The sequence below is a fragment of the Staphylococcus simulans genome (assembly GCF_002902285.1).
In the GTDB taxonomy this organism is placed as follows: Bacteria; Bacillota; Bacilli; order Staphylococcales; family Staphylococcaceae; genus Staphylococcus; species Staphylococcus simulans.
On record NZ_PPRU01000014.1, the window covers coordinates 1 to 57,671 of the forward strand.

55 protein-coding genes and 2 pseudogenes (1 of these 57 running past the window's edge) are annotated in these 57,671 nt (G+C 35.4%); 52 read left to right on the forward strand and 5 right to left on the reverse strand.

Going from position 1 to position 57,671, the window contains the following annotated elements; genetic code table 11:
• Positions 1-231 precede the first annotated feature (231 nt).
• From CD112_RS03205 to CD112_RS03270, 13 genes and pseudogenes are all read left to right on the forward strand, one after another.
• Positions 232-894, forward strand: coding sequence for a Wzz/FepE/Etk N-terminal domain-containing protein (locus tag CD112_RS03205; protein WP_103363841.1), 663 nt, complete (start codon positions 232-234; stop codon positions 892-894).
• A 9-nt stretch (positions 895-903) separates the two neighbouring features.
• Positions 904-1,607 (forward strand): annotated as a pseudogene (locus CD112_RS03210) (polysaccharide biosynthesis tyrosine autokinase).
• Entirely contained in the window at positions 1,604-2,371 is a 768-nt protein-coding gene (locus CD112_RS03215; RefSeq protein ID WP_103363842.1) for a tyrosine-protein phosphatase, read from the forward strand. Before CD112_RS03210 ends, CD112_RS03215 begins: the two are co-directional and overlap by 4 nt.
• Before the next feature lie 53 nt (positions 2,372-2,424).
• Positions 2,425-3,225, forward strand: coding sequence for a polysaccharide biosynthesis protein (locus CD112_RS03220; RefSeq protein WP_103363843.1), 801 nt, complete (start codon positions 2,425-2,427; stop codon positions 3,223-3,225).
• Positions 3,226-3,609: 384 nt separating this feature from the next.
• Entirely contained in the window at positions 3,610-4,845 is a 1,236-nt protein-coding gene (locus tag CD112_RS03230) for a glycosyltransferase family 39 protein (protein ID WP_103363845.1), read from the forward strand.
• Positions 4,829-5,368, forward strand: a complete 540-nt coding sequence (locus CD112_RS03235) for an acyltransferase (RefSeq protein ID WP_103363846.1) — start codon at positions 4,829-4,831, stop codon at positions 5,366-5,368. Before CD112_RS03230 ends, CD112_RS03235 begins: the two co-directional genes overlap by 17 nt.
• A gap of 15 nt (positions 5,369-5,383) precedes the next feature.
• Entirely contained in the window at positions 5,384-6,397 is a 1,014-nt protein-coding gene (locus CD112_RS03240) for an NAD-dependent epimerase (RefSeq protein ID WP_103363847.1), read from the forward strand.
• A gap of 157 nt (positions 6,398-6,554) precedes the next feature.
• Entirely contained in the window at positions 6,555-7,829 is a 1,275-nt protein-coding gene (locus CD112_RS03245; RefSeq protein WP_103363848.1) for a nucleotide sugar dehydrogenase, read from the forward strand.
• A 56-nt stretch (positions 7,830-7,885) separates the two neighbouring features.
• Positions 7,886-9,061 carry a glycosyltransferase family 4 protein gene (locus CD112_RS03250; RefSeq protein WP_103363849.1) on the forward strand — a complete coding sequence of 392 codons (1,176 nt, stop codon included), beginning with the start codon at positions 7,886-7,888 and terminating at the stop codon, positions 9,059-9,061.
• Complete coding sequence (locus tag CD112_RS03255; RefSeq protein WP_103363850.1) at positions 9,042-9,638, forward strand: sugar transferase; 597 nt, start codon at positions 9,042-9,044, stop codon at positions 9,636-9,638. Before CD112_RS03250 ends, CD112_RS03255 begins: the two co-directional genes overlap by 20 nt.
• Positions 9,635-10,255 (forward strand): acetyltransferase, encoded by a 621-nt coding sequence (locus CD112_RS03260; protein WP_002480640.1) that lies wholly within the window; start codon positions 9,635-9,637, stop codon positions 10,253-10,255. Before CD112_RS03255 ends, CD112_RS03260 begins: the two co-directional genes overlap by 4 nt.
• A gap of 2 nt (positions 10,256-10,257) precedes the next feature.
• Positions 10,258-11,400: a DegT/DnrJ/EryC1/StrS family aminotransferase gene (locus CD112_RS03265; RefSeq protein WP_269148022.1), complete on the forward strand. Its 1,143-nt coding sequence runs from the start codon at positions 10,258-10,260 to the stop codon at positions 11,398-11,400.
• Between the two features lie 30 nt (positions 11,401-11,430).
• Complete coding sequence (locus tag CD112_RS03270) at positions 11,431-12,378, forward strand: LCP family protein (protein ID WP_103363852.1); 948 nt, start codon at positions 11,431-11,433, stop codon at positions 12,376-12,378.
• A 49-nt stretch (positions 12,379-12,427) separates the two neighbouring features.
• Here CD112_RS03270 and CD112_RS03275 read toward each other — a convergent pair whose 3' ends face one another.
• A complete protein-coding gene (locus CD112_RS03275) occupies positions 12,428-12,718 on the reverse strand; it encodes a hypothetical protein (RefSeq protein WP_002480648.1) in 291 nt (96 codons plus the stop codon).
• Positions 12,719-12,907: 189 nt separating this feature from the next.
• Between CD112_RS03275 and CD112_RS03280 the strand changes: the two genes are divergently transcribed.
• From CD112_RS03280 to CD112_RS03320, 9 genes are all read left to right on the forward strand, one after another.
• Positions 12,908-13,396: a peptide deformylase gene (locus CD112_RS03280; RefSeq protein ID WP_002480649.1), complete on the forward strand. Its 489-nt coding sequence runs from the start codon at positions 12,908-12,910 to the stop codon at positions 13,394-13,396.
• Positions 13,389-14,321: a methionyl-tRNA formyltransferase gene (gene fmt / locus CD112_RS03285; RefSeq protein ID WP_057511034.1), complete on the forward strand. Its 933-nt coding sequence runs from the start codon at positions 13,389-13,391 to the stop codon at positions 14,319-14,321. Before CD112_RS03280 ends, fmt begins: the two co-directional genes overlap by 8 nt.
• Entirely contained in the window at positions 14,321-15,625 is a 1,305-nt protein-coding gene (rsmB, locus tag CD112_RS03290) for a 16S rRNA (cytosine(967)-C(5))-methyltransferase RsmB (RefSeq protein ID WP_103363854.1), read from the forward strand. Before fmt ends, rsmB begins: the two co-directional genes overlap by 1 nt.
• Before the next feature lie 3 nt (positions 15,626-15,628).
• Complete coding sequence (gene rlmN / locus CD112_RS03295) at positions 15,629-16,723, forward strand: dual-specificity RNA methyltransferase RlmN (RefSeq protein ID WP_002480652.1); 1,095 nt, start codon at positions 15,629-15,631, stop codon at positions 16,721-16,723.
• A 6-nt stretch (positions 16,724-16,729) separates the two neighbouring features.
• A complete protein-coding gene (locus CD112_RS03300; protein WP_023015728.1) occupies positions 16,730-17,473 on the forward strand; it encodes a Stp1/IreP family PP2C-type Ser/Thr phosphatase in 744 nt (247 codons plus the stop codon).
• Complete coding sequence (gene pknB / locus CD112_RS03305; RefSeq protein WP_103363880.1) at positions 17,473-19,467, forward strand: Stk1 family PASTA domain-containing Ser/Thr kinase; 1,995 nt, start codon at positions 17,473-17,475, stop codon at positions 19,465-19,467. Before CD112_RS03300 ends, pknB begins: the two co-directional genes overlap by 1 nt.
• 134 nt (positions 19,468-19,601) lie before the next feature.
• Positions 19,602-20,477 carry a ribosome small subunit-dependent GTPase A gene (gene rsgA, locus CD112_RS03310; RefSeq protein WP_002480655.1) on the forward strand — a complete coding sequence of 292 codons (876 nt, stop codon included), beginning with the start codon at positions 19,602-19,604 and terminating at the stop codon, positions 20,475-20,477.
• On the forward strand, positions 20,477-21,139 hold the full coding sequence (gene rpe / locus CD112_RS03315; RefSeq protein ID WP_002480656.1) for a ribulose-phosphate 3-epimerase: 663 nt from the start codon (positions 20,477-20,479) through the stop codon (positions 21,137-21,139). Before rsgA ends, rpe begins: the two co-directional genes overlap by 1 nt.
• Positions 21,140-21,153: 14 nt before the next feature.
• Positions 21,154-21,804: a thiamine diphosphokinase gene (locus CD112_RS03320; protein ID WP_002480657.1), complete on the forward strand. Its 651-nt coding sequence runs from the start codon at positions 21,154-21,156 to the stop codon at positions 21,802-21,804.
• Between the two features lie 197 nt (positions 21,805-22,001).
• Here the strand turns inward: CD112_RS03320 and rpmB are convergent, their stop codons facing one another.
• Positions 22,002-22,190: a 50S ribosomal protein L28 gene (gene rpmB, locus CD112_RS03325; protein ID WP_000517908.1), complete on the reverse strand. Its 189-nt coding sequence runs from the start codon at positions 22,188-22,190 to the stop codon at positions 22,002-22,004.
• A gap of 347 nt (positions 22,191-22,537) precedes the next feature.
• On the opposite strand from rpmB, the gene CD112_RS03330 reads away from it, so the two are divergent.
• The 20 genes from CD112_RS03330 to CD112_RS03425 all read left to right on the forward strand — a co-directional run bounded on the left by CD112_RS03330 (position 22,538) and on the right by CD112_RS03425 (position 42,302).
• Complete coding sequence (locus CD112_RS03330) at positions 22,538-22,912, forward strand: Asp23/Gls24 family envelope stress response protein (RefSeq protein WP_002480658.1); 375 nt, start codon at positions 22,538-22,540, stop codon at positions 22,910-22,912.
• 12 nt (positions 22,913-22,924) lie between these two features.
• Positions 22,925-24,571 (forward strand): fatty acid kinase catalytic subunit FakA, encoded by a 1,647-nt coding sequence (fakA, locus tag CD112_RS03335; RefSeq protein WP_037556357.1) that lies wholly within the window; start codon positions 22,925-22,927, stop codon positions 24,569-24,571.
• Positions 24,572-24,809: 238 nt separating this feature from the next.
• Positions 24,810-25,472 (forward strand): L-serine ammonia-lyase, iron-sulfur-dependent subunit beta, encoded by a 663-nt coding sequence (gene sdaAB, locus CD112_RS03340; protein WP_103363855.1) that lies wholly within the window; start codon positions 24,810-24,812, stop codon positions 25,470-25,472.
• Positions 25,473-25,491: 19 nt separating this feature from the next.
• A complete protein-coding gene (gene sdaAA / locus CD112_RS03345) occupies positions 25,492-26,361 on the forward strand; it encodes an L-serine ammonia-lyase, iron-sulfur-dependent, subunit alpha (RefSeq protein ID WP_103363856.1) in 870 nt (289 codons plus the stop codon).
• A gap of 1 nt (position 26,362) precedes the next feature.
• Positions 26,363-28,417: an ATP-dependent DNA helicase RecG gene (recG, locus tag CD112_RS03350; RefSeq protein WP_103363857.1), complete on the forward strand. Its 2,055-nt coding sequence runs from the start codon at positions 26,363-26,365 to the stop codon at positions 28,415-28,417.
• A gap of 177 nt (positions 28,418-28,594) precedes the next feature.
• Positions 28,595-29,152: a transcription factor FapR gene (fapR, locus tag CD112_RS03355; protein ID WP_002480663.1), complete on the forward strand. Its 558-nt coding sequence runs from the start codon at positions 28,595-28,597 to the stop codon at positions 29,150-29,152.
• A gap of 7 nt (positions 29,153-29,159) precedes the next feature.
• A complete protein-coding gene (plsX, locus tag CD112_RS03360) occupies positions 29,160-30,146 on the forward strand; it encodes a phosphate acyltransferase PlsX (protein ID WP_103363858.1) in 987 nt (328 codons plus the stop codon).
• A complete protein-coding gene (gene fabD, locus CD112_RS03365; RefSeq protein WP_002480665.1) occupies positions 30,139-31,065 on the forward strand; it encodes an ACP S-malonyltransferase in 927 nt (308 codons plus the stop codon). Before plsX ends, fabD begins: the two co-directional genes overlap by 8 nt.
• Positions 31,058-31,795 (forward strand): 3-oxoacyl-[acyl-carrier-protein] reductase, encoded by a 738-nt coding sequence (gene fabG / locus CD112_RS03370; protein WP_057511044.1) that lies wholly within the window; start codon positions 31,058-31,060, stop codon positions 31,793-31,795. Before fabD ends, fabG begins: the two co-directional genes overlap by 8 nt.
• Positions 31,796-31,919: 124 nt before the next feature.
• Complete coding sequence (locus tag CD112_RS03375; protein ID WP_002480667.1) at positions 31,920-32,153, forward strand: acyl carrier protein; 234 nt, start codon at positions 31,920-31,922, stop codon at positions 32,151-32,153.
• 159 nt (positions 32,154-32,312) lie between these two features.
• Positions 32,313-33,020 (forward strand): ribonuclease III, encoded by a 708-nt coding sequence (gene rnc / locus CD112_RS03380; RefSeq protein ID WP_371106790.1) that lies wholly within the window; start codon positions 32,313-32,315, stop codon positions 33,018-33,020.
• Positions 33,021-33,060: 40 nt separating this feature from the next.
• Positions 33,061-36,630: a chromosome segregation protein SMC gene (gene smc, locus CD112_RS03385; RefSeq protein WP_103363859.1), complete on the forward strand. Its 3,570-nt coding sequence runs from the start codon at positions 33,061-33,063 to the stop codon at positions 36,628-36,630.
• A complete protein-coding gene (gene ftsY / locus CD112_RS03390; RefSeq protein ID WP_002480670.1) occupies positions 36,627-37,862 on the forward strand; it encodes a signal recognition particle-docking protein FtsY in 1,236 nt (411 codons plus the stop codon). The genes smc and ftsY overlap by 4 nt, the downstream gene beginning before the upstream one ends.
• Positions 37,849-38,181, forward strand: coding sequence for a putative DNA-binding protein (locus CD112_RS03395; RefSeq protein WP_002480671.1), 333 nt, complete (start codon positions 37,849-37,851; stop codon positions 38,179-38,181). Before ftsY ends, CD112_RS03395 begins: the two co-directional genes overlap by 14 nt.
• A 13-nt stretch (positions 38,182-38,194) precedes the next feature.
• Positions 38,195-39,562: a signal recognition particle protein gene (gene ffh, locus CD112_RS03400; protein WP_103363860.1), complete on the forward strand. Its 1,368-nt coding sequence runs from the start codon at positions 38,195-38,197 to the stop codon at positions 39,560-39,562.
• 161 nt (positions 39,563-39,723) lie between these two features.
• Positions 39,724-40,002 carry a 30S ribosomal protein S16 gene (rpsP, locus tag CD112_RS03405; RefSeq protein WP_002480673.1) on the forward strand — a complete coding sequence of 93 codons (279 nt, stop codon included), beginning with the start codon at positions 39,724-39,726 and terminating at the stop codon, positions 40,000-40,002.
• Positions 40,003-40,114: 112 nt separating this feature from the next.
• Positions 40,115-40,618 carry a ribosome maturation factor RimM gene (gene rimM / locus CD112_RS03410; RefSeq protein ID WP_002480674.1) on the forward strand — a complete coding sequence of 168 codons (504 nt, stop codon included), beginning with the start codon at positions 40,115-40,117 and terminating at the stop codon, positions 40,616-40,618.
• A complete protein-coding gene (trmD, locus tag CD112_RS03415; protein WP_002480675.1) occupies positions 40,615-41,352 on the forward strand; it encodes a tRNA (guanosine(37)-N1)-methyltransferase TrmD in 738 nt (245 codons plus the stop codon). The genes rimM and trmD overlap by 4 nt, the downstream gene beginning before the upstream one ends.
• Before the next feature lie 105 nt (positions 41,353-41,457).
• Positions 41,458-41,808, forward strand: a complete 351-nt coding sequence (gene rplS, locus CD112_RS03420) for a 50S ribosomal protein L19 (protein ID WP_103363861.1) — start codon at positions 41,458-41,460, stop codon at positions 41,806-41,808.
• 179 nt (positions 41,809-41,987) lie between these two features.
• The gene (locus CD112_RS03425; RefSeq protein ID WP_023015714.1) at positions 41,988-42,302 is read left to right on the forward strand and encodes a YxeA family protein; all 315 of its coding nucleotides are present in this window, start codon (positions 41,988-41,990) and stop codon (positions 42,300-42,302) included.
• A gap of 56 nt (positions 42,303-42,358) precedes the next feature.
• On the opposite strand, the gene CD112_RS03430 is transcribed toward CD112_RS03425, so the two are convergent.
• Both CD112_RS03430 and CD112_RS03435 read right to left on the reverse strand, forming a co-directional pair.
• A complete protein-coding gene (locus tag CD112_RS03430; protein WP_103363862.1) occupies positions 42,359-43,990 on the reverse strand; it encodes a hypothetical protein in 1,632 nt (543 codons plus the stop codon).
• Between the two features lie 191 nt (positions 43,991-44,181).
• The gene (locus tag CD112_RS03435; RefSeq protein WP_103363863.1) at positions 44,182-46,794 is read right to left on the reverse strand and encodes a YfhO family protein; all 2,613 of its coding nucleotides are present in this window, start codon (positions 46,792-46,794) and stop codon (positions 44,182-44,184) included.
• A gap of 238 nt (positions 46,795-47,032) precedes the next feature.
• On the opposite strand from CD112_RS03435, the gene CD112_RS03440 reads away from it, so the two are divergent.
• On the forward strand, positions 47,033-47,887 hold the full coding sequence (locus CD112_RS03440) for an ABC transporter substrate-binding protein (RefSeq protein ID WP_002480680.1): 855 nt from the start codon (positions 47,033-47,035) through the stop codon (positions 47,885-47,887).
• 133 nt (positions 47,888-48,020) lie between these two features.
• The gene (locus CD112_RS03445; protein ID WP_103363864.1) at positions 48,021-48,506 is read left to right on the forward strand and encodes a GyrI-like domain-containing protein; all 486 of its coding nucleotides are present in this window, start codon (positions 48,021-48,023) and stop codon (positions 48,504-48,506) included.
• 56 nt (positions 48,507-48,562) lie between these two features.
• On the opposite strand, the gene CD112_RS03450 is transcribed toward CD112_RS03445, so the two are convergent.
• On the reverse strand, positions 48,563-49,315 hold the full coding sequence (locus tag CD112_RS03450; protein WP_103363865.1) for a DeoR/GlpR family DNA-binding transcription regulator: 753 nt from the start codon (positions 49,313-49,315) through the stop codon (positions 48,563-48,565).
• Between the two features lie 166 nt (positions 49,316-49,481).
• Here CD112_RS03450 and CD112_RS03455 point away from each other — a divergent pair, with 166 nt between their 5' ends.
• The 8 genes and pseudogenes from CD112_RS03455 to sucC form a co-directional block, all read left to right on the forward strand.
• Entirely contained in the window at positions 49,482-50,237 is a 756-nt protein-coding gene (locus CD112_RS03455; RefSeq protein WP_023015709.1) for an ABC transporter ATP-binding protein, read from the forward strand.
• Positions 50,227-51,852 carry an ABC transporter permease subunit gene (locus CD112_RS03460; RefSeq protein WP_103363866.1) on the forward strand — a complete coding sequence of 542 codons (1,626 nt, stop codon included), beginning with the start codon at positions 50,227-50,229 and terminating at the stop codon, positions 51,850-51,852. Before CD112_RS03455 ends, CD112_RS03460 begins: the two co-directional genes overlap by 11 nt.
• Entirely contained in the window at positions 51,849-52,859 is a 1,011-nt protein-coding gene (locus CD112_RS03465) for an extracellular solute-binding protein (protein WP_103363867.1), read from the forward strand. Before CD112_RS03460 ends, CD112_RS03465 begins: the two co-directional genes overlap by 4 nt.
• A 15-nt stretch (positions 52,860-52,874) precedes the next feature.
• Positions 52,875-53,975: a 2-aminoethylphosphonate--pyruvate transaminase gene (phnW, locus tag CD112_RS03470; protein WP_103363868.1), complete on the forward strand. Its 1,101-nt coding sequence runs from the start codon at positions 52,875-52,877 to the stop codon at positions 53,973-53,975.
• A 1-nt stretch (position 53,976) separates the two neighbouring features.
• Positions 53,977-54,762, forward strand: coding sequence for a phosphonoacetaldehyde hydrolase (gene phnX, locus CD112_RS03475; protein ID WP_197709011.1), 786 nt, complete (start codon positions 53,977-53,979; stop codon positions 54,760-54,762).
• 130 nt (positions 54,763-54,892) lie between these two features.
• Positions 54,893-55,762, forward strand: a complete 870-nt coding sequence (ylqF, locus tag CD112_RS03480) for a ribosome biogenesis GTPase YlqF (RefSeq protein ID WP_103363869.1) — start codon at positions 54,893-54,895, stop codon at positions 55,760-55,762.
• Positions 55,762-56,532 (forward strand): annotated as a pseudogene (gene rnhB, locus CD112_RS03485) (ribonuclease HII). The gene ylqF and the pseudogene rnhB overlap by 1 nt, the downstream one beginning before the upstream one ends.
• Before the next feature lie 229 nt (positions 56,533-56,761).
• Positions 56,762-57,671, forward strand: partial view of an ADP-forming succinate--CoA ligase subunit beta gene (gene sucC / locus CD112_RS03490; RefSeq protein WP_002480685.1) — the 5' portion only. The gene runs 257 nt beyond the window's last position; only the first 910 of its 1,167 coding nucleotides appear in the window; the start codon lies at positions 56,762-56,764; its stop codon lies off the right edge, out of view.

The window sequence follows — 57,671 nt, forward strand, 5'->3', positions numbered from 1 at the left end:
GAATTTACAATCTCTTAATAAAAAAACAAGGGTAAGCGTGAATTGTTAAACAATTATATATGTATATTACATTTTATTTTCAATTCAAAAAAACTGTTAATAAAATTACAGTGGTAGTATATAATGATGTGAGGTGCTAAAATAATTTGAAAAAAGCTAATATATTTTACACCAAAATATGAGCTATACTACATACGTTATAAACCAAATATATAAACAGTGGAGGAAGTTATGGAAAGAAAATTTGATTTATCGAAGTTAGTTACAATTTTAAAAAACAATTTAAAGTTAATTGTGGGAATACCTTTGCTATTTTTAATAGTTAGTTTAATTCTCACATTTTTCTTTATGAAGCCTAAGTTTGAGTCTTCAACTCAGATAATTGTAAATCAAAGTCACTCAGATGAACAGTTTATGGCTCAACAAGTTCAATCAGACTTAAAATTAGTAAATACATATACTGATATTATCAAAAGTCCAAATGTTTTGAATGAAGTTGCTAAAAACAAAAAGGTTAAATATACACCTGAACAATTAAGCAAAATGGTGAATGTGCAGAATAAAACTGAATCACAAATATTGAACATTAGCGTTGTTTCTCAAAATAAAAATGATTCTAAATTAATAGCAAATGAAGTAGCTGGAGTTTTCAAAAAAAATATTAAGAAAATAATGAATGTTGATAATGTGACTATTATTTCTAAAGCTGATAAAGGAAGCCAAGTATATCCGAAACCAATTCTAAATAGTGCTTTAGCGATACTATTAGGCGTTTTTGTTGCATTATTAATTGTTCTAGTTAAAGAAATGATGGATAAGAGAATTAAGAGCGAACAAGATGTAGAAGAAATCTTAAACCTTCCAGTACTAGGTACTATAAACAAAATTAAATGAGGTGATTAAATGTTTGGAAAAAGTAAATCTAAATCAGAAAATAGTGTTTTAATTACACATGATAAACCAAAGTCTACTATTAGTGAAAAGTTTAGAGGGGTCAGATCAAATATCTTATTTTCTTCTGTGGATGAACCTATTTCTAGTATTGTAATTACATCGGAAAAGCCATCTTCGGGTAAGTCGACAATAGCAGCAAATATAGCTGTAACATATGCTCAAGCGGGTTATGATACGTTGTTAATTGATGGAGATTTAAGAAAGCCCACTGCACATTATATATTTAAAAAAATAATACTAAGGGGTTATCTTCACTTATTATAAAAAATACAACTATGTATGAAGCTATCCAAGAGACGCATGTTGATAATTTATCAATTTTGACTTCAGGACCTATCCCGCCAAATCCATCAGAATTAATAGGATCTTCTAATTTTGAAAACTTAATTAATCAATTAGAAGAAAAATTTGATTTTATAGTAATAGACTCACCTACGGTTAATACAGTTACTGATGCTCAATTATATGCGGAAACAGTAGAAAATACATTACTTGTTATTGATACAGAAGAAAACAATCGCAATGAAATAGTTAAAGCAAAAGAGCTAATGCAAAAAGCAGGAGCTAGAATTTTAGGAGTTATTTTAAATAAAGCTCCTTTTGAAAAGAATAATAGTTCTTACTATTACTATGCTGAGGATGATGAAGTATGATAGATATTCACAATCATATCTTGCCTAGTGTAGATGACGGTTCTAGTTCTATGGATGAAACGCTTGATATGATTCTACAGGCACAAGAACAAGGAGTTACAGGAATAATAGTTACTCCCCATCATCTGCACCCGAAATACAACTTAGATTTTAAGGAAGTACAAAAACATTTAGATGAGTTAATGGCTGAAGATAATATTCAGAACACTAATATTCAATTATTTCCAGGACAAGAAATTAGAGTTACTGATGAGATATTGAAAGGAATTGAAAATGGAACTATAGAGGGATTAAATCATTCAAAATATCTATTACTAGAATTTCCATCAGGAGAAGTTCCTAATTATACTACAAGGTTATTTTTTGAAATCCAAAATTTAGGATATGTTCCCATTATTGCGCACCCAGAAAGAAATAAAGCAATAGCTAATAATCCCAATATCTTATTCGATCTAATTAATGAAGGAGCACTTAGTCAAATAACCTCTTCTTCATTAGCAGGGAATCATGGTAAGAAAATAAAAAAACTAAGCATGAATTTTATAGAACATAACTTAGTGCATTTTATTGCATCTGATGCCCATAATACAAATTCAAGACGCTTTTTGATGAACGATTTGCATCAAGATAAAAGTTTAAGGAATTTAAAAAAGGAAATAAATGATTTATTTGATAATGCCGATTGTATTATCAAGAATGAAGAGATTTTAAAAAATAAACCGCTTCAAATGAAAGAACGAAACAAGTTTTTTGGGTTGTTTTAGTCAATTAGTTTCCTTAAGTTTATTCAAATTAGCAAAAGGGTGTTAGTGGAAAATTGAAATATAAATTTTTGATATATTTATTAGGTAATGTAGTGTTTGGTTTCAGTCAATGGATTGCTATTCTTCTATTCGTAAAATTCGGGACTGGACAAGAGTTAGGAGCATATACTTATTCAATCGCATTAATTGCTCCATTAATTTTACTATTTTCCTTTGGTTACAATACTATGATTGTAACTATTGACGATTTGAATAAGAATGTATATTTCTTTAGTAGATGTTTATTTAGTATGATTTTATTTTTTGTCTATTTAGTGATAATTTTTGTTAATTTTGGTTTTTCAAACCAATTTCTAGGAATGGTTATAGTTGTAGCTATTGCTAAGATATTGGAAAATGTTCTAGATATTGACTTTGCATATTTAATAAAAGCAAAGCAGCAGTATAAGGTTGGTATTTATAAGCTGTGGATGTCTGTTTTGCAAATATCGCTTTTATTAGTGTTTATGTATCTATTCAGAGAACCGTTTCTTCCGTTCCTATTTTACAGTTTGGTTTTAGTTGGTGTGATTATTTTTAAAAATAAAGATAAATTTAGAAAATGGAAAAATGTTTCTTTTGAGAGCGTCAAAGTCTCAACTGTGATCGGATTTCCCATTTCAATTACATTATTTTTATCATCATTAAACACTAATATTCCAAAATATATTTTAGAATACACTTCTAACCTTGTGTATGTAGGTATCTTCAGTAGTTTGTTAATTATTTATTCCGCTGGTAATACATTCTTTTTTTCAGTTTATAATTTTATGTTGCCTAAAATGGTGGAAAAAAGAATGACTCTAAATACCTAAAAAAGATTTTGAGGTTAATTTTATTAAGTGGCTTAGCTATGTTTTTATTGGTGATTTTAATAACACCTTTCGTTATAGATCCAGTGATGGAATTGCTTTATAACGAAAAATTCATGAGTTTTAAAACTGAATTTGTAATAGTAATACTTGCGAGTATTTTAGTGTATTTAAGCATTCTATTTGACTTATATATTAATTCTCATAAGAAATATAAATTCAACACTAAAATTCAGATAATAAGTGTTATTGTTGTTGTAATCACAGGCTTAATGTTGATACCAAACTTTAAAATACTTGGAGCAGTAATATCATTCTTAGTATTCGCAATAACAGTTTTTGTTCTCAAATTGATTTATTCTACATTGATAATTAGGAGAGTTAAGTATGAGTAGAAAAAAATTCACGATTATGTTTGTTGTGACATCTTTAATATTATTTATAGTGTTTTTATACTATAACTTGTTGGATTTTTATGTACTTATACTTTTGAATGCAGCCATTATATTATATTTACTATCAAAAAACGGTAACTTTAAATTATTGTTATTGATTTTTGTACAATGGCTGATATACTTTCCACTTTTATTAGTACACAAATTTATTACACCAATGATTGGTTCAGGAGATGATGATTTAAGGTTTGAAGTTTTGGCTAAGTCATTTTATAACAGCTATGTTTATGGAACAGCAGTAAATGTATTCCAAGAATCTACTACTTATCCTAAATTTTTGGCATTATTCTACAGTATAGGAAAAGATCATGAGTTAACGGCTGGGTTAATAAATATTACAGTACATAGTGTGATAATAATTTTAATATATAAAATTTACATTTTGGTATTTGAAAATAGTAAAGGTGCAATCTTAACAGCCACACTGTTTACAATTTATCCTGTGACGATGTTTAATACTGTTCTTACTTTAAGAGAAATAATAATCACATTATTTGTTGTGTTGTTTGTTTATTTCTTATTGAAATATCATACTGAGAGAAACATCGTACATCTGTTTATCTCTTTATTAGTCATTGGTATAGGAAGTTTATTTCACATCGGATTGATCGCGCTCTTTGTTGCTACAGGGGTATACTTTCTATTGTTTAGTGATATGTCCAAGTTTGGCAAAGTAATGATAGGAGTAACATCTTTACTTATTGTGGTTGCATTCGTACTTACAACAAGTAACTCAAAAATTACTTCTACGCTTGGTGGAGGAGAATCTCAACCTACTAATGAAATTAGGTCCACTGCACGTGCAGATTATATTACGCCTCAAGAAAGTGTATCAATTAGTGGGAAAGCCAAACAAATCGTCTATTTTGTAACTAAACCGTTTCCATGGGAAGTTAGAAATTTTTCGGATATCACTGGTTTTTTCAATATATTTTTTATTTTACTTAGCTTCATTATTGCTATAGATGTATATAGAAAAACAAATAATCGAAAGATACTCATCATTTTGATAGTTGTTTTCATTTCTTATGGCTTATTCGCATTTGGTACATATAATTATGGAACAGCATTGAGACACCGTGATAAATATTCATTATTACTAATGATGTTTATATCGTATTATTTAGTTAACAGAAAGAAGGAAAAAAATTATGTTTCAAAAACTTAGAAAAATATCAGGCTTTTTGAAGATACTCCCTGTTAAATCGCGTTATACATTATTAGAACTGAACTCAATGACAAATACTAAATTTCAATTAGCAATAAGGTATATATTAGTAGCAAGTTTAGCAAAGTCAATTGGGGACAATGTTTACATTGGTAAGAATACTACTTTTAAAAATTTGAATAGAATTTCTATTGGTAACAATGTTAGTATACATGACCTTTGTTATATAGATGGATACGGTAAAATTAATATCGGTGATAATGTATCAATTGCACATAATTCGTCAATTCTAAGCACTAATCATACATGGAAAGATACAGACTTGCCTATAAAGTATAATCCAGTAGAACGAGGAAAGGTTGTAATTGGAAATGACGTGTGGATTGGTTGTGGTGTTAGATTGTTGTCTAACATATCAATTGGACAAAGATCAGTTGTTGCTGCTGGAAGTGTTGTTAATAGAGATGTAGAAAGTAATTCTGTTTATGCAGGTGTTCCTGCAAAAAAAATAAAAGATATATAAAAGGAGGATGCAATTTTGAGTAGAATTTTAATTACAGGTGCAGCCGGCTTTATAGGCTCACACTTAGCTAAGAAATTAATTTCACAAGGCCATGAAATCATTGGTGTTGATAACATTAATGATTACTATGATCCAAAGTTAAAAGAAGACAGATTGAAGTCAATCGGTGATAATAATTTCACGTTTTACAAAGTGACTTTAGAAGATGCAGATAAGTTAGAAGAAATTTTCAAGCAACAATATCCTGATGTTGTTGTTAACTTAGCTGCACAAGCAGGTGTAAGGTATAGCTTGGAAAATCCAAGAGCTTACATTGATTCAAATATTGTAGGGTTTGTTAACATTCTTGAATGCTGCAGACACTACAATATTAAACATTTAATTTATGCTTCATCTAGTTCAGTTTATGGTGCTAATACTTCTAAGCCATTTTCAACTTCAGACAACATAGATCATCCTCTAAGTTTATATGCCGCAACAAAGAAATCCAATGAATTAATGGCACACACATACAGCCATTTATACAATTTACCTACAACAGGATTAAGATTCTTCACAGTTTATGGTCCATGGGGCAGACCTGATATGGCCCTTTTCAAATTCACCAAAGCAATTGTTAATGACGAAACAATTGATGTTTATAATCATGGCAATATGATGAGAGATTTTACTTATGTAGACGATATTGTAGAAGCAATCAGTCGATTAGTTAAACGTCCAGCTCAACCAAATCCAGAATGGAGTGGAGCTAATCCAGATCCAAGTTCATCATATGCACCGTACAAAATTTATAATATCGGTAATAATAGCCCAGTAAGATTAATGGAATTTGTAGAGGCGATAGAAAATAAGCTTAACAAAACAGCAAAGAAAAACTATATGGATTTACAACCTGGTGATGTTCCAGAAACTTATGCAAATGTTGATGACTTATTCCGTGATATAGATTTTAAACCAGAAACAACAATCCAAGATGGCGTAAATAAGTTTATTGATTGGTATTTAGATTATTATTCTTATAAAAACTAATAAAATTTATGTAAGGTATTGGTGTTTTTCATATATGCACATTACATTTTAATAAATGTTATTTGTACTTCGTTTATTTTTCGGTGATGAAGTCAATAGCAAATTTAAATCATAATTCACCATCAATAACTTAGAGAAATAGAAAAGGGGAATTGTTTTGGAAAGAAAGATAGCAGTTGTTGGATTAGGATATGTAGGCTTACCGGTAGCGGTAGCATTTGGAAAAAAGAATTCAGTAATCGGTTTTGATATTAATCCGAAAAGAATTAAAGAGTTAAAAGAAAATCACGATAGAACAAACGAAGTAACAACTGAAGATTTGAAAGAATCAGATGTTGAATTTACAGATAGTATTGATACTTTAAGTCAAGCTGATTTTATTATTGTAGCGGTACCAACACCAATCAATAAACATAATCAACCTGACTTAACGCCATTAATCAGCGCAAGTAAAACTGTAGGTAAAGCATTGAAAAAAGGCACGATTGTTGTATTTGAATCTACAGTATATCCTGGCGCAACTGAAGAAGAATGTGTACCAGTTCTTGAAGAGAATTCAGGTTTAAAAGCTGGAGAAGACTTCTTTGTGGGTTATTCACCAGAACGTATTAATCCAGGAGATAAAGAACATACATTTGAAACAATCACTAAAGTTGTTTCTGGACAAACACCTGAGGTATTAGATATTGTTGCTGATGTTTATGGATCAGTTGTTAAAGCTGGTGTTCATAAAGCACCATCTATCAAGGTTGCAGAAGCAGCGAAAGTTATTGAAAACACACAACGTGACGTTAATATCGCTTTAATGAATGAATTTGCGGTTATCTTCGACAAAGTAGGTATTGATACAAACGCTGTACTTGCAGCTTCAGGTACGAAATGGAACTTCTTAAACTTTAAACCAGGCTTAGTAGGTGGACACTGTATTGGTGTAGATCCTTACTACTTAACTCATAAAGCCCAAGAATTAGGTCACCATCCTGAAATTATTCTTGCAGGTAGAAGAATTAATGACAATATGTCAAAACATGTTGCTTCTAACATCATCAAAGAATTATTGAAAAAAGGCATCAATGTTCAAAATGCATCTATTAATTTATTAGGTCTTACATTCAAAGAGAACTGTCCTGACTTAAGAAACACCAAAGTCATTGATATTGTAAGAGAATTAGAAGATTATGGATTGAAAATTAATGTGAATGATGTTGAAGCGGATAATGAAACTTCTAAAGCTTTATATGATATTGATCTAGTTTCTAAAGAAAATCTACCAGAAACTGATGCATTAATTTTTGCAGTACCTCATAGAGATTATCTTGAAAATAAATCTGAGTATCTCGATTTACTTTCAGAAAATGGTATTGTTTTCGATATTAAAGGCATTATTCAAGAAGATGAATTAAAAGAAAACCAAAGTATTTGGAGACTTTAAAAATAGTTTGGTTTATGTAAATTTTATTAAAGAGAAAAAGAACTGGAGGTGGGTTTGTGAAAATTATTCAAGTAGCAGCTATTGATATGACGCATATTAAATTATTGAACACCTTGAATCAACATTCAGCAAAAGAAGGCTTTGAAGTACACTGCGTAAGTAGTGAAGGTGATTATGTAGAAGAAATTAAGAAACAAGGCTTTTATTTTCATAATATACACATTGATAGAAAGATAAGCCCTGTAGGCAATCTTAAATCTGTGCTTCAAATGGTTAAACTTTTTAAATCTATTAAACCTGATATTGTACATGTGCATACACCTGTAGCTGCAGTATTAGGCAGGATTGCGGCCAAATTGGCTGGAGTACCCACTATTATATATACAGCTCATGGGTTTTATTTCCATGAAGGCATGTCAAAAAAACAATATAAATTATTTTTCAATATAGAAAAGTATATTGGTAGATTTTTCACTGATTATATTTTCACGCAAAGTAAAGAAGATTTTGATGTTGCAGTGAAAAATAAATTCTTGAGTAAGAAAAAACATGATCATTACTATCATATTAGTAATGGTATTGATTTAGGTCATGCATTCAACCTTAAATCGATTGATGATGAAAAAATTAAACAAATCAAAAAGGATTTAGGTATTCAAGAAAATGATATTGTAGTGTCATTTATTGGAAGACTTGTTAAAGAAAAAGGAATTATCGATTTGTTAGAGTCATTTAAACATTTAAAAAGTGAAAATGTTAAATATTTGATTATCGGTGATTTGCCTAAAAGTGAAAGAGACTTAGAAACAGCAAAAACACTCAACAAATATGAGGAAAATCCTAATATTATTTTTACAGGACAAGCATCTAATATCAATGAACTGCTGTACTTGAGTGATATTTTCTGCCTACCTTCATATAGAGAAGGAATGCCACGTTCAATTATTGAAGCAATGGCAATGAAAAATGCAGTTATTGCTACAAATATCAGAGGGTCAAGAGAAGAAGTTGTCGAAGATGAAACAGGCTATTTAATCGATTTAAATGCGAGCAAGCAGATTGCTGATAAAGTGGATTATCTTATTGAAAACCCTATGACACTACAAGGTATGAAAGAAAATGGTTTCACACGTGCACATCAATTATATGATGAAGCTAAAGTAGCCGATAAGCAGATTGAAGTATTTAAAAAGATTGGAAATGGTGATAAAGATGTTAAAGAGAGCAATTGATTTAGCGATAGGTAGTTCAGTTTTCTTAGTGAGTGCTCCAATTTTAGTCGGTGCATCTGTTGCCATTGCCAAAAGCATGGGACGACCAGTGTTATTTAAACAACAAAGACCAGGTTTAAATGGAGAACCTTTCTATATTTATAAATTCAGAACAATGACTGATGCACGAGACGATCAAGGTGAATTATTGCCTGATGAACAAAGAATGACAAAAGTAGGCAGTTTTATTCGTAAAACCAGCATTGATGAACTACCCCAATTAATTAATGTCATAAAAGGTGATTTAAGCTTGGTAGGCCCACGTCCGTTATTAATGGAATATCTTCCTTTATATTCAGAAGAGCAAAAGAAACGTCACTTGGTAAAACCTGGTATCACAGGTTGGGCACAAGTAAACGGCAGAAATGCGATTTCATGGGAAGCTAAGTTTAAATTGGATGTTTGGTATGTTGAAAACCAATCGTTCAAGTTAGATATGTATATCCTATACAAAACATTTATCAATGTTTTAAATCGTAAGGATGTAAGTGCTAAGGATCACGTAACAATGGAAAAATTCCGAGGTTCGCCGCAATGAAATCAATACTAATTATTGGTAATGGCGGACACGCTAAGGTTGTCAGAGATGTAATCGAAGCTGAAGGCATTTATAAAGTTAGTGGATATTTGGATGATAATATTGAAAAAATGTATAAAGAAAAAGATTTGATTTTCGATAATCTTAGAAATATTCAACTTTATCAAGAAAATTACTATTTTGTTATTGCAATAGGGAATAATAAAGTTAGAAATAAAATTTTCGACAAGATTAATGTGCCTATCGAAAGATTTCCAGTGTTTATTCATCCGCATGCAATTATTAGTAAAACTGCAGAAATTGGCAATGGTACCGTTGTTATGCCCGGTGCCATTGTTAATGCGGATACAGTAATAGGGAAGCATGCCATTATAAATACCGGTTCCATAGTTGAACATGATTGTTTAATAAAGGATTATACACATATTTCACCAGGAGCAGTGTTAACTGGCAATGTTTCGGTTGGTGAGAGCACGCAAGTTGGAGCAAATGCGACAGTGATTCCGAATTTGAAAGTTGGAGCACACGTTATGGTAGGCGCAGGTTCTACCGTAATTTCTAATGTAAGGGACAATGTAACGGTAGTAGGATCACCCGCAAAAGTTATTAAGGAGTAATGATGATAATGAGAGAGAGAATATTTTTATCAACACCGCATATGGGTGGGACAGAAACCCAGTACATAGAAAAAGCTTTTAAAGATAATTGGATTGCACCTTTAGGTGAAAATGTAACGGAATTTGAAAATGATGTAAAAGATTACGTAGGTGCAGATTATGCACTAGCTACAGCAAGTGGTACATCTGCTATTCATCTTGCATTGATTGAAGCAGGTGTTGCCAAAGGTGACATCGTCTTTTGTTCATCATTAACATTCTGTGCAACATCTAATCCAATTTTATACCAAGATGCTACACCAGTATTTATTGATTCAGAAATGGAATCATGGAATATGTCACCGACAGCTTTAGAAAAAGCATTTAAAATATATGAAGATAAAGGTACTTTACCTAAAGCAGTTTTAGTAGTTAATTTATATGGTCAGACAGCAGATTTTGAAAAGATATCAGAAATCTGTAAACGTTATGATGTTACTTTAATTGAAGATTCAGCAGAATCTCTTGGGTCAACTTATCACGGTAAAATGAGTGGTAGTTTTGGAGATTTAAGTATTTTTTCATTTAATGGTAATAAAATCATTACGACAAGTGGTGGGGGTATGTTGCTTTCCAACCATAAAGAATACATTGACCATGCATTATTCTTAGCAACACAAGCTAAAGATAAAGCACCATATTATCAACATAGCGAGTTAGGATTTAATTACAGATTAAGTAATATTTCAGCAGGTATTGGCCGTGGCCAAATGGAAGTTATTAATGATCGTGTGAATCGTCGACGTGACATCTTCGACATGTATTATGATACATTAAGTGAAATTGATGGTATTAATTTCCAACCTGAATTACCAGACAGTAAATCTAATCGTTGGTTAACAGCAATGACTATTGATTCAAACAAAATTAATATTAGCGCTGCTGAGTTAATCAAAGAATTAAATGTAGAAAATATTGAAGCAAGAGCAGTATGGAAACCGATGCATTTGCAGCCACTGTATGAATCATTTGATTATGTTTATGATGAGACAGATAATGCAGAAAAATTGTTCGAAGAAGGTATTTGTTTACCATCAGGCTCAAATATGACAAATGAGCAAGTTAAAACTGTAATTGAAAGAGTAAAAGCTTATATTGAAAGCTAACAGCTAGATAGGGCGGAAAGAGGATTGGATATGTCACGAAAAAATAAAAAGAAACTATCGACACCAGTAAAATGGTTGTTGATTATTGTTGGTATTTTGTTACTCATAGCCATTATTTTTATCGGATATTTAGCTTTTAAATTATTTGGATTGAATAATTCTATTAATAGTCCGCTAGATAGAGAGAAATCAGATTTAAGAAATGAATCAGTTAAAAAAGATGGTACACCGATTTCCATTGCTTTGTTTGGTATTGACTCAGATGAAGTCAGAAAAGCTGAAGGCGGCGGAGAACGTTCTGATTCTATTATTCTTTTATCTATCAATCCTGATAAGAAGAAAACAGTTATGGTCAGTATCCCACGAGATACACGAGCAGATATTGTAGGGCATGATTCGGTAGAAAAAATCAATCATGCTTATGCATACGGCGGTCCTAATATGGCTGTAAAATCAATTGAAAAACTGATGAATGTTCCAGTCGATCATTATGCAACCATGAATATGGATGGTATTGAAGAACTTATTAATCATGTTGATGGTGTAGATGTTAGAAGTAACGCAACTTTTTCTTATAAGGGATATGACTTTGAAAAAAATGAGAAGTATCATATGAAAGGAAAAGAAGCGCGTACATTTATGACGAGCCGAAAACAAGATGGTGCTGGTGGCGACTTTGGTCGTCAAGCAAGACAACAACTTGTACTGCAAGCACTTGTTAATAAACTTGTCAGTGTAAACTCTATACCTAAAATTAATGGAATTGTAGATGCGTTAGGTGATAACGTAAAAACTGATTTATCAATTACAGAGCTCAATGATTTAAGACAGAATTATGAACCTGCTAAAAAGAACGTTGAAAAGCTTCAATTAGAAGGTGACAATCAAATGTTAGATGATGGATTGTTCTATTTCCTTCCTGATGAAGCAAATAAAAAGAAAATAGAAAAAATCTATCGTGATAATTTAGGGATATAACACAAACAAAGCACATCTCACTCGCTTGAGATGTGCTTTACTGTTTGTTCTATTTACTTAATAAGTTCGTGTTCACTTCATCAAAGCCTTTGTCTGATAAGCGAACATCATTAATTTTAGTGCCGTCCCATTTACCGTCTACATATCCTTTATCAAATAAGACTTTCAAATCGTCTAAGAATGGGTCTCGATCCTTATCACAGAAATAGTTTTCTTGTAATGAATAAGAATCCTTGAAATCATTCGCTTGTTCAGGTGTCATGTCAGCGTTACGTTTTTCTGTATAATATTTATACAACACCGCAACGATGAATGCCTGATCACGTGTGATATCATCCAAGAATATTCACCACCTTTAATCAATACGCGTATAAACCCTAAATTTATACAATATTAATACTTTACCCATTTTGTTTTGTTTTAAATCTTAATTTTATTAGGAATTTGTTGTTTGTTTTTGTGGATGTATCGCTTTTCTGAGTGTTTTACGATATAATGATTAGATGAATTTTTTAAGGAGTCGATGAATGTGGCAGTGAAACCTTTAGTGTCTGCATCAAGCGCAATATTGCGTCAACAAGCAGAGGATGTTAAAACGTTTGATAGTCAGTTGAAACAGTTATTATTAGATATAGAGGATACTTTATATGAAACAGAAGCATCTGCTTTGTGTGCACCACAAATTGGGGTTTCACAACAAGCAGCGATTATCGATATGGAAGCGGACGGATTACTTCAATTAATCAATCCACGTATTGTCAGTGAATCAGAAACGAAAGTGACTGAACTAGAAGGCGATGTATCGTTTCCAGATATCTTTGGGACAGTTACACGCAGTCAAATGATTGTCGTTCAAAGTAATGATGTTGAAGGCAATACAGTAGAATTAACCGCATATGATGATATTGCACGCATGATTCTTCATATTATAGATCAATTAAATGGCGTGCCTTTTACAGATAAGATGGAAAAACAATTGACTGAAGAAGAATTGGAGGCGTATTTAGAAGATGAGTAGAATTATATTTATGGGAACACCAGATTTCTCCACAAAAGTATTAGAAATGTTAATCGCGAAAGAAGATGTGATTGCGGTTGTAACACAACCAGATCGTCCAGTAGGGCGTAAGCGTGTTATGACACCGCCGCCAGTAAAAGAAGTGGCATTACAAAATGGGATTGAAGTCTATCAACCTGAAAAGATTTCACAATCAGAGGATTTACAAACATTAATTGATTTAAAACCAGACTTAATCGTGACAGCAGCATTCGGTCAAATTTTACCGAAAGCATTGTTAGATGCGCCACGTTTAGGCGCAATTAATGTGCACGCTTCATTATTACCAAAATACCGTGGCGGTGCCCCGATTCATCAAGCGATTATCGATGGCGAAAAAGAAACAGGCGTTACGATTATGTATATGGCACCAAAACTAGATGCAGGCGACATCATTTCACAACAAGCCATTGACATCGAAGCGAATGATGATGTAGGTTCTATGCACGATAAATTAAGCTTCTTAGGTGCAGATTTACTTGCGAAAACTTTACCAGACATTATTAATGGTACAAATGAACGTATTGAACAAAATGAGGAAGAGGCAACATTCGCTTCAAATATCAGTCGTGAAGATGAACGTATCGATTGGTCAAAATCTGCACAAGATATTTACAACCATATCCGTGGTTTATCACCATGGCCAGTGGCATATACAAAACTAGATGATAAAAATATGAAGTTATATCAAGCACATATAGTAGAAGGAAAAGAAGGCAAACCAGGTGAAATTATTGAAACGACAAAGAAAGCAATCATTGTCGGAACAGGTTCATCTGATGCGATTGCGTTAACAGATATTCAATTATCAGGTAAAAAACGTATGCCGACTGCGAACTTCTTAAGCGGCTACCAAGATGACTTAGTTGGGAAGGAATTAAATTAATGCAGACAGTGAGAACACTCGCATTTGACACATTACAAGCAATTATCCAAGACAAAGCGTACAGTAACTTAAAGATTAATGAAGTTTTAAAAGAAAATGAATTGAGCCGTGCGGATAAAGGGCTATTAACAGAATTAGTCTATGGTACGTTGAAACATCAATATACACTTGATTATTATTTGAAGCCTTTCGTAAAAACGAAGATTAAAGGGTGGATGCGCCGTTTACTATGGATGAGTATCTATCAATATCAATATTTAGATAAAATCCCAGATCACGCAATTATCAATGAAGCAGTTGAAATCACTAAACAACGTGGTGGGCTGCATAACAGTAAAGTTGTGAATGGTATTTTACGTAATATGATGCGCAGTGATTTACCAAACCCTGCAGATATTGAAAATGACCAACAACGTATTGCGATTATGTACAGCTTGCCTAAGTGGATTGTTAAACATTGGGTGACACATTTTGGTATAGAAACAACCGAAGCAATTGCTCAGTCGTTGCTTGAACGACCAGGTCAAACAGTACGTGTCAATACACATAGAACAACGATTGAAGATGCGATAGCACGCTTAGAAAAAGAAGATTATGAAGTATCACAAGATAAAGATATTCACTATTGTTTACATGTGTCAGGACGTCCAGTAGTAGAAAGCCGTGCATTTAAAGATGGTTATGTATCTATCCAAGATAAAAGTTCTATGTTTGTAGCTGAAATCTTAGCACCTGTTGAAGGTGAAAATATTTTAGATGCTTGTAGTGCACCAGGTGGTAAAGCGTGTCAGACTGCTGAATTATTAAAAGGCAGCGGTCATGTCGATGCGACGGATATCCATGAGCATAAAATTGATTTAATTGAGCATAACATTCGTAAGTTGCGTTTAAAGAATGTCACAGCGTTTCAACACGATGCGACAAAGCCATATGACGCAAAGTATGATAAAATTTTAGTGGATGCTCCATGTAGCGGTTTAGGTGTGTTACGCCATAAACCAGAAATTAAATATACACAAAATCCGGAAACGGTCGATGGATTAGTCGACTTACAGTTAGAAATTATGAATAATATTAAAGATTCTGTAAAACCGGGTGGCGTGATTGTCTATTCAACATGTACAATAGAACAGATGGAAAATGAAAATGTGATTTATACATTTTTAAAACAAAACAAAGACTTTGAATTTGAACCATTCCCACATCCTAGAACAGGAGAGGAAGTAAAGACCTTACAAATCTTACCGCAAGACTTTGACTCAGATGGTTTCTTTATTACAAAGATTAGAAGAAAGGAAAGTTAATTCATGATTACACCTCAAAAGAAGAAAAAGAATCGTTTTCTTCCTGATTTTGAAAAGCAATCAATTTATTCACTACGCTATGAAGAGATGCAAGCGTGGTTAGTCGAACATGGCCAACAGAAATTCAGAGCAAAACAAATCTTTGAATGGCTCTACGAGAAACGTGTCGATACAATCGACGAAATGACAAACTTATCTAAAGACTTGCGCGCATTATTAAAAGACAACTTTACAATCACGACTTTAGAAACTGCCGTTAAACAAGAAAGTCGTGATGGGACAATCAAGTTCTTATTTGAATTACAAGACGGTTATACAATTGAAACTGTGTTGATGCGCCATGAATATGGTAATTCTGTCTGTGTAACAACACAAGTAGGTTGCCGTATCGGATGTACATTCTGTGCGTCTACGCTCGGCGGATTGAAACGTAACCTAGAAGCAGGAGAAATCGTAGCCCAAGTGCTTACTGTTCAAAAAGCCTTAGATGCGACAGATGAGCGTGTCTCTTCAATCGTAATTATGGGTATTGGTGAACCATTTGAGAACTATGATGAAATGATGGACTTCTTAAAAATTGTAAACCACGACAATGGTTTAAATATTGGAGCGCGTCATATCACGGTTTCAACATCAGGCATTATCCCTAAAATTTATGATTTCGCAGATGAAGAAATCCAAATCAATTTTGCGGTCAGCTTACATGCGGCGAACGATGAAATTCGTTCTAAATTAATGCCGATCAACCGTGCATATTCAATTGATAAATTAATGGAAGCTATTCAGTACTATCAAGAAAAAACGAATCGTCGTATTACGTTTGAGTATGGTTTATTCGGCGGTGTAAACGATCAGCTTACACATGCGAGAGAACTGGCACATTTAATTCAAGGTTTGAACTGTCATGTCAACTTGATTCCAGTGAACCATGTGCCTGAAAGAAATTACGTGAAGACATCTAAAGAAGATATCTTTAAGTTTGAAAAAGAACTCAAACGTTTAGGTATTAATGCGACAATCAGACGTAACCAAGGCTCAGATATCGATGCCGCATGCGGACAATTAAGAGCGAAGGAACGTCAAGTAGAAACGAGGTAGGAACCTATGTTAAATGCACAATTTTTTACAGACACAGGACACCATAGGGAAAAGAACGAAGATGCTGGCGGCATCTTCTACAACATGACTGATCAACAGCTGTTGGTTTTATGCGACGGTATGGGCGGACATAAAGCAGGCGAAGTTGCGAGTCAATTCGTAGTCAACCGCTTCCAAGAACTCTTCGAACAAGAAAACCTTGTCGAAGAATCTCAAGCGGAAGAATGGCTGCGCAGCACCCTGCAGCTCATCAACCGAGAGCTCTTTAACTACGCCGCAGCTAACGAAGATTTCAGAGGCATGGGCACTACAGCAGTTGTCGCCCTGATTTACGATAAGCGCGTCATCATCGCCAACATCGGCGACTCTCGTGCCTATCTCATCAACAGCCGTGAAATCGAACAAATCACAAGCGACCATTCCTTTGTCAATCATCTCGTGATGACAGGACAAATCACCGAAGAAGAAGCCTTTACGCATCCACAACGTAATATCATTACCAAAGTGATGGGTACAGATAAATTCGTAGTCGCAGATATCTATGTGAAACGTTTGAACTTCAATGATTACTTATTATTAAATTCAGACGGCTTAACAGACTTTGTCCGTCCGCATTTAATTCAAGAACAATTGAATCAAGATTTACCGCTAGAAACACAAGGTCAAGCCTTATTAGATTTAGCACAAGCCTATGATTCAACCGATAACGTCAGCTTCGTATTGGCAGAAATAGAAGGTGACCGCGTATGATGATTGGTTCAACTATCAGCGAACGATATAAAATCATAGAATTCTTAGGTGGAGGCGGCATGAGTAATGTCTACCTCGCTGAAGATTTGATCTTAGAAACTAAAGTTGCGGTCAAAATGATTCATATTGCGCCACATGAAAAAGAAGACATGGTGAGACGATTTGAACGTGAAGTGCATAATACATCTCGTCTCTCTCATGATAATGTTGTCAGTGTCAAAGATGTCGGAGAAGACCACGAATATTTCTACTTAGTCATGGAATATATCGAAGGTCTGACACTCTCCGAATATATAAAAACACATGGTCCTTTAAGTATTGAAACAGCGGTTAACTTCGCACAACAAATACTTGAAGGCATTCAACATGCACATGAAATGGGTATCGTACATAGAGACATTAAACCTCAAAATATTTTAGTAGACCGACATAAGACATTGAAAATCTTAGACTTCGGTATTGCTAAAGCGTTAAGTGAAACAGCCATGACCCAAACCAGCCATGTGCTCGGTACTGTGCAATATCTTTCACCTGAACAAGCGAAAGGTGAAGCAACAGACAAACGTACGGATATTTATTCGATCGGAATTGTCTTATATGAAATGTTAGTCGGTGAACCGCCATTCACTGGAGAAACAGCTGTCAGTATCGCCATCAAACATATTCAAGACCAAATGCCGAACCCGACAGATATCCGTCCAAATATCCCGCAAGCGCTCAGCAACGTGATTTTAAAAGCGACTGAAAAAGATAGAGACAAACGCTATCAAGATATTGAAAGTATGCAACGTGATTTAAGCAGTGCGTTAGAAAAATGTCGTGAAGATGAAACACCTTATGTTTCAGATGAAGCAGATACTAAAACCATCGCGATTGATAAAGCAGCAATCGCAAAAGAAACTAAAGATAATGAACCGATTCATCAAACAATGGAAATTCCAATTGTGAATCAACAACGTTTCCAAAGTACAGAAGGACCTGTTTATGAAGTACCTAAAAAACGTCGGTCTAAAAAGAAAAAGTTCTTCTTTGCGTTAATTTTCGCGTTATTGTTAATCAGTCTTATCAGCTTTATTGCGTACGGCTTATTAGGAAATAAATATATCGAAACTCCAGACTTGCGCGGTAAAACAGAAGCACAAGCCGAACAGATTTTAAAAGAACATCACATTAAAGTAGGCAAAACAAAACGGGCTTATAGTGATAAGTATCAAGAAAATCAAATTATCACAACAGATCCAGCACCAGGTGAACGTGTAGAAGAACATGGCACCGTAAATATCGTGTTGTCTAAAGGTCCGCAAAAAGCACAAATGCCTAACTTATACGGTACAAGTAAAACGGAAGCATTGAAGCTATTAGATGAACTTGGTTTCAAACATATTTCAGTAGAACAAGCTTACTCTAAGACTAAATTAGAACGTGGTTTGATTGAAAACCAAAATATAGCGGCTGATACCGAAGTACCGATTAATGATACACATATCGTACTGACTGAATCTTTAGGTGTGAAACAAGTTTATGTCAAAGATTATACAGGTGAAAGCTATGACAAAGCAGAAAAAGAACTGCAAGATAAAGGCTTGAAACCAGTAAAAGAAAAAGAAGTACACAGTGATAAAGTCGAAAAAGGCAAGATTATTTCGCAATCACCTAAGAGTAAATCTATTGATGAGGATTCTACAGTAACGTTTGTCGTATCATTAGGAAAAGATGATGGTAAAGATGAAGATAAAGCTGACGACAATCCATCAGTCAAAGATGTGACACAAACGGTTCAAGTGCCATATTCTGGTGAAGATAAAGAACGTCAGAAAGTAGAAGTCTTTGTCAGAGATAAAGACCATGACGGTTCTTCAGCAGTTCAAACGTTTCATATCAACAGCAACCGTTCGATTTCAATTCCATTAAAAATTGAAAAAGGCAAAACTGCTGGTTATACCGTACGTGTAGATGATAAAATAGTCGCAGATAAAGACGTCGCATATGACTAAAACATTTCAAAATCCTATCTCATTCATTCAGTTGAATTGAGATGGGATTTTCTTTGTTTCAATCCGTTCGTTTATTAAGGGAACGTTTGGTATAATGTATTAGAGAAAATGAACGAAATAAGAGAGGTGTCTCGGTGAGAACAGGACGTATAATCAAGTCGATCAGCGGTGTGTATCGAGTGGACTCAGATGGTGAGCTTTTTGATACGAAACCGCGCGGCCTATTCCGAAAGAAGAAATTTTCTCCGATTGTCGGAGATATTGTAGATTTTGAAATTGAAAATGTGACAGAAGGCTATATTCATCATGTACATGAACGTCAAAATGAATTGAAAAGACCACCTGTCAGTAATATTGACCATTTAATTATTGTGATGAGTGCAGTCGAGCCTAATTTTTCAACACAATTAGTCGATCGCTTTTTAGTCATTGCGCATTCCTATGAATTGAGACCACGTATTGTGGTAACGAAAAAAGATATGGCATCAGAGACTCAAATCGCACAGATAGAGAAAGATTTAGCTGTATATCAAGCAATCGGCTATCAAACGCAATTTGTCGGAAAAGATGACGATGTCGAAGCGATTTTCGATGCGTGGGGCGATGGTTTAGCAGTATTGAGCGGTCAATCTGGTGTAGGTAAATCGACTTTATTAAATGCCTATCGTCCTGATTTACAATTAGAAACGAATCAAATCTCAAAATCATTAAATCGAGGTAAGCATACAACTCGTCATGTGGAGTTGTTTGAACGTAAGCGTGGCTTTGTGGCAGATACACCTGGATTTAGTGCACTTGATTTTGATCATATTCAAAAAGATGAAGTAAAAGATTATTTTTTAGAGATTCAAGAATACGGACAAGACTGCAAGTTCAGAAATTGTAATCATATGAAAGAACCGAAATGTAATGTGAAAGCGCAAGTAGAAGCTGGCAATATTGCGGAATTCCGTTATGCGCATTATGTACAATTATTTGAAGAGATTGCAGCACGAAAGGAAAGATATTAATGGTTAAAGTATTTCCATCCCTTTTATCAGCGGACTTTTTAAACTTACAACAGGAATTGAAAGACCTAGAAGCAGCAGGTGTAGACGGTGTACATTTTGATGTGATGGATGGTCAATTTGTGCCGAATATTTCAATTGGTCTTCCTATTTTAGAAGCAGTAAATGCGGGTACTGATTTACCGATTGATGTGCATTTGATGATTGAAAACCCAGAAGCATATATCGCAGAATTCGCTTCTAAAGGTGCAGATATGATTTCAGTTCATTTCGAAGCAACACCGCACATTCATCGTGCCATTCAACTGATTCATACACATGGTGCTAAAGCAGGTGTCGTGATTAATCCAGGTACTTCTGTTGCCGCAATTGAACCGATTTTACATGATGTAGACTACGTATTAATTATGACAGTGAATCCAGGCTTTGGCGGCCAAGCGTTTATCTCAAACAGTGTAGAGAAAGTGACTGCGTTACAAGCATTTAAAGAGAAATTTAATTTAGACTTCGATATTGAAGTGGATGGCGGTATTAACGCGATTACTGGTAAGAAATGTGTAGAAGCAGGTGCGACAATGCTTGTGACAGGTTCTTATTTCTTTAAACAAGCGAGTTATCAATCTGTTGTAGAAGCATTGAAATCAACAGCACAACCATCAGAATAAGGCAGGGTGACGCTATGAAAATTAATCTATTATGCGGCGATCGTCATTTGCCGAAACATTTATTAGAAGATAAATCTGAAGAAGAGTGGGGCGGTATTGATCGCGGCGCTTTAATTTTAATAGAACATGAAATTGAACCGATCTTTTCATTGGGTGATTTTGATTCAGTGACGGACGAGGAACGTTCTGAATTAAAAACGAAGCTAGATATTAACCCAGTTAAAGCAGAAAAAGCGGATACTGATTTAGGGTTAGGTGTCAAAGAAGCAGTGGAATGCGGGTTTGACGAAATTGATATTTATGGTGCGACAGGCGGCAGACTGGATCATTTCTTAGGTGCCGTACAACTGCTGCAAGTGCCTGAATATGTAGAAGCGGGTATTGTGATTCGCATTATTGATACGAATAATGAAATTTCATATTTAGAAAAAGGCGAATATCATATGACGTATGATAAGCATATGCCTTATGTATCGTTTGTGCCGCAAAGATCTAATACAGTGATTTCACTGACAGGCTTTAAATATCCGCTTCAAAACCAAACACTCCACCAAGGCTCAACCTTAACCATTTCAAACGAAATTGCAGCTTACCGAGGCACAATCGAGGTAGAATCTGGCGGTATCCTAGCCATCAGAAGCAGAGATGCACAACATTCATTATAAAATGAGTTGAATACAAATAAACACGCAACCTTCTTTATGACAACACATCAATAAAAAAACAGCGGATGATGCATAAGCAAACCATCATCCGCTGTTTTTCGTACAATATATCATTAAAAAGACTAAATCGCTGTTTTAAGACAAGAAAAAAACGACCCGCCACATACGAGTCGTTTTTGTCATGTGCTTAATATTTATTAAACTCTAGTTACTTTACCAGATTTTAAAGCACGTGCAGAAACCCAAACTTTTTTAGGTTTTCCGTCTACTAGGATTCTAACTTTTTGAAGGTTAGCATTCCATCTACGTTTAGTAGAGTTTAAAGCGTGTGAACGACGATTACCAGTCGAAGCTTTACGACCTGTTACGAAACATTGTTTACCCATGAAAGTACCTCCTTTAATAAATATAAACACACTGACTTATGATATACTTTCCTAATTTAGCATATATTTTTCAGATTGGCAACCAAAAATTATAGCTTTCAAGAATATTTTAAGTTATTCTAAACAAGGAACAAAATTGTGTTATAATTTGTAAATGTCTATGTATGCGTTTTTATTAAAAAGCGGCGACGTGGACTTATAACCACGCAATGATTTTATAAGGATGAGCCAAGAGTAAAATCCGGCATTTAAAAGGCAAAATTGTGTTATTCATTATATAATAGTATGTAATGAATGCAAAACATAAATCATAACTGATTAGACCTATATTTAAGGAGGAACTCATAATGACATTAGAAATTACCAATGAATACGGCAATATTGACGTTTCCAACGACGTGATCGCTTCAGTAGTAGGTGGTAAAGCCGTAGAATGTTATGGTATTGTCGGAATGGCATCCAAACAACAAGTCAGAGACGGCATTGCGGAAATTTTAGGTCATGAAAATTATGCACGCGGAATTGTGGTGCGTTCAAATGACAAAGCAATTGACGTTGATATGTATATTATAGTAAGTTATGGCATTAAGATTTCTGAAGTAGCGAATAATGTACAATCTACTGTTAAATATACTTTGGAAAAAACTTTAAATTTGAAAGTCAATTCAATCAACATTTATGTACAGGGTGTACGTATGAATAATTATGGCAAGAAACATTAGGAGGAAGACATGATGATCAGCAAAATAGATGGTAAATTATTTGCCGACATGGTGATCCAAGGGGCACAAAATTTATCAAATAATGCAGAGCTAGTCAATGCATTAAATGTTTATCCAGTGCCAGATGGCGACACAGGGACGAACATGAATCTTACGATGACTTCTGGGAGAGAAGAAGTCGAACAAAATGCTTCACATCACATCGGAGCCTTAGGAAAGACATTTTCTAAGGGCTTATTAATGGGTGCCCGCGGGAACTCAGGCGTGATTCTATCACAAATTTTCAGAGGCTTCTGTCAGAATATGGAAGACTTAGAAACACTAGATGCGAAAGCCTTCGCAGAAAGCTTTGAAGCGGGTATTGAAACAGCTTATAAAGCAGTGATGAAACCGGTAGAAGGGACAATTTTAACGGTTGCGAAAGAAGCGGCTAAAGCAGGTGTTGAGAAAGCACAATCGACTGAAGACTGTGTAGAAGTCTTAGAAGCGATTATCGCATATGGTCAAGTTGCCTTAGAAAACACACCGAACCAATTACCAGTACTTAAAGAAGTCGGCGTAGTCGACAGTGGCGGTAAAGGTTTAATGTGTGTTTATGAAGGTTTCTTAATTGCGATGAAAGGTGAAAAAGTCGAAGCGACAAAACCAAAACTAGATACTGAAACATTTGTGAATGACGAACATGATTTCCATGGTGTCATTAATACAGAAGATATCGTCTATGGTTACTGTACGGAAATGATGGTACGTTTTGATAAACATAAACGTCCATTCAATGAGCAGCAATTCCGTGAAGACATGTCTAAATTCGGAGATTCTTTACTTGTCATCAATGATGATGAAATTGTGAAAGTACATGTGCACTCTGAACATCCAGGTGAAGTCTTCAACTATGGCCAAGAGTATGGTGAATTGATTAAAGTCAAAGCTGAAAATATGCGTGAACAACACCGCAATGTGGTCAATAAAGAAAAACAAAAATCTAACGATGAAACACCACAAGTAGAAACTGCGATTATTGCGATTTCTATGGGTAATGGTATTTCAGATATCTTTAAATCAATGGGTGCAACGTCTATTATTAATGGCGGTCAAACAATGAACCCATCAACAGAAGACATCGTTAAAGTGATTGAACAATCTGGCGCGAAAAAAGCTATTATCTTGCCGAATAACAAAAACATTCAAATGGCGAGTGATCAAGCAGCTGAGATTGTTGAAGCTGAAACAGTAGTTATTCCGACGAAATCTATTCCACAAGGGATTGCGGCGATGTTCCAATATTTACCAGATGCGTCATTAGAAGATAATCAATCAAATATGACACAAGCATTAGAAGATGTGACTTCTGGTTCTATTACGAACGCTGTACGTAATACTACAATTGATGGTGTAGAAATCAAAGAAGGCGAATTTATGGGCCTTAAAGAAGGTAAAATTGTTTCAAGTCAGAAAACACAATTAGAAGCAGCGAAAGCATTGTTAGCTGATATGATGGATGATGAAACTGAAATTGTTACAGTAATTACAGGTGAAGATGCTGATGCAGAAACAACTGAAGCATTAACAGAATGGTTAGAAGAAACTTATCCTGATGCAGAAGTCGATGAACAAGTCGGAGATCAACCGATTTATCCATATTTATTCTCTGTAGAATAACGTTGAAAATCATATAAAGTAATGTATATAAAAAATTCACTTAGACTAAAACGGTCTAAGTGGATTTTTCTGTGTGTAAGCATAAATATAGAAAACTTATAGTTTGTACATGACAAAAACGATGAAATACAAAAGTTTTGTAAGATTAGTGTAAAAATAAGTGCTTATTTACGAGGATAATTGTTATAATATTTAAAATAGTTGCAATAATCAAAAATTAATGCGAGGGGGAATTAACATGAAATTTAAAAGCGTCTTTGAAATTATCGGACCGACGATGGTCGGACCTTCATCGTCTCATACTGCAGGGGCAGTTAGAATCGGAATGGTTGCACGTGAATTATTCGGGGATTTGCCAGACCGTGTCGATATTTATTTATATGGTTCGTTTATGGAAACCTATCAAGGTCATGGGACAGATGTTGCATTAGTTGGAGGCTTGCTTGGTTATGATACAGACGATGACCGTATCAAGACCAGTTTACAGACGGCAGGAGAATTAGGAATGACTGTTAACTTTATTTCTATGCATGAAGATAAACCGCATCCGAATACGACGGTATTAAGTATGTCGAAAGGTGATCAAACGTTATCTGTTGAGGGTGTTTCTATCGGTGGAGGCAAAATTGAAATTGTCGCTATTAATGGTTTCCCAATCAGTATCTCAGGTAACTATCCAACATTATTAGTCTTTCATCGAGATACCTTCGGAACTATCGGACGAGTCACGAATATTTTAGGAGAAGCCAGTATTAATGTCGGTTCTATGCAAGTTGCGCGTAAAGAAAAAGGAGATTCTGCATTGATGACTTGTGAATTAGATGAAAGACCGGATGAAGCTATCTTAGATCAAATTAGAATGGTTAATGATGTTACAGCGGTATCCTTAATGGAAGATTAGAAAGAGAGGGGGATATAAGATGTTTCAAACAGTAGAAGAATTAGTAAAGAGATGTGAAACTGAAGACAAAGCAATTCATGAAATTATATTAGAGCAAGAAATGGATGTGACGGGTGCGACGGCTGAGGAAGTATATGCGGGGATGTCGCATCATTTTAAAACGATGGAAAATGCCTTAGAAGAAGGATTAAACGGGGTGACTTCTACAACGGGTTTAACGGGTGGCGATGCAGTACTGATTAAAAGATATTTAGAAAGCGGACAAGCTTTATCAGGTCCGATTTTATTAGATGCGGTGAGTAAAGCAGTGGCGACCAATGAAGTGAACGCGGCAATGGGGAAAATTTGTGCGACACCGACTGCAGGTTCTGCAGGGGTTGTGCCGGGTGTATTATTTGCGATTAAGCATCGTTTTCATCCTACGCAACGTGATATGTTGAACTTCTTGTTGACAGCAGGTGCATTCGGCTTTGTGGTTGCGAATAACGCATCCATTTCTGGTGCATCAGGCGGCTGTCAGGCAGAAGTCGGTTCTGCCGCTGCGATGGCTGCAGCCGCAACGGTTGAAATGGCTGGTGGTACACCGCAGCAATCAGCTGAAGCTTTTGCAATTTGTATGAAGAATATGCTAGGTTTAGTATGTGACCCGGTAGCGGGATTAGTTGAAGTGCCTTGCGTAAAGAGAAATGCGGCAGGTGCTTCGAATGCGCTTGTGTCAGCGGATATGGCACTTGCGGGCGTGACGTCGCGTATTCCGACAGATGAAGTGATAGAAGCAATGTATCGTATCGGGCAGACGATGCCTTCTGCACTGCGTGAAACAGGACGTGGCGGCCTCGCTGGAACACCAACCGGCCAACGCTTAAAACAACAAATATTTGGTGATTAACATGTCTAAAGTAAACCTCATTGATCAGCCGTATACGTTAGACCAAATCAAAGGTTTAGGTCCAAAACGTATAGCGGTGTTAAATGAATTAAATATTTATAACGTAGAAGATTTAGTGCTTTATTTACCTGTACGCTATGAAGATAATAGTGTTATAGATTTAAACGAAGCAGAAGATCAATCAACTGTGACAGTGGTCGGCGAAGTTTACACAACGCCCACTGTCGCTTTTTTTGGCAGAAACCGTTCTAAAGTTACTGTCCATTTAATGGTCAACAATATAGCGGTAAAAGCTGTGTTTTTTAACCAACCGTATTTAAAAAAGAAAATCAACTTGCATGACCATGTGACAATTAAAGGTAAATGGAATCGTGCGAAACAAGAAATCAATGGCATGCGTCTCTTTACGACGAATCAGCCAGAACAAACACAAGACGGCGAACAATTAGAACCCGTCTATCGTATTAAAGAAGGCATTAAACAAAAGACGCTTCGAGATATCATTCGTAAAGTGTTAGATGATATTGAGATCAACGAATGGCTATCTGAAGATTTACGTCAAAAATATAAACTGGAATCGCTAGCGTCAACGATTAGAACGTTGCATTACGCAGATAATAAAACGGCGTTATTAAAAGCGCGCAGAACATATGCTTTTACTGAGTTGTTTTTATTTGAATTGCGGATGCAGTGGTTGAATCGTTTAGAAAAATCGAGTGATGAAGCGATTGAAATTGATTATGATTTAGCACAAGTCAAAGATTTTATTGACAGTTTACCGTTTGAATTAACGGATGCGCAAAAAACTGCAGTGAATGAAATCTTTAGAGACTTGAAAGCACCGCTTCGCATGCACCGCCTCCTTCAAGGTGACGTAGGTTCTGGTAAAACAGTCGTAGCCGCTTTATGTATGTATGCCTTAAAGACAGCAGGTTATCAATCTGCCTTAATGGTACCGACTGAAATCTTAGCGGAACAACATGCGGAAAGTTTAACGGAGCTATTTGGCGACCGCATGAATGTTGCGTTACTGACAGGTTCAGTTAAAGGTAAGAAGCGAAAACTCTTACTAGAGCAACTTGAAAACGGCACAATTGATTGTTTAATCGGTACACATGCTTTGATTCAAGATGATGTCTCTTTCCAAAATGTAGGACTAGTGATTACCGATGAACAACATCGCTTTGGTGTTAACCAACGCCAAGCATTACGTGAAAAGGGAGCCATGACGAATGTGCTCTTTATGACTGCGACACCGATTCCAAGAACATTAGCCATTTCTGTTTTCGGTGAAATGGATGTGTCATCGATTAAACAATTGCCTAAAGGTCGTAAACCAATTAAAACGATGTGGGCAAAACATGAAGCCTATGAATCGGTCCTAAACCAAATGACAGCAGAGTTAAATAAAGGCAGACAAGCTTATGTGATCAGTCCGCTCATTGAGAGTTCAGAACACTTAGAAGATGTACAAAACGTCGTAGAGTTATATGAATCACTCGAACAACATTATGGTGTTGGTCGCGTCGGCTTACTGCATGGTAAAATGCCTGCAGATGAAAAAGATGATGTAATGCAGCGCTTTAACCAACATGACATTGATATTTTAGTTTCAACTACAGTGGTTGAAGTGGGTGTAAACGTACCGAATGCGACATTTATGATTATTTATGATGCTGATCGTTTCGGTTTATCTACACTCCATCAGTTAAGAGGTCGTGTCGGTCGTAGCGACCATCAAAGTTATTGTGTGCTGATTGCCTCTCCTAAAACAGAAACAGGGATTGAGCGTATGACCATTATGACGCAAACGACAGATGGATTTGAACTGAGTGAGCGTGATTTAGAAATGCGTGGACCTGGTGATTTCTTCGGTGTAAAACAAAGTGGTCTGCCTGATTTCTTAGTCGCAAACATAGTCGAAGATTATCGTATGTTAGAAGTCGCAAGAGATGAAGCGGCAGAACTTATTCAATCAGGTGTCTTCTTTACAGACCAATATGCGATTTTGCGCAACTTTGTAGAACAAAATCTCTTGCATACAAGTTTTGATTAAAAATGAACGCTTTAAATAAAGACAAATCCTTTTGATTTAACAATACATGACACAACAGACTAATTTCGATACACTATACTTAATTAGGCTGTTGTGTTTTTTGTTGAGCAAATTTAAGAGAAAATGATATGATATGTAGGTAGTCTTAAGACTTGGTACTAATTAGGGGGTAAAGCGATGAAGTTGAAGAAACAAGAACGACGTGAAGCTATCAAACAACGACTGCAGGAAAACCCCTTTATGACTGATAATGAACTCAGTGATTTATTTTCTGTCAGTATCCAAACCATCAGATTAGATAGAACGTTTTTGAAGATTCCAGAATTACGTAAACGTATTAAAACCGTTGCTGAGCATAACTATAAGCATATTCGTGCAATAGAAGGAAATGAGATTATCGGAGATTTAATCCGGGTAGAACCAGATGTGACTGCAGAATCTTTGATTTATATTACGGAAGATTCAGTCTTTACACGTAATGACATTGCACGTGGACATATTCTTTTTGCGCAAGCGAATTCATTATGCGTTGCTTTAATCCAAAAGAGTATGGTGCTGACAAGAGAAAGCCAAGTGACGTTTTTAAAACAAGTGAAACTGCATGATACAGTCCATGCCTTTGCGCAAGTGGTTGATTTCGGTTCGAAATATATTACTGTTGCGGTTTCGTCTTATGTGAAAGATAAATGTGTTTTTAAAGGTACATTTAAAATGTATTATTATAACGAGGAGTGATCACGAAATGGTGACATTAGCCATTGATATGATGGGTGGAGATGACGCACCGGGTATCGTGTTAGAAGCGGTAGAGCAAGCGTTGAATGACTTCCCAGATTTACATATAATTTTATTCGGAGATGAAGCACAGTGCACACTAAAACATGACCGTTTGGATTTCCGTCATACGACTGAAGAAATCGAAATGGAAGATGAGCCGGTTCGTGCCATTAAACGTAAAAAAGACAGTTCAATGGTCAGAGCTGCACAAGCAGTTAAAGACGGTGAAGCTTCTGGTTGTGTCTCAGCTGGTAATACCGGTGCTTTGATGTCAGCAGGTTTATTTATTGTCGGCCGTATTAAAGGTGTCGCACGTCCAGCATTAGTTGTAACTTTACCGACAGTTTCAGGTAAAGGTTTTGTGTTCTTAGATGTAGGTGCAAATGCGGATGCGAAACCGGAGCATTTATTACAGTATGCGCAACTCGGCAATATTTACGCTGAGAAAATCCGTGGTATCGGTGCACCGAAAGTTGCATTATTAAACATCGGAACTGAAGCGAAAAAAGGTAACAGTCTAACGAAAGCAACGTATGATTTAATGAAAGCTGATTCATCATTCTATTTCTCAGGAAATGTTGAAGCGAAAACTTTAATGGAAGATGCGGCTGATGTCGTGGTCACTGATGGCTTTACAGGCAATATGGTCTTAAAGAATTTAGAAGGCACTGCGAAATCAATCGGTAAAATGTTAAAGTCTACATTAATGGCAAGCTTTAAAAATAAATTAGCTGCCTTAGTCTTGAAGAAAGACTTAAGCAACATGAGTAAAAAAATGGATTACGCTGAATATGGCGGTTCTGTACTACTTGGTTTAGATGGTATTGTGGTTAAAGCACATGGCAGTTCTAATGCGAGGGCTTTTTATTCTGCGATTCGCCAAGCGAAAATCGCAGGAGAACAACATATTGTTGAAGTAATGAAAGAGACGGTAGGTGAACAAAATGGGTAAAACAGCAATTATTTTTCCAGGACAAGGTGCACAAAAAGTAGGTATGGCGCAAGATTTGTATCAACAAGATACAAAAGCTACTGAAATTTTAGATGCTGCACAAGATGCGGCAGGCTTTGATTTATTAGAAACTATGTTTACAGATGAAGAAGGTAAACTAGGCGAAACTGAAAACACACAACCGGCATTGTTAACACATAGTATTGCGTTATTAAACGCATTAGGTGATGTTGATGCGGACTATACAATGGGACACAGCTTGGGTGAGTATTCAAGTTTAGTCGCAGCAAAAGTCTTAGCATTCGAAGATGCGGTTAAAATCGTCCGTAAAAGAGGCGAATTGATGGCACAAGCTTTCCCAAGCGGTGTCGGCAGCATGGCAGCGGTACTTGGTTTAGATTATGATGATGTCGCAAAAATCTGTGAAGATTTATCAGAAGAAGGTTCTATTATTGAACCGGCGAACATCAACTCACCAGGTCAAGTTGTAGTTTCAGGCCATAAAACAGCGATTGATCGTATTGTAAAAGAAGGTAAAAGCTTAGGTGCGAAACGTGTCTTACCATTAAAAGTGTCAGGACCTTTCCACTCATCTATGATGCAAGTCATTGAAAAAGACTTCGAAGATTACATCAATCAATTCGAATGGCACGATGCTGAAATTCCGGTTGTTCAAAACTATCATGCGCAAGCTGAAACTGACGCAGAAGTGATTAAACAAAACATGGTCAAACAATTGTATTCACCAGTTCAATTCATTCAATCAACTGAGTATTTAATTGAACAAGGTGTCGACCACTTTATTGAAATCGGACCTGGCAAAGTTTTATCGGGCTTAATCAAGAAAATCAACAGAGACGTTAAATTAACTTCGATTCAAACACTCGAAGATGTTAAAGGATGGAATGAACATGAGTAAAAGTGCATTAGTAACAGGAGCTTCAAGAGGTATTGGGCGCAGTATTGCGTTACAGTTAGCTGAAGAAGGTTATAATGTCGCAGTCAACTATGCAGGCAATAAAGACAAAGCAGAAGCAGTTGTCGCAGAAATCAAGGATAAAGGTGTTGAAGCCTTTGCGATTCAAGCAGATGTCGCAAATCCTGATGAAGTTAAAGACATGATTCAAGAAGTCGTAAAACAATTCGGTTCTTTAGACGTATTAGTCAACAACGCAGGTATTACACGTGACAACTTATTAATGCGTATGAAAGAACAAGAATGGGATGACGTGATTAACACAAACTTAAAAGGTGTGTTCAACTGTATTCAAAAAGCAACACGTCAAATGATGAAACAAAGAAGCGGTGCAATCATCAACTTATCTAGTGTGGTGGGCGCAGTCGGCAACCCTGGTCAAGCAAACTACGTTGCGACTAAAGCAGGGGTTATCGGATTAACAAAAACTGCAGCACGTGAACTTGCGTCACGTAACATTACAGTTAACGCAGTAGCACCAGGCTTTATCGTTTCTGATATGACAGATGCGTTGAATGACGACCTTAAAGATCAAATGAAATCACAAATTCCATTAGGCCGTTTCGGCGAAGATACAGACATTGCGAACACAGTAGCTTTCTTAGCTTCTGACAAAGCAAAATACATTACTGGCCAAACTATCCATGTTAATGGCGGTATGTTTATGGAATAATAACCATTAATTCACGAGAAGTAGTGGGATTACACTATTTTGTGGGGTAATCCTACTTGTATTCTTGATGATAAAATGGGAAAATAATAGAGTCGTATAGGCTTTTTAAAGGAGGTGAATCGACGTGGAAAACTTCGATAAAGTTAAAGATATCATCGTTGACCGTTTAGGTGTAGATGCTGACAAAGTAACTGAAGATGCATCTTTCAAAGATGATTTAGGCGCTGACTCACTTGATATCGCAGAATTAGTTATGGAATTAGAAGACGAGTTCGGTACTGAAATTCCAGATGAAGAAGCTGAAAAAATCAATACAGTTGGTGACGCAGTAAACTTCATCAACAACCTTGAAAAATAATAACAATATTATCTGAGTCGTCTTAATCAGCGACTCAGATTTTTCTTTTGTTTTGCATTAAATTCACGTAAAATGAGACACATAAGCGCATACAGCGCGATGTTGTATTCTGTAAAATTAAAAGGAGGTCATCTTTTGACCAAGCATAAGAAAGACGCTATGCTGCAGGCTTTTAATCAAAAGTTTGCACAAAAAATGGAGATGTTACATCTCACGTATGACCATTTACCTCTATATCAACAAGCATTTTCACATTCTAGTTTTATCAACGATTTTAATATGGACCGACTTGCGCATAATGAGCGCTTAGAGTTCTTAGGAGATGCGGTATTAGAATTGACGGTTTCACGGTATTTATATGACAAATATCCAGGATTGCCTGAAGGGAATCTGACAAAAATGCGCGCGACCATCGTTTGTGAACCCTCACTTGTAATATTTGCGAATAAAATCAAATTAAATGAATTAATCCTACTTGGCAAAGGCGAAGAAAAAACTGGTGGACGCACACGTCCGTCGCTCGTATCAGATGCCTTTGAAGCTTTTGTAGGCGCTTTATACTTAGACCAAGGATTAGATGTGGTATGGCAATTTGCGCAAGAAGTTATCTTCCCCTACGTTGAAGATGATGCGCTAATGGGTGTCATTGACTTTAAAACACAATTCCAAGAATATATTCATCGCTTGAATAAAGGCAGTGTCACATATCGTTTAATTCATGAAGAAGGTCCAGCACATCACCGTCTCTTTACCTCAGAAGTATTATTAGAAGGTGAAGCGGTGGCAGAAGGCCAAGGCAGAACGAAGAAAGAATCAGAACAAAAAGCCGCAGAGAAGGCTTATAAAGTGATGAATCAGAAACAATGAACAAGCTGTGTCAAACAGTGATAGGGAGATCGAGTGAAGTATGGTTTATTTAAAATCAATCAATGCAGTCGGATTCAAATCGTTTGCGCAGCAAACTGAAGTCCACTTTGACCAAGGTGTGACCGCAATTGTAGGTCCGAACGGCAGCGGTAAAAGTAACGTAACAGATGCCATCAAATGGGTCTTAGGTGAACAGTCTGCGAAATCTTTACGCGGTTCGAAAATGGAAGATATTATCTTTTCCGGCGCAGAACATCGCAAAGCACAAAACTATGCGGAAGTTCGATTAAAATTAGATAATCATGCACATCAATTAAACGTTGAAGAAGACGAAATCATCGTTACACGCAGGCTGTACCGCAGCGGCGAGAGTGCGTATTATTTAAATAACGAACGTGCCCGTTTAAGAGATATCACAGATCTCTTTTTAGATTCAGGACTAGGTAAAGAAGCATTCAGTATTATCTCACAGGGCCGTGTAGATGAAATCTTGAATGCGAAACCCGCTGACAGACGTCAAATTATTGAAGAATCTGCAGGTGTATTAAAGTATAAAAAGCGTAAAGCAGCATCTGTTCAAAAGTTAGATCAAACAGAAGAAAACTTAAATCGTGTTGAAGATATTTTGTATGATTTAGAAGGTCGTGTAGAACCTTTAAGAGAAGAAGCTGCGATTGCGAAAGAGTACCAACATTTATCTAAAGAAATGAAGAAAAGCGATGTATTGGTGACGGTTCATGATATTAATGAGTATAACGAAGCTATCAGTAAAGCAGATGAACGCTTAAATATCTTAAAGAGCCAACAAGCGCAAAAAGAAGCAGACCAAAATCGCTATTCTCGCACGCTAGCGAATTATAAAGCGGAATTAAATCAACAAAACGATGAAATTGAACGCTTGAATTATCAGTTAGTCCAAGCAACAGAAGCAGCAGAAAAATTATCAGGTCAGCTGAATGTATTAGAAGAACGTAAGCGTAACCAATCACAAACAAATGCGCGTTATGAAGAAGAACAAGAAGCATTGCAAGCACAACATGCGCAATTGATTGAAGATCAACAACAAGCTAAAGCAGATAAACAAACGCTGACTGAAAAACAACAAAGTTTAGCTGCAGAAGTGAAAAAGCTTGAAGACCAATTATATGTATCAGATGCAGATCATGAAGAGCAACTAGAAGAGATTAAAAACAGTTATTATGATTTAATGTCTGAACAATCAGAGGTTAATAACGATATTCGCTTCCTCCAACGCACTATCGAAGAAAACGAAGCCAAACAAAATCGTTTAGATAGTCGTTTATTAGATGCGTTCAATCAATTAAAATCAATTCAGTCTGAAATTAATCAAATCACAGCACAACAAAAAGAAAAACAACAACAATTAGCTTCCTTAGAGCAACAACAAAAAGACAATGAAGCACAACTGACTGAAACGAAAAATAAACAAAACGAATACGAAGAAAAGTTATACCAAGCGTATCGTTATACAGATAAATTGAAAGCTAAAATAGAAAGTTTAACCAGTCGTGAAGAAGACTATACGTATTTCTTCAATGGTGTAAAACATGTCTTGAAAGCGAAAAACAATCCATTGAACGGTATCCATGGCGCAGTAGCAGAAGTGATAGATGTACCCTCAGAATTAACCACAGCCATTGAAACAGCATTAGGCGCTTCTATGCAGCATATTATTGTGGATACTGAAAAAGATGGACGCCAAGCGATTGCTTATTTAAAACAAAACCGCTTAGGCAGAGCAACATTCCTACCGTTAAATGTTATTCAACCAAGACGTTTACAAGCCGATATTATGAACACTGCCCAACAAGCAACAGGTTTTGTCGGGGTGGCTGCGGATTTAATCAGTGTAGATAACACCTATAGTGCGATTATTTATAATTTGGTCGGTAATACCATTATTGTTGATGATTTAAAACACGCAAATGAATTAGCACAAGCGATTCGTTATCGTACACGTATTGTGACATTAGAAGGCGATATCGTGAATCCAGGCGGTTCTATGACTGGTGGCGGTCAACGTCAGACGAAAAGCATTTTAGCACAACGTGATGAATTGACGCAGTTGCGTGAACAGTTGAAACAATTTGAACAGCAGACAACTCAATTTGAAAAAGAAGTTCAAGCAGTCAAAGATGAAGCGAATCAATTGAGTGAAACATATTTAAAAATCAGTCAACAATATAACGAAGCTAAACAAGCGGTGCATAATATCGAACTAGAATTAGACCGTTTGAAGAAAAGTGAAGCACATATTAAGAGTGAACATGAAGAGTTTGAATTTGAGAAAAATGATGGCTATCAAAGTGAAAAGAGCCGTGAAACTTTAGAAGCGAAACAACAACAAAAAGAACAACTCGCGAAAAAGTTAGCCGATTTAGAGCAACAAATCGAAAGCTTGACGCAATTATCTAAAGAAGGTAAAGAAAGTACTGCACAATTACAGCAACAATTGCATCAAAAACAATCAGATTTAGCTGTGTTGAAAGAACGTAGTAAAACACAACGTCAACAACTTGAACGTATTGATAATCAAATCAAACAAAATCAACTTCAACAAGAAAAATTAGCAGAAGATATTGAGCTGTTTAATTCTGATGAAGTGACAGGACAAAAAGCTTTTGAAACGATTCAAAAAGATATTGAAATCAAACAACAAGAAAAAGCAGATTTAAATGAACGCTTAGACGTATTAAAAGGTAAACGTCAAGAAACGAACGCTTCAATAGAAGAATTTGATGACAAACTTCAAGAAACACATCGCGATATCCTATCAATTGAAAACAGCTATCAAGATATCAAAGCAGAGCAATCCAAATTAGATGTGTTGATTTCACATAGTATGGATCACTTAAATGATGATTATCATTTAACGTTTGAAGCGGCAAAAGACCTCTATGAACAAGATGAACCGATTGACGCTTTAAGACAGAAAGTGAAATTGACTAAAATGTCGATTGAAGAATTAGGTCCAGTTAACCTTAATGCGATTGAACAGTTTGAAGAAGTGTATGAACGCTTTACTTTCTTAGATGAACAACGTACTGATTTAAGAGAAGCGAAAGCGACATTAGAACAAATCATTCGTGAAATGGACCAAGCGGTAATGGATCGATTCAAAACAACATTCCATGCGGTTCAAGGACATTTCTCAGAAGTGTTTAAATCATTATTCGGCGGCGGTCAAGCTGAATTGAAATTAACAGATGATGACTATTTAACTGCAGGTGTTGAAATTATCGTACAACCACCAGGTAAGAAGCTGCAGCATTTGTCATTACTTAGTGGCGGAGAGCGTGCATTAAGTGCAATTGCTTTATTATTTGCGTTATTGAAAGTACGCTCAGCACCATTTGTTATACTAGATGAAGTAGAAGCAGCTTTAGATGAGGCGAATGTAATTCGTTATGCGAATTACTTAAGACAATTATCTGAGAAGACACAGTTTATTGTGATTACACACCGTAAAGGAACAATGGAAGCGGCCGATAGACTATATGGTATTACGATGCAAGAATCTGGTGTATCTAAACTGGTAAGTGTGAATTTAAATACGATAGATGAAGTGTTGAAGGAGGAAGAAAAATGAGCTTTTTTAAACGACTAAAAGATAAGTTTGCGGGCAAACCAACGGAAGAAGAAAAAGAGCTTCAAGACTTGGACCAAACGGAATCGTCAGAAGAAGACAAGAAACCAGCTGAAAAAGAAGAAAAATCAACGTTACCTGAAGCAAAACCTAAAGAAGAACCGAAAGATGATTTCGATTTTGATGACGGTTTAATTTCTATTGAAGAATTTGAAGAAATTGAATCTCAAAAATTAGGTGCGAAATTCAGACAAGGTTTAGAGAAATCACGTGAAAACTTCCAAGAGCAATTAAATAACTTGATTGCACGTTATCGTACTGTGGATGAAGATTTCTTCGAAGCCTTAGAAGAAATGTTGATTACTGCTGACGTAGGTTTCAACACAGTGATGGAATTAGTTGATGAACTACGTACAGAAGCACAACGACGTAACATTAAAGAAACAGAAGACTTAAAAGAAGTTATCGTTGAAAAAATTGTAGAAATTTATCAACAAGAAGACGATAATTCTGAAGTGATGAACTTAGAAGATGGCCGTTTGAATGTCATCTTAATGGTCGGTGTCAATGGTGTAGGTAAAACGACTACTATCGGTAAATTGGCACACCGTTATAAAGCAGAAGGCAAGAAAGTGATGCTTGCGGCAGGTGATACATTCAGAGCTGGTGCAATCAACCAATTAAAAGTATGGGGCGAACGTGTCGGTGTAGATGTTATCAGCCAAAGCGAAGGTTCAGACCCAGCAGCGGTGATGTATGATGCGATTAATGCGGCCAAACACCAAGGTGTCGATATTTTAATCTGTGACACTGCAGGACGTTTACAAAACAAAGCGAACTTGATGAATGAGTTAGAAAAAATGAAACGTGTCATCGGACGTGCGGTTCCAGATGCGCCACATGAAGTATTGCTTTGCCTTGATGCGACAACTGGACAAAACGCATTATCACAAGCACGTAACTTCAAAGATGTAACGAATGTCACAGGTATTGTATTAACAAAACTTGACGGTACTGCTAAAGGTGGTATTGTATTAGCCATCCGTAATGAACTGCATATTCCAGTTAAATATGTCGGTTTAGGTGAGCAATTAGATGACTTACAACCATTCGATCCTGAAAGCTATGTTTATGGCTTATTTGCGGACATGATTGAACAAACAGTTGAAGAACATCAAGAAGAAGCAGCAGAAACAACAGAAAACGACGGTGACACACCTGATGAGCAAAAATGATTTAGTTAAAACATTGCGCATGAATTACTTGTTTGATTTTTATCAATCTTTATTGACGAAAAAACAACGTAATTATTTGGAATTATTTTATCTTGAAGATTACTCTTTGAGCGAAATCGCAGATACTTTTGATGTGAGTCGCCAAGCAGTATATGATAACATAAGAAGAACTGGTGATTTAGTAGAAGATTATGAAGCGAAATTAGCGCTTTATTCAAAATTTGAACAACGTCGTGAAATTTATACTCAAATGAAAGCATCTATTGAAGATCCGGATGCCTTGAAACAATATATTGAGAAACTAGAAGAATTAGAATAAGGAGGTCACTTGGATGGCATTTGAAGGATTATCCGATCGTTTACAAGCGACCATGCAGAAGATCCGAGGAAAAGGGAAAGTGACTGAAGCGGATATTAAAGCAATGATGCGTGAAGTGCGTCTTGCATTGCTTGAAGCCGATGTTAACTTCAAAGTGGTAAAATCATTTATCAAAACTGTCTCTGAACGTGCTTTAGGTTCAGATGTCATGCAATCTTTAACACCTGGCCAACAGGTTATCAAAATCGTTAAAGATGAATTAACACAATTAATGGGCGGCGAAAATGCGACGGTTAATATGGCAAATAAACCGCCGACAGTTGTGATGATGGTTGGTCTGCAAGGTGCAGGTAAAACGACAACTGCAGGTAAATTAGCATTATTAATGCGTAAAAAATACAATAAGAAACCATTGTTGGTTGCAGCCGATATCTATCGTCCAGCAGCGATTGACCAACTTCAAACAGTCGGTAAACAATTAGACATCCCAGTCTATAGTGAAGGCGACCAAGTCCAACCGCAACAAATCGTTGACAATGCATTGAAACATGCTAAAGAAGAACATTTAGACTTTGTGATTATCGATACAGCAGGTCGTCTGCATATTGATGAAAAACTGATGAACGAATTAGCTGAAGTCAAAGAATTGTCTAAACCAAATGAAATTATGTTGGTTGTAGATGCGATGACTGGTCAAGATGCAGTCAACGTTGCGCAATCATTTGATGATCAATTAGGTGTAACAGGTGTTACTTTAACAAAACTGGATGGTGACACTCGAGGCGGTGCAGCTTTATCTATCCGTTCTGTTACGCAAAAACCGATTAAATTTATTGGTGTCAGTGAGAAACTTGACGGTTTAGAATTGTTCCACCCAGAACGTATGGCGTCGCGTATCTTAGGTATGGGTGATGTGTTAAGTTTAATCGAGAAAGCTCAACAAGATGTAGATGAATCTAAAGCAAAAGATTTAGAGAAGAAAATGCGTACTGCTTCATTTACATTAGATGATTTCTTAGAACAATTAGACCAAGTTAAAAATCTTGGACCATTAGATGAAATCATGAAAATGATTCCAGGTATGGGCAAAATAAAAGGTATGGATAAGTTGAATATGAGCGATAAACAAATCGATCATATCAAAGCAATTATCCAATCTATGACTTTAGCTGAACGTGAAAGACCAGAAATCTTAAACGTATCTCGTAAGAAACGTATCGCAAAAGGATCAGGTCGTTCACTTCAAGAAGTTAACCGTTTGATGAAACAATTCAATGACATGAAGAAAATGATGAAACAATTTACTGGCGGAGGCAAAGGTAAAAAAGGCAAACGCAGTCAAATTGAAAATATGATGAAAGGCATGAACTTGCCGTTCTAATCGAAAAAGGTGTTGTGAGTAGCGACTTACAACACCTTTTACTGTGTATTAGAGATAAAAAATAAAATTGGTAAAGAGAAACCTCTTTACAAACTTTCTGATACCTGTTATTATTATTTCTTGTAGAAAAGAAAACAAAGACTCAAAGGAGAGAATTATACATGGCAGTTAAAATTCGTTTAACACGTTTAGGCTCAAAAAGAAATCCATTCTACCGTATCGTAGCAGCAGATGCTCGTGCGCCACGTGATGGTCGTATCATCGAACAAATCGGAACTTATGATCCGGTTACTAAAGATGCGTCACAAACAGTTAAAATCGACGAAGAGTTAGCACTTAAATGGTTAGCTAACGGTGCGAAACCAACTGATACAGTTCACAATATCTTATCTAAAGAAGGTATTTTGAAAAAATTCGACGACCAACGTCAATCTAAGTAATTTAAGTTATAAGTTGCTTTAATCTCATAACCCTGAGACAATACACTTGTCTTAGGGTTATTGTTAAGTATTGGAGCTTTTTTCACGAGACCAAATATTGGAGGCAATGTGCATGAAAGTAGAAGTCGGTAAAATTGTAAATACACATGGGATAAAAGGTGAGGTACGTGTGAAATCTAACTCAGATTTTACAGACACACGCTTTCAACCTGGTGAAGTTTTGACATTGAATCACAAAGGCGAAGAAATTGCGTTAACAGTCGCTTCTTATCGTATGCACAAAGGGTTCCATATGTTGACATTTGAAGGTATCAACAACATTAATGATGTGGAGCACTTTAAAGGTGATATTCTGACACAAGAGCGTGATCATGAAGCAATTGAACTTGATGAACATGAGTTTTACTATTCCGACATTATCGGCTGCACAGTTTTTGATGGTGAAACACCGATTGGTCGTGTGAAAGAAATTTTTGAAACAGGTGCCAATGATGTATGGGTCGTTCAAGGTGATAAAGAGTACTTGATTCCCTATATTGCAGATGTTGTCCAAGAAGTAGATGTCTCTGGGCGCCGTATTCAAATTACGCCATTGGAAGGAATGTTCGACGAGTGAAAATTGATTATTTAACGCTGTTTCCAGAAATGTTTGATGGCGTATTAAATCATTCTATTTTAAAGCGTGCACAAGAGAAAGAGATTCTAACAGTGAATACCGTCAATTTCAGAGATTATGCGGTTAATAAACATAATCAAGTTGATGATTATCCATTCGGCGGTGGTCAAGGTATGGTATTGAAACCAGAACCTGTCTTTAATGCGATGAAAGACCTTGAGACGACAGAAAATACACGTGTGATATTAATGTGCCCACAAGGCAAACCCTTCTCACAAGCAGTGGCAGAAGAATTGAGCCAAGCAGAACACTTAGTGTTTATTTGTGGTCATTATGAAGGCTATGATGAACGTATCAGAGAACATTTAGTGACTGATGAAATCTCAATTGGAGATTATGTATTAACAGGTGGAGAATTGCCTGCGATGAGCATGACAGATGCGATTGTACGCTTGATTCCAGGTGTACTCGGCAATCAACAGTCACATCAAGATGACTCATTCTCTGATGGTTTATTAGAGTTTCCGCAATACACACGTCCAAGAGAATTTGAAGGTATGAAAGTACCAGACGTCTTATTATCAGGTAATCACGCAAACATTGATGCATGGCGACATGAACAAAAATTAATTAGAACATTTGTCAAAAGACCCGATTTACTAACAAAGTATCCATTAACATCAGAAGATGAAAAAATACTTGAAAACTACAAAAATCAATTGAAAACCAAATAGCAGTGTGCTAATATTATTTAAGTGTGCTAAGCACGAAAAATCACTATGATCCGCTGCTATTTTGTTGTCGAGGCAAGAACATAGTTTGAAGGAGAGAATAATAAAATGAGTAATCACAAATTAATCGAAGCAGTTACTAAATCACAATTACGCACAGACTTACCAAACTTCCGTGCCGGTGACACTGTACGTGTACACGTACGTATCGTCGAAGGTACTCGTGAACGTATCCAAGTCTTCGAAGGTGTCGTAATCAAACGTCGCGGTGGCGGAGTTTCAGAAACTTTCACAGTTCGTAAAATTTCATCTGGTGTAGGTGTGGAACGTACATTCCCATTACACACACCAAAAATTGAAAGAATCGAAGTAACTCGTCGCGGTAAAGTTAGACGTGCTAAACTTTACTACTTACGTAACTTACGTGGTAAAGCTGCTAGAATTAAAGAAATTCGCTAATTTTAGACAGATAGACATACGAGTAGACAAGACTGTTCCTAATCATGGAACAGTCTTTTTTTATGTAAATTGTCGTATGAAAATTCTGAAAAATTAGGTATAATAAAAGCATTCTATAAAATGAAGTCCTTATTTTTACTAGTACAACAAGAAAATCATCATAGAAGGAGTAAAAGTAAATGAAAAAGAAGGTTTTAGTAACGATTGCGATATTGTTATTCTTTGCGGTTGTCGCATTCAGTATTGTCAGGAATGAATTCACAGATCGTGTCAATCCGTTTCTAACTACAGAAAAATCATATGCGAAGGTTGAAAAAGGTACGCAATACTATGAAAATGTTCAAGCTTACTCAAAAGATGGAGAACGTGTGCCTTATAAGCTGACATTCAATGGTTTTGATCCTCAAAAAGAGAATGTCGTGATTATTCATAAAGGCAAGTATGTGAAAGAAATCCATTATCTCGATACATTGCCTAAAGATGTAAAAGAATAAGAACGATAAAAGAATCGCCATTTTAATAGAGAAGGCGATTCTTTTATTTATATAGTTTAGATAGAATTGTCACTATTCCAATCATCTGCACTTGGCTTTTGATGTGTGTGATATTGATGAATGATTTCATTGTATTCTCGTTGGTTATGTCCTCTGTATGCCCATAGTCTCACTTTAGAATAAACAATTTTGACATGTTTTAAAACATGTTTCGATTTTACATTGTTATACAATCCTTGTGCTTTCCACATTTGTACAGCATCCTTCAAGTCATCTTCTTTTGGCACCATTTTGATATTAGGAAGGATGACATCTTCGAAAATAGCAATCTCAACCATATATATAGGAATATCAAAGGATTCTCCTTGAAGGTTGATGTTACTTCTCAGAAACAGTAAACTGTCTTCGAATTTCTTATTTTCTATCCACTCCTCTGAAGTAGCGGCTTTAAACAATGCCATAAGTGTTGAAGGTAAATAGTAAGGGACAGTTTCATATAATGCATTTAGGGTTTGATAAGCTTCTTTTAACGTCGTATGTGTAAGATAATTATCGCTGATAGCAACCATGTGACTTTTATAATCTGTGTTTATCTTATCTTTTATAGATGCGCTGGTTTCATGTGCTTCAAAGTATGAATTATAAAGTTTGACCACAATTTTAATAGGGATAAATCCATATAAGTTTACAAGTGCTTCAAAGAATTTGATTTTAGTTTCAGTGTTTAAATCAGTAAGAATATTTGCCTGGATTTTATTATGCATCAAAGCTGGTAGAACCTTTTTGGCTTCCCCGACTGATAATCGATTATGGCACAAATCTTTTAATAACGCTTGTTGAAGGTCTTCATCTAAGGCTTGATCTGTAAAATCTTCAATCGACTGTTTAAGTATTTCTTCAGGCTGCAGACCACGTAAACTAAAATAACACTTTAAATGTTCAAATAAGTCACAAGGTAAATAAATCATACTGAGTTCAATGTCGCTAAACAAAATAAAGACCGCAATATTTTCACCAGGGAGTTCTGCACCTACAAAACTGTTTCTATCCTCATAAACCATATACGCAAAAAGTATACGTAAAGGTGGCACGATTTGAATTAGTTTTTCAAATAAGCCATAATCTCTTATCACTTTTTTGGTGATTAAGGTACACTTTTCAGAATCAGTCAGTTGATCATAATTTTTAATATTAGCCATCACACATATAAAGTCTAAATTTTTTGTGCTATAACGATCAGCTAAACATGTTTCAAAATCCATAGTTTCATATAATCTACGCTTTTTTTCTATTGAAGCTAAAGTTTCGATTTTTGTATGAACCCAATCTTCAAGCAAAGGTAAGGAGGAATATTTTTCATTTAAACAATAGTGGTTATAATCATTTAAAAATTCAGGTGAGAGGTAGTAGCGATCTTTAGCAATAGGGATGATATAGTATGTCGCTTTCAAATGAGTGAGTTGATAATAGTCTGTTCTAGAAAGTGTGATTATCGTAAGTGTGGAATTTAAAACAGACTCAAGTAATGCTTTTTCAGAAGCATTTAGAAGATGATCGAAATGATTCATTAATGTCTGATAGGAAATAGAGTTACTTTGAAGTGCTTTAGTAGAAAGTGAAGTGTTAAATTTTGGAAGTATGTGACTCAGATATTCGTGATTGGTGCTTTGGTAGTTACGTTCTTTCATGTTGTGTAATCAAACCTTTCTAGGCGAATGTTAATGGAGTAGAGATATAAAAATAGTATAAGTAAGAAGATAATAGGCTGTATATGCATAATCACAGACAGTAAAAAAAGCGTAAGTCATTGGTAAAAATAGTGTTGGGGATTAAAAAAACAGTGCGTATCCAAAATATAGAAGGATACACACTGTTTGTTTTATTGTTTCGTTTTGTTTCGTCTGAGTAAATAACGGCACCAGACCACGCTCAACACTAAACCTATTCCTATAATGACGATTAATGGTTTTAATATTGGCGGTTCATATTTTAAATAAATATCTGTTTGACCTTTCTTAGTTGGAATTACTGTCATAATGCCATTACCTTGTTTAACTTCATGTTTCTTACCATCGATTAACGCATACATTCCATTTCTATAGGCAGCAGGTAAGACAATATAACCTTGTGCTGATTTTGGTTTTTGAACGTGTAAGTTACGGTTATTCTTAGTAACTTTGACAGGAGTTAAAGTATCTTTAGTACGATTTAAAGTACTGTAATCTTCTCCATAAATACCTTTAAGCTTTAGACGATATTTACCTTTTGGTAGTTGTAACTTCAGTTCTGATGAAGCTTTAATACGCATAGTCACAGGGCTGACAAATCGTCGGTATTTGTAGTCTAAGCGATTACGTTTTTGTTTATATTCATTGATTTTTACGTAGTGTTCTGAAGCTGGTGCGATACGTTCAACATCCATTTCTACATACATATCTTGATACTTATTCGCAACAGATTCAGGCAGCTGCATAGTTAAACCACCATTGTTTTTTTGAACTTGAATATGTTTTTGATCTATTTGTTTTGCATCGCGTAATGTTGTCTTTGCTTTTCGTAGTAAGTTAGGGTTCGTTTTGAATGTTGAATTACCTTTTTTATCATCCCAAACAACGCCTTCTAACATGGCTTGTTCACGATCTAACGGTGATTTTAATTGATCCATATTAAATGTTTTGTTGGTAATATGTGCACTTGGATAATCAATTTGATTTTTTGAATGAACAAAGATTCTATCATCATGTTTGATTTTATCTTTTAGTTCGAAACCGTATGGTATGTTTTTATCTGATTCCATTTTGAAGCGGTCTGTGACATCCCATAAAGCCATTAAGTTAGCTCGATTATTAAATAAACGATAAGTACTGTTTTTATCAATCGGCATATTAATCTGCATCACATTATCATAATAATTAAGAATTTCACCATCAAAGATGCTTGAATAAAGCGAGATGCCGTTGTAGTTGTAAATGAATGGTGAGTTTAAACCATAAACACTCATATAATCAATACGCATTAAATCATCTTGATTTTCTTTTTGAATGGCTTTGATTTTTTTATTTAGCGGGTGACTGAAGTAATCATATTTTGTGACTTGTTTTACTTCTGCTTCATACTCAGACAAAATATTTTCTTTATATTCTTTTAACTGCCAGAATTGTTGGACTAAAATCAATGCGACTAACATAAGTTTCATCCAATGCTTCATCTGACCTTTATAAACAATTAATATCAATGCCAATACTGCAATGATGACAGCTGTGCTGATCCACCAATGCCATTCGCCTTCCGCATAACGTGATGAAATGATTAAGACTAAAACAGCTGGAATTGTTGCGGCAATTAAAGAAACGATAGACATTTCCGCTAAATATTGAATCATCAAAGCAACCAATATTGCGGCACTCATTGCCAGCATATAGACCCATCTACGTTGTGGAATAGAAAAGCCGTTAAAGAAACTATCAAATGGATTGGTAAATGAACCTAATAAGAAAATCCATGTCATAATCGCAAATAAACGATAGAAATAATGTTTGTATAGTTTAAATTGCAGTAGGGCAATCAAAACTAAAATCGATAATAAAATATGAAAACCTGATATAAATGTTTGTTTATCTGTGTTCAATAAATCTACAAAAAATGGATACTCTAATAATGGATTTTGTTTACGATCATTATGCAAGAATGAGCTGACACCTGTGTAAAATCCAAAACTAGCGACCATCAAACTTAGTAGTATAGTTACCACTGTAATATAAATCTTCTGTATGCGGTTTAAGATATCCTCTTTATAAACTGCGATAGTTCTATAAATTAAATAAGCACCGATAATAATAGCTTCATAGTAACTGAAATAAAAGTTCGACATCAGTGTTAAGCCTAAACCGATAATCAATAAAGCGGCTTTACGTTCTCTAAATAACTTTTCTACACCTAATATTGTCAACGGTAAGTAAATCAATACATCACCATAAAATGACCAAGTGAAGTTGAAATACATCATGACATTAGAAGCGGTGTATAAAATTGTAGCGATCAGTGCGGTATAACGTTTTAATTTAAAATAGCGCATCATATAGTAAGCAGCAATAAATGTCAAAATAGCTTTGACAATCGCAAAGAATAATTGGTTTCCTGGCCAAAATTCAATACTGCTTGGATTCATATGTAAGAGATGTTCGCCTAACCACACAAATAAAAAGTTTAAGTAGGTAAGTGGAGAGGTTGAATAATAATAAGCTAAATCTGCGATATAATCTCCGCCTAAACCGAAAGAAATATCGTAGAAACTTGAAAAGTGTGTGACTTGTTCATATAAGTATTTTTGAAATGGCATCATTTGTCTGAAACCATCGCCTGCACCACTGAATACAATTTGATGTTTCGTATAAGCGCGGATTGCAGGATAGAAAATAATCAGCATCATTAATGTGCCGATACCAGCAATTTTTAAAAAACGCACTAGGTTATGTTTTAGGGTGAATTTCATTTTTTGTCTCTCCTGAAATTAAAATGCATATGTAGAATTAGGTAATATACTACATATACCCTTTTTAATTTTAGCAGTAACGCGATTATAAAGGGAAATAAATCAACTAATATTAAAATTTTGTAAAGTATCATATTAACTTAATATGAATAATGTCTAACATATAGGGAATATAACTACCGGTAACAATTATATGGGAGTACTATCAATAACAAATCAATTTGGAGGTCTTAAACATATGGTTGAAGTAAGAAATGAATCAGGCATCACTCAAGTTGCGGAGAATGTGGACAGAGTTGCCGCATTAGAATTTTCATTCGTAGATGATTTATTAGCTTTAGATATTAAACCAGCTGCGATTGCTGATGATGGGAATAAAGAGAATTTATTTGAAGCAGTCAGAACACAGATTGGTGAATATGTTTCTTTAGGAGATAGAAACAATCCTGATTTAGATGCTTTAAGAGAAGCGGAACCACAATTAATTATTGCTGACGGTGAACGTCATCACAAAATCTATAGAGATTTAGAAAAAATTGCACCGACAATTTTACTTGAAAGCTTTGATGGCGATTATAAACAAAACTTAGAGTCATTCGAGTTAATCGGTAAAGCTGTATCAAAAGAACAAAAAGCGAAAACACGTGTCGCTGTGCATGAACAAAAAATCAAACAAATCGAAGAGGGTATTACTTTAGATAAAAGTTTAGGCACATTGGCTGCAGTAGTGACAGATAATCATATTGTAGGACATGATGCGAACAGTTATGTTGGTCAATTCTTAAAACGTCTTGGTTTCAAAATGGCAATCACTCAAGCAGATTCAAAAACGTATCCAGAATATAAAGATGGACCATATCTAAAATTAACGGATGAACAATTAAAAACATTAAATCCAGAACGTTTAATTTTAATGGTTGATGATGAAAATGCAGATGCATTAGAAGAATTACGTCAATCAGAAGTTTATAATTCAATCAATGCGAAGAAAAACGGACGTATTCATTTCGTAAACCGTGAATTATGGGCAAAATCACGTGGTTTAGTAGCGTCTGAACACATTGCAGAAGACTTAGCGAAATTCGAAGAATAAGTCTAAGTGAGATTAATACAAGTACCGAAAACATCTACCTTTTTCGGTGCTTGTATTTTTTTATGTCGTATTATAAAGAAAATAGGGTATTAAACACTAATCAAGTTTAATTGAAATGACGGGAGTGGCGTATATGGAATACGAAGTAAAGCATTTAAATGAATTAAAGGTTATTGGTTATTTGAGTAAATATGCGACGATGCAAGACGCGCAACAAAATTTACCGAAAGCATGGCAAAAATTTCATGAATCAGGTGAAGAACAAACTTTATCTGAATTAAGCAACCACCAATTAGAAGGATACTTAGGAGTGATTGTACCTACAGAAGCAGGGATGAATTACTTAATTGCGGTAACTTCTGATAATCAATTTGGATCAGGCTTGCATCCTTATGCTTTACCTCAAGGCGATTATATGGTTGTAAATGCTAAAGGACCTGTACCAGAATCAATCCAGCAAGTATGTCAAAAAGTGTTTAACCCTGAGTTCTTAGCAAGCGAAGGTTATCACATGGCTGAAGGACCAGCTTTTGAATTTTATCCACATGGAGATGTGACTTCATCAGATTATGAAGCACAAGTGTATGTGCCGGTGGTAAAGAAAGAAGAAAATAAATAATAAAATATACAAAACACAGACATGTTAATCATCTATACATGTCTGTGTTTTTGTATTTATATCACTTGGATTCCGGATTGTTCAAACTGTTCTTGTTGTTCATTGGTAATCTCATCATCTGTAATTAATTGGTTAAAGTCCTCTAACTCCCCAATTTTAGCAGTAACTACACGGTTAATTTTACTGCTGTCTGCGGTTAAGTATTTTTGTTGTGAAATATTCATTAAGCGTCTTCTAGTCTCAACTTCCTCGATACTATAATCTGTCACGCCATAGGGTACAGATAACCCACTACAACAAAAGAATCCTTTATTAATATTTAGATGTTCAAAATTGAAAAGAAAATCAAACTGAGTCAATGATTGTTCTGAACTTCTAACTTTCCCACCTATTGAAATCAATGTGTGATTATACTGCATACATTGGATTAAAACTGGAATCGAGTTAGTAACAATTGTTAAATGGCGTTTAGTTTCTAAGCCTTTTGCGATTTGTAGAGTAGTCGAACCACTATCTAAATAGATACAATCCCCGTCATCAATCAACTTTAAAGCTTTTTCAGCGATTAACTTTTTCTTAGTTAAATTACGATCTAAACGACGCTCAATCGCAGACTCTCCATTCGATTCTTTATTAAGTCTGATGCCTCCGTATTCTTTCTGTACTAATTCTAGTTTGACCAATTGTTGAATATCTCTTCGCAAAGTTTCCATAGAAATATTGAGTTCCTTATGTAATGTTTTTAGTTCTAAAAACTCTTGTTCTTCTAGTTTTTCAATGATTTTACTTCTTCTCTCAGTTGGCAACATTAGGCTCACTCCTTGAAAATTGTTAGTTTTATCATACCTTAAATTCAATGGGAGTAAACAGAGTTAGTAAAGAATTAGTCATAAGTAAATCGATACTTACACATTTTTAACACTGACTTAATATGCATCTCTTATACTTTGAGTAGATTAAAGCGGAGGTGCAAAAATGCTTAGTTTAAAAAACGTATCAAAAACATACGGAAAAGATGAAGTTTTAAAAGATATTAATTTAGATATAGAAGACGGTGAGATTGTAGCTTTACTTGGACCAAGTGGTTGTGGAAAAACAACGCTATTAAACATGATTTTAGGTTTAACAGAAGTAACAAAAGGTTCAATTCATTATAATGAGTCGCCAATTCATCATTTGCCAATGAAAAAAAGAGGTTTCAATATTGTGTTTCAAGATTATTGTCTATTTCCCCACTTGAATGCGCGAGACAATGTTTTTTATGGTCTTAAGAATATGAAAAAAGATCCTAACACCAAAGAAATCACAGATTTAATTGAATTATTAGAACTTAGACCACATCTTGATAAGAAAGTTCATGAGTTGTCTGGCGGTCAAAAGCAACGTGTTTCAATAGCACGTACCATAGTGATGCAACCTAAAGTTTTATTAATGGATGAACCGCTGAGTGCTTTAGATGGAATGATTAAAGAAAGAATCAAGAATATGATTGTAAGAGTTGCTAAATCAATGTCACTTACAACTATTATGGTGACACATGACCCAGAAGAAGCATTAACAATGGCAGATAAAATCGTAGTGATTCAAAATGGCAGCATTGCCCAGTTTGGAACACCTGAAGAAATTATTCATCAACCGAAATCAACTTTTGTTAAGCAGTTTATCTTAAATCAATTAGAAATTAAACGTCAACATATTTATCAATTGTTTGGTGAGCAACATGGTGCATAAGTTATGGAGTCAACGTATCATTCAAATTCTATTATTTGCTTTTTTTGTAATCTTTTTGATTATTCCAATCCTATTTTTACTGGGTCGTTCAATTATTGCTGATGGTCAAATCAGCAGCATTTATTTTAAAGAGGTATTGTCAAATCCTGAAGTTACAACAGCATTAATGCGAAGTTTGAAATTATCTTTGATTTCAGCTTTCACGACAGCAATCTTAGCGTTTTTAATAGCGTATGCACTTCAATTAACAGCTATAGCTAAATGGATAAAACGCTACACGCACAGTATGGTCATCTTACCTATGTTGGTACCTACAATTACTTATGGTTTCTTATTAATGTATTTGTTTGGTAATGAAGGATTGATTGCGAGATTAGTTGGACAACCTTTGTTTACGGTTTATGGCGAGAAGGGCATGTTAATTGGTTACGTGATTTATACGTTGCCAGCGGCATTTATCATTATTAATAATGCGTTTAATTATGTAGATCACCGCTTCTTCTATGTGTCGGAATTATTACATGATAAAGGACCACGAGCTTTCTACCATACAACTTTCAGACCTTTAATGATTCCGATAGGTAATGCGTTTATACTGTCCTTTATTTTAAGTTTTACTGATTTCGGTATTCCCGCTTCCATCGGTGCAGATGATACAGTTATCTCAATTTTACTGTATCAAACCATATTAGGTTCTATACCGAAGTTTGCACAAGGTGCAGTACTTGCATTCTTAATGTTAATACCAGCTATCTTAGGTTTTGTATTTTTATCAGTACTAGAAAGATGGAATGTAGAACATCGATCTGCACAACAATTTGAATTAAATAAAAAACCGCTTCGTGACATTTCTATTGGTGTGATTGTCTTTGTGATTAGTAGTATGATTCTCTTAATTTTTTTAGTCATGTTTATTGTGCCGTTCACTGAGAATTATCCGTACAATAACAAGTTCACATTAAAGCATATCCTAAATTTATTGAATGATGAAATTTTAGTGCGTGTTTATCTACAATCTATATTTGTAGCTGTAACTACTGCAGTTTTTGGAACAATTATTGCATTCTTCAGCGCCATGATTAGTGTTCGTACTAAGTTAAAAGGACGACGTATGATTAATGTCATTGCAATGTTGACGAATACAGTGCCAGGCATGATTTTAGGTCTTGCATATTTATTGTTCTTTCAAGGGACTACTATCAAAAATACGTTCTTGATTGTAATCATCAGTATTGTTGTTCATTATTTCACCACGCCATATTTGATGGCAAAAGGTGCAATGGACAAACTGGATAAGACTTGGGATGTTACTAGTTCATTATTAAGAGATAGTTGGTTTGACACGATATTCAAAATCATTTTACCTAATATGAAATCAACCATTATAGAGATGCTGAATTATTACTTTATTAATGCAATGGTGACGATCAGCGGTGTTATTTTCTTAGTTTCAACTTCAACACAAATTGTATCTACACAAATTAATCAACTTCAGCATTTCAACAGATTTACAGATATCTTCATTTTGTCGATATTGATTTTATTAACAAATGTGGCGGTACGTATTTTCAGTCATTTTTGGCTGCAATTTGATCAAAGGAGGAACTTGCGATGAAATTTAAGATAATCATGACTGCCATATTTTGTGCTGTATTGCTTTATTTTTCTTATGTTGGATTTGGCGCAAGTTCAAACAAAATTATAATTCAAACGAATGCAGATGAAAAAGCCATCGCCGCAATGAAAAAAGCACTTGATACTCACGGATATCGCGGAGAGTATTTGATTCAACCACAATCCACTTCTGAATTGGGTGGGAAAATCATGGCTGAAGGGAAGCATCTTGATGCAGATATTGTAACTCAAGCAAGCTATTACTTAGAAAGTGCACAACAAGAACATGATATGTTTGTACCTTTATCAAATCGTATGTCGAAGAATGAGATTAAGCCATATCCTAATTATATGGCACCTATACTCGGAAATATGGGATCGCTATTTGTGAATACAGAAGCATTTAAAGAGAAAAATTTGCCTGTACCTCATTCAATTAAAGATCTGACAAAACCCCAATATAAAAATGAAATATCATTTCCTAATATCATGGACTCCTCAACAGGATGGTTGCTCATACAAGGTGTCTTAAATGAGTATGGTGAACAAGAAGGACAAAAAATATTGAAACAATTGATTATTAATGCAGGACCGCATCTTGAAAGTTCAGGTTCGGGACCTTTGAAAAAAGTACAATCAGGAGAAGCCTCAATAGGTGCTGGTTTAAGAAACCAAGCTATTGATGCTGAACAAGAAGGACAGCCTATTAAACATATAGACCCGACAGAGGGTAATTTTGCATTAACAGAAGCAGCTGCAGTAGTTAAAAAAGGTGGTAAACGTCAGCAAAAAGCAGAAAAAATGGTTGAAGTCATTCAAAAATATGGCCGACAAGATTTATTGAAAGAATATCCAGTCCCGTTATATAAAGGGGAGTCTGTTGATTCTGAGATGAAACCAAGTAGACCTGAATCGTGGCCAAAATCACTAACTGTAGATTTATTAGATAAACATCAAACTATTTTTAAAGAAGCGAAAAAAGAAGCAGATATTGAAAAAAATAAATAAAAGGAGTGGGTAAGGGTGACAAAGCAATATAAATTATTAACGCCTGGTCCATTGACTACAACACAAACGGTAAAAGAACAGATGTTGGAAGATCGATGTACTTGGGACGATGCATATAAAAATTTAACACAAACTATACGTCAAAACTTATTGGAGATTGCAGAAGCAAATCCTGAAACCTATACAACAGTGCTACAACAAGGTAGTGGTAGTTTTGTTGTTGAAAGTGTTCTACAAACAGCATTAAGTGAGAAAGATCATGTGCTAATTATTAGTAATGGGGCTTACGGTAATCGCATGATTGAAATGGCGCAACGTATCAATAAACGTGTTACAGCTGTAAAAGTAGATTTTGAAAACATACCAGATTTTCAACATGTCGAAGCGGTGGTGCAGGACAATCCATCAATCACACATATTGCAATGGTCCATTGTGAAACGACAACAGGGATATTGAATCCACTCTTACCTTTTACAGAAATTGCGGAGAAATATAATTTGATTACGATTGTAGATGCGATGAGTAGTTTTGGCGGCATACCGATACATGTAGAAGAATTAAATATAGATTATTTAATCAGCAGTGCGAATAAGTGTATTCAAGGTGTGCCTGGGTTTGGTTTTGTCATTGCAAAACAGGCTACACTTAATAATACAAAAGGGAATGCACAGAGTTTAGCCTTAGACTTATATGATCAATGGCAGACAATGGAACAAGATAAAGGAAAATGGCGCTATACTTCACCTACACACGTTGTCGCAGCATTTCATCAAGCATTAATAGAACTTGATAAAGAAGGTGGGGTCGAGGCAAGATATAACAGATATCGTGAACTTAATGAATATCTAAGAAAGCATTTATCTGAAATTGGATTCGAACCTTATATCGAGGATGCAAATCAATCACCTATCATCACAACATTTTTATACCCGTATGAAACGTTTGACTTTAATGATTTTTATCAAAAGATGAAAGAGGTTGGATTTATACTCTATCCAGGGAAGTTGATGGATACACCGTCTTTCAGAATTGGGAACATTGGTGATTTAGAAATAGAAGATTTATACAATTTAATCGGAAATATCCGCAAGTATCTTTTAGAGGAGGCTGAATAACATGATAAACAAAATAGAAGGTGTTATTTTTGACTGGGCAGGCACAATGGTAGATTTTGGGTGTTTTGCACCGGTACATGTTTTTGTAGATATTTTTAAAGATGCAGGTATTGAAGTTACAATCGAAGAAGCTAGAGAACCAATGGGCATGTTAAAACGCGATCATATTCAAGCGATGTTAGAAATGCCGAGAATACAAAAGCTATGGGAAGAAACATATCAACGAAAAGCAACAGAGGAAGATATTGACAATTTATACGCTAAATTTGAAACGCAATTAATGGAGACGCTCGAAAACTTTACTACGCCTATTCAAGGTGCAGTAGACACAGCGAATTGGTTAAAAGCAAAAGGTATTAAAGTGGGGTCAACCACAGGTTACACATCAGAAATGATGGAAGTCGTTAAGAAACACGCAGCTCTTCAAGGGTATGAACCTGATTTTATTGCGACAGCTGATTTAGTTGGAGGTTATGGTCGCCCATATCCTTATATGATTTTCAAAAACATGGAACAACTTGTACTACAGAATGTGAAACATGTATTAAAAGTAGGAGATACAGTTTCTGATATTCAAGAAGGTGTCAATGCAGGAGTGATTACTGTTGGTGTGATTAAAGGCAGTTCTCTTGCAGGTTATAATGAAGAAGATTGGCGCCATTTATCGATTGATGAACGCACAGAAATTGGTAAAAAAGTAAAAGAAAAATTCGAAGCAAATGGTGCAGATCATGTAATATACAGTATTGAAGAATTACCAAGATTAATCGAAGAAATAAATGTATAAGATGAAACAGAAACTCAAGCACTTAATCAGTTGTTTGGGTTTCTTTTTTCATTTTTTCAAGACTTCTAAAATATAGTATAATAGAGAGAATGTAAAATAGAGTAAAGCGATGAATGAAAGGTGATGAAACATGGTTATTCAATGGTATCCAGGGCATATGGCGAAAGCTAAACGTGAAGTGTCCGAACAGTTAAAGAAAGTGGATGTGGTCTTTGAATTAGTAGACGCACGTATTCCTTACAGTTCAAGAAACCCGATGATTGATGAAGTGATTCAAAATAAACCACGCGTGGTTATTTTAAATAAAAAAGATATGGCGAATTTAAATGAAACAGCCAAATGGGAAGACTATTTCAGAAGTAAAGGTTATTTCCCAGTATCAGTAGATGCGAAGCATGGTAAAGGCTTGAAATCAGTAGAACAAGCGGCTGTACAAGCGACAAAAGAAAAGTTCGAACGTGATAAAGCGAAAGGGTTAAAACCACGTGCAATCCGTGCCATGATTGTAGGTATTCCAAATGTAGGTAAATCTACGTTAATTAATAAACTTGCGAATAAAGCTATTGCGAAAACAGGTAATACACCAGGTGTAACGAAACAACAACAATGGATTAAAGTAGGTAAATCACTGCAATTATTAGATACACCAGGGATTTTATGGCCGAAGTTCGAAGATCAAATAGTTGGTAAGAAATTAAGTTTAACAGGTGCGATTAAAGACAGTATCGTACACTTAGATGACGTTGCCATTTTTGGTTTAGAGTTCTATAAAGCACACGCGCTAGAAGCATTACAAAAACATTATAATATTGATTTAGATGCTGAAGCTGAAAATATTGAATGGTTTGATGCGATTGGACGTCGACGTGGTCTATTACAACGCGGCAATGAAGTGGATTATGAATCAGTCATTGAATTAATTATCAATGATATTAGAAATGCGAAACTTGGTACGCAAAGTTTTGATATTTATAAAGAGATGGCAGATGAAATTAAATAATGGGACATTCAATCAAAGCAATTAAAGAAGCGTTAAAAGATGTTAAAACTTTAGCTGAACTGGAAACACTTGAATGGCATCAAGATGAAAGAAAAGGTGTACAGCAAGCTTTATTAAGTCGTAAAAGACAATTAGAAAAAGAAGCGGCACTTGTTGAGCAGTACCAAGAAATGTCGTTATATGAAAATGGTATTTTAGCGCATGACAATAAGGCGATTATTTGCGGTATAGATGAAGTCGGCAGAGGACCTTTAGCTGGTCCAGTAGTCGCATGTGCTGTGGTATTAAATGAAGGGCATGCATATTATGGCTTAAATGATTCAAAGAAAGTTTCGGCTGCTAAACGTGCACAGTTGAAATCTGCGCTAGAAGCAGAAGCGACATATGCTTACGGAATTGCCACTCCAGAAGAAATCGATGATTTAAATATTTATCAAGCAACGTAAGTGGCGATGATACGTGCGATTGAAGCTTTATCTATCAAACCGACGCATTTATTGATTGATGCGATGGAATTACCGTTAGATATTGAACAAACTTCTATCATTAAAGGTGACGCAAAAAGTGTGTCCATAGCAGCAGCCAGTATCATGGCAAAAGAATACCGTGATGCTTATATGCGTGAACTCGCAAAACAGCATCCGGGATATGATTTTGAACATAATGTCGGTTATGGCACAAAAGCACATTTAGCAGGAATTGATAAATTAGGTGTGATTCCAGAACATCGTAAATCATTTGAACCGATTAAATCTCTTACAACAAAATAGTTTTAAAAATAAGGTTGGTGCAAATTGTAATATTTGTTTCCAACCTTGTGTAATATTCAGATTAATTTGAAAAAAAGATAGAATAGTTGCAATATCACACTTCGCGAGGATTCGAGATAAAGTCTAAAAGTTAACAAAATTGACAAAAATAGCCGCTTTCAGTTTACAATAGCGCTTACATTTTCTATAATTAACAGTGTACTTAACCTAAGAAACAGGAGGATGGAGAATGAATATCCACGAGTATCAAGGAAAACAAATCTTTCGTTCAATGGGCGTTCCAGTTCCAGAAGGACGTGTAGCATTCACTGCTGAAGAAGCAGTAGACAAAGCTAAAGAATTAGACACTGATGTTTATGTTGTAAAAGCACAAATCCACGCTGGGGGTAGAGGTAAAGCTGGCGGTGTTAAAATCGCTAAGTCATTATCTGAAGTGGAAGCTTACGCTAATGAATTATTAGGTAAAACACTTGTAACTCACCAAACAGGTCCACAAGGTAAAGAAGTTAAACGTTTATACATTGAAGAGGGCTGCGATATTCAAAAAGAATATTATGTCGGATTCGTTATCGACCGTGCAACAGATCGTGTAACGTTAATGGCATCTGAAGAAGGCGGTACTGAAATTGAAGAAGTAGCGGCTAAAACGCCAGAAAAAATCTTCAAAGAAACAATCGATCCTGTTGTTGGTTTAGCACCATACCAAGCACGTCGTATTGCATTCAACATTAATATTCCAAAAGAATCAATCAACAAAGCGGCTAAATTCTTAATCGCTTTATACAATGTATTTATCGAAAAAGATGCATCAATCGTTGAAATCAACCCATTAGTTACAACTGGTGACGGTGATGTTTTAGCATTAGATGCGAAAATCAACTTTGACGATAACGCATTATTCAGACACAAAGACATTTTAGAATTACGTGATTTAGAAGAAGAAGATCCAAAAGAAATCGAAGCTTCTAAATATGATTTATCATACATCGCTTTAGATGGCGACATCGGCTGCATGGTTAACGGTGCAGGTTTAGCGATGGCTACAATGGATACAATCAATCATTTTGGCGGAAATCCGGCTAACTTCTTAGACGTAGGCGGCGGCGCTACGAAAGAAAAAGTTACTGAAGCATTCAAAA

Excerpts from the sequence above, each read along its gene's own strand:
- recG (WP_103363857.1), top strand. The coding sequence starts at position 26,363 with ATGTCTAAAGTAAACCTCATTGATCAGCCGTATACGTTAGACCAAATC.
- CD112_RS03205 (WP_103363841.1), top strand. The coding sequence starts at position 232 with ATGGAAAGAAAATTTGATTTATCGAAGTTAGTTACAATTTTAAAAAAC.
- ffh (WP_103363860.1), top strand. The coding sequence starts at position 38,195 with ATGGCATTTGAAGGATTATCCGATCGTTTACAAGCGACCATGCAGAAG.
- sdaAB (WP_103363855.1), top strand. The coding sequence starts at position 24,810 with ATGAAATTTAAAAGCGTCTTTGAAATTATCGGACCGACGATGGTCGGA.
- CD112_RS03450 (WP_103363865.1), bottom strand. The coding sequence starts at position 49,315 with ATGTTGCCAACTGAGAGAAGAAGTAAAATCATTGAAAAACTAGAAGAA.
- smc (WP_103363859.1), top strand. The coding sequence starts at position 33,061 with ATGGTTTATTTAAAATCAATCAATGCAGTCGGATTCAAATCGTTTGCG.
- CD112_RS03300 (WP_023015728.1), top strand. The coding sequence starts at position 16,730 with ATGTTAAATGCACAATTTTTTACAGACACAGGACACCATAGGGAAAAG.
- fabG (WP_057511044.1), top strand. The coding sequence starts at position 31,058 with ATGAGTAAAAGTGCATTAGTAACAGGAGCTTCAAGAGGTATTGGGCGC.
- rnc (WP_371106790.1), top strand. The coding sequence starts at position 32,313 with ATGCTGCAGGCTTTTAATCAAAAGTTTGCACAAAAAATGGAGATGTTA.
- CD112_RS03440 (WP_002480680.1), top strand. The coding sequence starts at position 47,033 with ATGGTTGAAGTAAGAAATGAATCAGGCATCACTCAAGTTGCGGAGAAT.
- CD112_RS03465 (WP_103363867.1), top strand. The coding sequence starts at position 51,849 with ATGAAATTTAAGATAATCATGACTGCCATATTTTGTGCTGTATTGCTT.
- CD112_RS03425 (WP_023015714.1), top strand. The coding sequence starts at position 41,988 with ATGAAAAAGAAGGTTTTAGTAACGATTGCGATATTGTTATTCTTTGCG.
- CD112_RS03235 (WP_103363846.1), top strand. The coding sequence starts at position 4,829 with ATGTTTCAAAAACTTAGAAAAATATCAGGCTTTTTGAAGATACTCCCT.
- CD112_RS03260 (WP_002480640.1), top strand. The coding sequence starts at position 9,635 with ATGAAATCAATACTAATTATTGGTAATGGCGGACACGCTAAGGTTGTC.
- CD112_RS03395 (WP_002480671.1), top strand. The coding sequence starts at position 37,849 with ATGAGCAAAAATGATTTAGTTAAAACATTGCGCATGAATTACTTGTTT.
- CD112_RS03445 (WP_103363864.1), top strand. The coding sequence starts at position 48,021 with ATGGAATACGAAGTAAAGCATTTAAATGAATTAAAGGTTATTGGTTAT.
- CD112_RS03255 (WP_103363850.1), top strand. The coding sequence starts at position 9,042 with ATGTTAAAGAGAGCAATTGATTTAGCGATAGGTAGTTCAGTTTTCTTA.
- plsX (WP_103363858.1), top strand. The coding sequence starts at position 29,160 with ATGGTGACATTAGCCATTGATATGATGGGTGGAGATGACGCACCGGGT.
- CD112_RS03320 (WP_002480657.1), top strand. The coding sequence starts at position 21,154 with ATGAAAATTAATCTATTATGCGGCGATCGTCATTTGCCGAAACATTTA.
- CD112_RS03265 (WP_269148022.1), top strand. The coding sequence starts at position 10,258 with ATGATAATGAGAGAGAGAATATTTTTATCAACACCGCATATGGGTGGG.
- rplS (WP_103363861.1), top strand. The coding sequence starts at position 41,458 with ATGAGTAATCACAAATTAATCGAAGCAGTTACTAAATCACAATTACGC.
- phnX (WP_197709011.1), top strand. The coding sequence starts at position 53,977 with ATGATAAACAAAATAGAAGGTGTTATTTTTGACTGGGCAGGCACAATG.
- rpmB (WP_000517908.1), bottom strand. The coding sequence starts at position 22,190 with ATGGGTAAACAATGTTTCGTAACAGGTCGTAAAGCTTCGACTGGTAAT.
- rimM (WP_002480674.1), top strand. The coding sequence starts at position 40,115 with ATGAAAGTAGAAGTCGGTAAAATTGTAAATACACATGGGATAAAAGGT.
- fmt (WP_057511034.1), top strand. The coding sequence starts at position 13,389 with ATGAGTAGAATTATATTTATGGGAACACCAGATTTCTCCACAAAAGTA.
- rpe (WP_002480656.1), top strand. The coding sequence starts at position 20,477 with ATGGTTAAAGTATTTCCATCCCTTTTATCAGCGGACTTTTTAAACTTA.
- CD112_RS03435 (WP_103363863.1), bottom strand. The coding sequence starts at position 46,794 with ATGAAATTCACCCTAAAACATAACCTAGTGCGTTTTTTAAAAATTGCT.
- CD112_RS03430 (WP_103363862.1), bottom strand. The coding sequence starts at position 43,990 with ATGAAAGAACGTAACTACCAAAGCACCAATCACGAATATCTGAGTCAC.
- fapR (WP_002480663.1), top strand. The coding sequence starts at position 28,595 with ATGAAGTTGAAGAAACAAGAACGACGTGAAGCTATCAAACAACGACTG.
- sdaAA (WP_103363856.1), top strand. The coding sequence starts at position 25,492 with ATGTTTCAAACAGTAGAAGAATTAGTAAAGAGATGTGAAACTGAAGAC.
- ylqF (WP_103363869.1), top strand. The coding sequence starts at position 54,893 with ATGGTTATTCAATGGTATCCAGGGCATATGGCGAAAGCTAAACGTGAA.
- ftsY (WP_002480670.1), top strand. The coding sequence starts at position 36,627 with ATGAGCTTTTTTAAACGACTAAAAGATAAGTTTGCGGGCAAACCAACG.
- CD112_RS03215 (WP_103363842.1), top strand. The coding sequence starts at position 1,604 with ATGATAGATATTCACAATCATATCTTGCCTAGTGTAGATGACGGTTCT.
- fabD (WP_002480665.1), top strand. The coding sequence starts at position 30,139 with ATGGGTAAAACAGCAATTATTTTTCCAGGACAAGGTGCACAAAAAGTA.
- rlmN (WP_002480652.1), top strand. The coding sequence starts at position 15,629 with ATGATTACACCTCAAAAGAAGAAAAAGAATCGTTTTCTTCCTGATTTT.
- pknB (WP_103363880.1), top strand. The coding sequence starts at position 17,473 with ATGATTGGTTCAACTATCAGCGAACGATATAAAATCATAGAATTCTTA.
- CD112_RS03455 (WP_023015709.1), top strand. The coding sequence starts at position 49,482 with ATGCTTAGTTTAAAAAACGTATCAAAAACATACGGAAAAGATGAAGTT.
- CD112_RS03330 (WP_002480658.1), top strand. The coding sequence starts at position 22,538 with ATGACATTAGAAATTACCAATGAATACGGCAATATTGACGTTTCCAAC.
- CD112_RS03270 (WP_103363852.1), top strand. The coding sequence starts at position 11,431 with ATGTCACGAAAAAATAAAAAGAAACTATCGACACCAGTAAAATGGTTG.
- fakA (WP_037556357.1), top strand. The coding sequence starts at position 22,925 with ATGATCAGCAAAATAGATGGTAAATTATTTGCCGACATGGTGATCCAA.
- CD112_RS03230 (WP_103363845.1), top strand. The coding sequence starts at position 3,610 with ATGAGTAGAAAAAAATTCACGATTATGTTTGTTGTGACATCTTTAATA.
- rpsP (WP_002480673.1), top strand. The coding sequence starts at position 39,724 with ATGGCAGTTAAAATTCGTTTAACACGTTTAGGCTCAAAAAGAAATCCA.
- rsmB (WP_103363854.1), top strand. The coding sequence starts at position 14,321 with ATGCAGACAGTGAGAACACTCGCATTTGACACATTACAAGCAATTATC.
- CD112_RS03460 (WP_103363866.1), top strand. The coding sequence starts at position 50,227 with ATGGTGCATAAGTTATGGAGTCAACGTATCATTCAAATTCTATTATTT.